At 44.7% G+C, this 57,671-nt stretch carries 53 protein-coding genes and 3 pseudogenes (2 of these 56 cut by a window edge); 24 read left to right on the plus strand and 32 right to left on the minus strand.

Annotated elements, in window-relative coordinates; genetic code table 11:
• Positions 1–898, plus strand: partial view of a diguanylate cyclase gene (locus AB4503_RS05575; protein WP_372113921.1) — the 3' portion only. The gene continues 845 nt to the left of window position 1, outside the view; only the last 898 of its 1,743 coding nucleotides appear in the window; its start codon lies beyond the left edge, outside the window; its stop codon occupies positions 896–898.
• Between the two features lie 131 nt (positions 899–1,029).
• On the plus strand, positions 1,030–1,758 hold the full coding sequence (locus tag AB4503_RS05580; protein WP_017069730.1) for a tRNA (adenine(22)-N(1))-methyltransferase TrmK: 729 nt from the start codon (positions 1,030–1,032) through the stop codon (positions 1,756–1,758).
• 105 nt (positions 1,759–1,863) lie between these two features.
• Here the strand turns inward: AB4503_RS05580 and AB4503_RS05585 are convergent, their stop codons facing one another.
• A complete protein-coding gene (locus AB4503_RS05585; RefSeq protein WP_017063993.1) occupies positions 1,864–2,808 on the minus strand; it encodes an acyltransferase in 945 nt (314 codons plus the stop codon).
• Between the two features lie 331 nt (positions 2,809–3,139).
• On the opposite strand from AB4503_RS05585, the gene AB4503_RS05590 reads away from it, so the two are divergent.
• Together AB4503_RS05590 and AB4503_RS05595 are read left to right on the plus strand one after the other, a co-directional pair.
• Positions 3,140–3,940 carry a ferredoxin--NADP reductase gene (locus tag AB4503_RS05590; RefSeq protein WP_017063994.1) on the plus strand — a complete coding sequence of 267 codons (801 nt, stop codon included), beginning with the start codon at positions 3,140–3,142 and terminating at the stop codon, positions 3,938–3,940.
• Between the two features lie 347 nt (positions 3,941–4,287).
• Positions 4,288–5,280 carry a 2-hydroxyacid dehydrogenase gene (locus AB4503_RS05595; RefSeq protein ID WP_372113923.1) on the plus strand — a complete coding sequence of 331 codons (993 nt, stop codon included), beginning with the start codon at positions 4,288–4,290 and terminating at the stop codon, positions 5,278–5,280.
• A gap of 120 nt (positions 5,281–5,400) precedes the next feature.
• On the opposite strand, the gene AB4503_RS05600 is transcribed toward AB4503_RS05595, so the two are convergent.
• From AB4503_RS05600 to AB4503_RS05610, 3 genes and pseudogenes are all read right to left on the minus strand, one after another.
• Entirely contained in the window at positions 5,401–6,273 is an 873-nt protein-coding gene (locus AB4503_RS05600; protein ID WP_229648083.1) for a patatin family protein, read from the minus strand.
• A 217-nt stretch (positions 6,274–6,490) separates the two neighbouring features.
• Entirely contained in the window at positions 6,491–7,942 is a 1,452-nt protein-coding gene (locus AB4503_RS05605; RefSeq protein WP_372113925.1) for a catalase, read from the minus strand.
• Between the two features lie 199 nt (positions 7,943–8,141).
• Positions 8,142–9,034, minus strand: a pseudogene (locus AB4503_RS05610) (glycerate kinase).
• A 293-nt stretch (positions 9,035–9,327) separates the two neighbouring features.
• Between AB4503_RS05610 and AB4503_RS05615 the strand changes: the two are divergent.
• The gene (locus tag AB4503_RS05615) at positions 9,328–9,537 is read left to right on the plus strand and encodes a hypothetical protein (protein WP_009845895.1); all 210 of its coding nucleotides are present in this window, start codon (positions 9,328–9,330) and stop codon (positions 9,535–9,537) included.
• Between the two features lie 163 nt (positions 9,538–9,700).
• Here the strand turns inward: AB4503_RS05615 and AB4503_RS05620 are convergent, their stop codons facing one another.
• The 6 genes from AB4503_RS05620 to AB4503_RS05645 all read right to left on the minus strand — a co-directional run bounded on the left by AB4503_RS05620 (position 9,701) and on the right by AB4503_RS05645 (position 15,233).
• A complete protein-coding gene (locus AB4503_RS05620; RefSeq protein WP_372098623.1) occupies positions 9,701–10,582 on the minus strand; it encodes an L-ribulose-5-phosphate 3-epimerase in 882 nt (293 codons plus the stop codon).
• 8 nt (positions 10,583–10,590) lie between these two features.
• Complete coding sequence (locus AB4503_RS05625) at positions 10,591–11,238, minus strand: 3-keto-L-gulonate-6-phosphate decarboxylase UlaD (protein WP_054541612.1); 648 nt, start codon at positions 11,236–11,238, stop codon at positions 10,591–10,593.
• A 4-nt stretch (positions 11,239–11,242) separates the two neighbouring features.
• Positions 11,243–12,064: a pyridoxal phosphatase gene (locus tag AB4503_RS05630; protein ID WP_017064002.1), complete on the minus strand. Its 822-nt coding sequence runs from the start codon at positions 12,062–12,064 to the stop codon at positions 11,243–11,245.
• A gap of 87 nt (positions 12,065–12,151) precedes the next feature.
• The gene (locus AB4503_RS05635) at positions 12,152–12,850 is read right to left on the minus strand and encodes an L-ribulose-5-phosphate 4-epimerase (RefSeq protein ID WP_017064003.1); all 699 of its coding nucleotides are present in this window, start codon (positions 12,848–12,850) and stop codon (positions 12,152–12,154) included.
• Between the two features lie 10 nt (positions 12,851–12,860).
• Positions 12,861–13,328 carry a PTS sugar transporter subunit IIA gene (locus tag AB4503_RS05640; RefSeq protein WP_017064004.1) on the minus strand — a complete coding sequence of 156 codons (468 nt, stop codon included), beginning with the start codon at positions 13,326–13,328 and terminating at the stop codon, positions 12,861–12,863.
• A gap of 66 nt (positions 13,329–13,394) precedes the next feature.
• Positions 13,395–15,233 (minus strand): PTS ascorbate-specific subunit IIBC, encoded by a 1,839-nt coding sequence (locus tag AB4503_RS05645; protein WP_017060920.1) that lies wholly within the window; start codon positions 15,231–15,233, stop codon positions 13,395–13,397.
• Positions 15,234–15,572: 339 nt separating this feature from the next.
• Here AB4503_RS05645 and ulaR point away from each other — a divergent pair, with 339 nt between their 5' ends.
• From ulaR to AB4503_RS05665, 4 genes and pseudogenes are all read left to right on the plus strand, one after another.
• Positions 15,573–16,328: an HTH-type transcriptional regulator UlaR gene (gene ulaR, locus AB4503_RS05650; protein ID WP_372113926.1), complete on the plus strand. Its 756-nt coding sequence runs from the start codon at positions 15,573–15,575 to the stop codon at positions 16,326–16,328.
• A 120-nt stretch (positions 16,329–16,448) separates the two neighbouring features.
• Positions 16,449–17,516 carry an L-ascorbate 6-phosphate lactonase gene (gene ulaG / locus AB4503_RS05655; protein ID WP_372113927.1) on the plus strand — a complete coding sequence of 356 codons (1,068 nt, stop codon included), beginning with the start codon at positions 16,449–16,451 and terminating at the stop codon, positions 17,514–17,516.
• Positions 17,517–17,584: 68 nt separating this feature from the next.
• Positions 17,585–17,827, plus strand: coding sequence for a hypothetical protein (locus AB4503_RS05660; protein WP_017060923.1), 243 nt, complete (start codon positions 17,585–17,587; stop codon positions 17,825–17,827).
• A gap of 206 nt (positions 17,828–18,033) precedes the next feature.
• A pseudogene (locus AB4503_RS05665) lies at positions 18,034–18,495 on the plus strand (hypothetical protein).
• A 43-nt stretch (positions 18,496–18,538) separates the two neighbouring features.
• On the opposite strand, the gene AB4503_RS05670 reads toward AB4503_RS05665, so the two are convergent.
• The 3 genes and pseudogenes from AB4503_RS05670 to AB4503_RS05680 form a co-directional block, all read right to left on the minus strand.
• Complete coding sequence (locus AB4503_RS05670) at positions 18,539–20,770, minus strand: hypothetical protein (RefSeq protein ID WP_372113929.1); 2,232 nt, start codon at positions 20,768–20,770, stop codon at positions 18,539–18,541.
• 431 nt (positions 20,771–21,201) lie between these two features.
• The gene (locus AB4503_RS05675; protein WP_017060926.1) at positions 21,202–21,540 is read right to left on the minus strand and encodes a hypothetical protein; all 339 of its coding nucleotides are present in this window, start codon (positions 21,538–21,540) and stop codon (positions 21,202–21,204) included.
• A 199-nt stretch (positions 21,541–21,739) separates the two neighbouring features.
• Positions 21,740–22,579: pseudogene (locus AB4503_RS05680) on the minus strand (Gfo/Idh/MocA family protein); the annotation flags it as partial.
• A 155-nt stretch (positions 22,580–22,734) separates the two neighbouring features.
• On the opposite strand from AB4503_RS05680, the gene AB4503_RS05685 reads away from it, so the two are divergent.
• Entirely contained in the window at positions 22,735–23,592 is an 858-nt protein-coding gene (locus AB4503_RS05685; protein WP_017069718.1) for a LysR substrate-binding domain-containing protein, read from the plus strand.
• Between the two features lie 28 nt (positions 23,593–23,620).
• Here AB4503_RS05685 and AB4503_RS05690 read toward each other — a convergent pair whose 3' ends face one another.
• The 3 genes from AB4503_RS05690 to AB4503_RS05700 form a co-directional block, all read right to left on the minus strand.
• Positions 23,621–24,829 (minus strand): winged helix-turn-helix domain-containing protein, encoded by a 1,209-nt coding sequence (locus AB4503_RS05690; protein WP_372113930.1) that lies wholly within the window; start codon positions 24,827–24,829, stop codon positions 23,621–23,623.
• Between the two features lie 34 nt (positions 24,830–24,863).
• A complete protein-coding gene (locus AB4503_RS05695) occupies positions 24,864–25,511 on the minus strand; it encodes a DsbA family oxidoreductase (protein ID WP_017060931.1) in 648 nt (215 codons plus the stop codon).
• Between the two features lie 180 nt (positions 25,512–25,691).
• A complete protein-coding gene (locus AB4503_RS05700; protein WP_017064012.1) occupies positions 25,692–26,489 on the minus strand; it encodes a Cof-type HAD-IIB family hydrolase in 798 nt (265 codons plus the stop codon).
• Positions 26,490–26,751: 262 nt separating this feature from the next.
• Between AB4503_RS05700 and AB4503_RS05705 the strand changes: the two genes are divergently transcribed.
• From AB4503_RS05705 to arsB, 5 genes are all read left to right on the plus strand, one after another.
• Positions 26,752–27,915: a glycosyltransferase family 2 protein gene (locus AB4503_RS05705; protein ID WP_372113932.1), complete on the plus strand. Its 1,164-nt coding sequence runs from the start codon at positions 26,752–26,754 to the stop codon at positions 27,913–27,915.
• On the plus strand, positions 27,912–28,574 hold the full coding sequence (locus tag AB4503_RS05710) for an START domain-containing protein (protein WP_065583761.1): 663 nt from the start codon (positions 27,912–27,914) through the stop codon (positions 28,572–28,574). The genes AB4503_RS05705 and AB4503_RS05710 overlap by 4 nt, the downstream gene beginning before the upstream one ends.
• A gap of 31 nt (positions 28,575–28,605) precedes the next feature.
• A complete protein-coding gene (locus AB4503_RS05715) occupies positions 28,606–29,013 on the plus strand; it encodes a glycine zipper family protein (RefSeq protein WP_029235181.1) in 408 nt (135 codons plus the stop codon).
• A 192-nt stretch (positions 29,014–29,205) separates the two neighbouring features.
• Positions 29,206–29,547: a helix-turn-helix transcriptional regulator gene (locus tag AB4503_RS05720; protein WP_017064015.1), complete on the plus strand. Its 342-nt coding sequence runs from the start codon at positions 29,206–29,208 to the stop codon at positions 29,545–29,547.
• A 109-nt stretch (positions 29,548–29,656) separates the two neighbouring features.
• Positions 29,657–30,712, plus strand: a complete 1,056-nt coding sequence (gene arsB / locus AB4503_RS05725) for an ACR3 family arsenite efflux transporter (RefSeq protein ID WP_372113934.1) — start codon at positions 29,657–29,659, stop codon at positions 30,710–30,712.
• Between the two features lie 95 nt (positions 30,713–30,807).
• Here the strand turns inward: arsB and AB4503_RS05730 are convergent, their stop codons facing one another.
• Positions 30,808–31,698, minus strand: a complete 891-nt coding sequence (locus AB4503_RS05730) for a LysR family transcriptional regulator (protein WP_017066099.1) — start codon at positions 31,696–31,698, stop codon at positions 30,808–30,810.
• 130 nt (positions 31,699–31,828) lie between these two features.
• On the opposite strand from AB4503_RS05730, the gene AB4503_RS05735 reads away from it, so the two are divergent.
• From AB4503_RS05735 to glpD, 5 genes are all read left to right on the plus strand, one after another.
• Entirely contained in the window at positions 31,829–32,260 is a 432-nt protein-coding gene (locus AB4503_RS05735) for a PACE efflux transporter (RefSeq protein ID WP_017066100.1), read from the plus strand.
• A 448-nt stretch (positions 32,261–32,708) separates the two neighbouring features.
• The gene (locus AB4503_RS05740) at positions 32,709–33,563 is read left to right on the plus strand and encodes an MIP/aquaporin family protein (RefSeq protein WP_372113936.1); all 855 of its coding nucleotides are present in this window, start codon (positions 32,709–32,711) and stop codon (positions 33,561–33,563) included.
• 58 nt (positions 33,564–33,621) lie between these two features.
• Complete coding sequence (gene glpK, locus AB4503_RS05745; protein ID WP_372113938.1) at positions 33,622–35,142, plus strand: glycerol kinase GlpK; 1,521 nt, start codon at positions 33,622–33,624, stop codon at positions 35,140–35,142.
• A gap of 260 nt (positions 35,143–35,402) precedes the next feature.
• Positions 35,403–36,197 (plus strand): DeoR/GlpR family transcriptional regulator, encoded by a 795-nt coding sequence (locus AB4503_RS05750; protein WP_017060941.1) that lies wholly within the window; start codon positions 35,403–35,405, stop codon positions 36,195–36,197.
• A 287-nt stretch (positions 36,198–36,484) separates the two neighbouring features.
• The gene (gene glpD / locus AB4503_RS05755; protein WP_372113940.1) at positions 36,485–38,044 is read left to right on the plus strand and encodes a glycerol-3-phosphate dehydrogenase; all 1,560 of its coding nucleotides are present in this window, start codon (positions 36,485–36,487) and stop codon (positions 38,042–38,044) included.
• A gap of 282 nt (positions 38,045–38,326) precedes the next feature.
• On the opposite strand, the gene AB4503_RS05760 is transcribed toward glpD, so the two are convergent.
• The 7 genes from AB4503_RS05760 to AB4503_RS05790 form a co-directional block, all read right to left on the minus strand.
• Positions 38,327–39,223 (minus strand): LysR family transcriptional regulator, encoded by an 897-nt coding sequence (locus tag AB4503_RS05760; RefSeq protein ID WP_372113942.1) that lies wholly within the window; start codon positions 39,221–39,223, stop codon positions 38,327–38,329.
• A gap of 193 nt (positions 39,224–39,416) precedes the next feature.
• Complete coding sequence (locus AB4503_RS05765) at positions 39,417–39,653, minus strand: YdcH family protein (protein WP_017067743.1); 237 nt, start codon at positions 39,651–39,653, stop codon at positions 39,417–39,419.
• 267 nt (positions 39,654–39,920) lie between these two features.
• On the minus strand, positions 39,921–40,793 hold the full coding sequence (locus AB4503_RS05770; RefSeq protein ID WP_372113944.1) for a radical SAM protein: 873 nt from the start codon (positions 40,791–40,793) through the stop codon (positions 39,921–39,923).
• Between the two features lie 199 nt (positions 40,794–40,992).
• The gene (locus AB4503_RS05775; protein WP_258182976.1) at positions 40,993–41,115 is read right to left on the minus strand and encodes a hypothetical protein; all 123 of its coding nucleotides are present in this window, start codon (positions 41,113–41,115) and stop codon (positions 40,993–40,995) included.
• A gap of 223 nt (positions 41,116–41,338) precedes the next feature.
• Positions 41,339–42,034 (minus strand): aspartate/glutamate racemase family protein, encoded by a 696-nt coding sequence (locus AB4503_RS05780; RefSeq protein WP_065583757.1) that lies wholly within the window; start codon positions 42,032–42,034, stop codon positions 41,339–41,341.
• A 194-nt stretch (positions 42,035–42,228) separates the two neighbouring features.
• Positions 42,229–43,212, minus strand: a complete 984-nt coding sequence (locus AB4503_RS05785; protein ID WP_372113945.1) for an HAD family hydrolase — start codon at positions 43,210–43,212, stop codon at positions 42,229–42,231.
• A 236-nt stretch (positions 43,213–43,448) separates the two neighbouring features.
• The gene (locus AB4503_RS05790) at positions 43,449–44,693 is read right to left on the minus strand and encodes an NADH:flavin oxidoreductase/NADH oxidase family protein (RefSeq protein ID WP_372113947.1); all 1,245 of its coding nucleotides are present in this window, start codon (positions 44,691–44,693) and stop codon (positions 43,449–43,451) included.
• A gap of 279 nt (positions 44,694–44,972) precedes the next feature.
• Between AB4503_RS05790 and nfsA the strand changes: the two genes are divergently transcribed.
• The gene (gene nfsA / locus AB4503_RS05795; RefSeq protein WP_017066969.1) at positions 44,973–45,695 is read left to right on the plus strand and encodes an oxygen-insensitive NADPH nitroreductase; all 723 of its coding nucleotides are present in this window, start codon (positions 44,973–44,975) and stop codon (positions 45,693–45,695) included.
• Positions 45,696–45,802: 107 nt separating this feature from the next.
• Here nfsA and AB4503_RS05800 read toward each other — a convergent pair whose 3' ends face one another.
• Positions 45,803–47,335, minus strand: a complete 1,533-nt coding sequence (locus AB4503_RS05800) for a phospholipase D family protein (RefSeq protein ID WP_372113949.1) — start codon at positions 47,333–47,335, stop codon at positions 45,803–45,805.
• A gap of 468 nt (positions 47,336–47,803) precedes the next feature.
• Positions 47,804–48,685, minus strand: a complete 882-nt coding sequence (locus AB4503_RS05805; RefSeq protein ID WP_017064026.1) for a LysR family transcriptional regulator — start codon at positions 48,683–48,685, stop codon at positions 47,804–47,806.
• Between the two features lie 281 nt (positions 48,686–48,966).
• Here AB4503_RS05805 and AB4503_RS05810 point away from each other — a divergent pair, with 281 nt between their 5' ends.
• The gene (locus tag AB4503_RS05810) at positions 48,967–50,154 is read left to right on the plus strand and encodes an MFS transporter (RefSeq protein WP_372113950.1); all 1,188 of its coding nucleotides are present in this window, start codon (positions 48,967–48,969) and stop codon (positions 50,152–50,154) included.
• A gap of 74 nt (positions 50,155–50,228) precedes the next feature.
• Here the strand turns inward: AB4503_RS05810 and AB4503_RS05815 are convergent, their stop codons facing one another.
• From AB4503_RS05815 to AB4503_RS05835, 5 genes are all read right to left on the minus strand, one after another.
• Complete coding sequence (locus AB4503_RS05815) at positions 50,229–50,789, minus strand: sugar O-acetyltransferase (RefSeq protein ID WP_017064028.1); 561 nt, start codon at positions 50,787–50,789, stop codon at positions 50,229–50,231.
• Between the two features lie 202 nt (positions 50,790–50,991).
• Positions 50,992–51,990 (minus strand): LacI family DNA-binding transcriptional regulator, encoded by a 999-nt coding sequence (locus tag AB4503_RS05820; protein ID WP_017059467.1) that lies wholly within the window; start codon positions 51,988–51,990, stop codon positions 50,992–50,994.
• A gap of 99 nt (positions 51,991–52,089) precedes the next feature.
• A complete protein-coding gene (locus AB4503_RS05825) occupies positions 52,090–53,529 on the minus strand; it encodes a 6-phospho-beta-glucosidase (protein ID WP_136973619.1) in 1,440 nt (479 codons plus the stop codon).
• A 169-nt stretch (positions 53,530–53,698) separates the two neighbouring features.
• Positions 53,699–54,223, minus strand: a complete 525-nt coding sequence (locus AB4503_RS05830; RefSeq protein ID WP_372113964.1) for a hypothetical protein — start codon at positions 54,221–54,223, stop codon at positions 53,699–53,701.
• A 51-nt stretch (positions 54,224–54,274) separates the two neighbouring features.
• The gene (locus AB4503_RS05835; RefSeq protein ID WP_017064032.1) at positions 54,275–54,664 is read right to left on the minus strand and encodes a VOC family protein; all 390 of its coding nucleotides are present in this window, start codon (positions 54,662–54,664) and stop codon (positions 54,275–54,277) included.
• 197 nt (positions 54,665–54,861) lie between these two features.
• Between AB4503_RS05835 and AB4503_RS05840 the strand changes: the two genes are divergently transcribed.
• Entirely contained in the window at positions 54,862–55,761 is a 900-nt protein-coding gene (locus AB4503_RS05840; RefSeq protein WP_017059463.1) for a DMT family transporter, read from the plus strand.
• On the opposite strand, the gene AB4503_RS05845 is transcribed toward AB4503_RS05840, so the two are convergent.
• Positions 55,758–56,660: a LysR family transcriptional regulator gene (locus AB4503_RS05845; RefSeq protein WP_017059462.1), complete on the minus strand. Its 903-nt coding sequence runs from the start codon at positions 56,658–56,660 to the stop codon at positions 55,758–55,760. The two genes, AB4503_RS05840 and AB4503_RS05845, sit on opposite strands and share 4 nt — an antisense overlap.
• A 188-nt stretch (positions 56,661–56,848) precedes the next feature.
• Between AB4503_RS05845 and AB4503_RS05850 the strand changes: the two genes are divergently transcribed.
• Positions 56,849–57,671 carry the 5' end (the start) of an alkyl/aryl-sulfatase gene (locus AB4503_RS05850; RefSeq protein ID WP_372113952.1) on the plus strand. Its footprint extends 1,250 nt past the window's final position, so 823 of the gene's 2,073 nt are visible here — the first part of the coding sequence; the start codon lies at positions 56,849–56,851; its stop codon lies off the right edge, out of view.

Below are 57,671 nucleotides of genomic sequence, written 5' to 3' on the forward strand. Positions count from 1 at the left end.
GAATAAAGTCGATGACCTTGTAAGCTTTAAGCGAGAGTTAAAATCCATACTGGATAGCTTCACCTACCAAAAAGGCATTCAATTCTGTCTCTATCAGCCTGAGAACCACGCATTCAGTACCATCGACTATCACGGAAACAAATCAACGGTACATTGTGACAAAGCCCTTGCAGAGCGATTTATACCGGACACCATGGCTTACCGAAGCGGAAAGTACGCAGACCCATTAGCGTGTAAACTCAAAATACACCAACGCCATTACTGTATTCCTTTGCACTCTCGTAAGCAGTTGATCGCAGTGTTGTACGTAAACGCAAACTTACCGATCAGCCAGAGTATTCTACGAATGATCCGTGATTACACTGAAGTCTCTTTGTCTAACTTACTGCTTCAACATCAATTGAGCAGCAAAGATCTGATGACGCAGTTAGACAATAAGAGCAGTTTCAGCATCGCCATCGAAAACTACGTGAGCGAGCCCGATACCTATGTCGCTCTGCTTGATATCGATAACTTCGACCACGTAAACCGAGCCTACGGTGAAGCGGTTGGCGACAAGATGATCAAGCTGACTGCAGAATCGATACGCAGTTACTTCCCCAAGCCAAAGGGACTTTGCTTGGCTCGTGTTGGAGGAAAGGAGTTCGCAGTATTATTCAAAGCCAATGATGTGAAAGATGCCAAATTCCAGCTAGACCAGTGCAGAGTCGCAATCGCGGAGAAAACCATCGTCACTCCAGATATCACCTTATCGCTAGGGGTTAGCGTGGGATACTCGCAAATAGAGGGTGAAACAGACTCAGCTTTAGCGCTGGCGGAACAAGCGAAACTTATCGCGCAACAACTTGGTAAGAACCGAGTGGAAGGCCATATCAGAGCCGTTGCCAAAGCATCGTAAACCTATACTTACATTTCTGTAGCCACTACAAAGCACCTAGGATTCATACCCTAGGTGCTTTTGTTTTTATGGAAAGTCATTACAATGCGCGTTCAACACGACAATACCCCTTTTCTAACGACACGAGCCTTATGAAGCTAAGTAACCGACTGCAAACTCTCCATTCCCTTGTCAGCAATGACTACCAACATATTTGGGACTGTTGTTGTGATCACGGCTTCTTGGGTGTTCAACTGTTGTCGGATAACAAAGCACCTCAGCTTCACTTTGTCGATATTGTCCCGTCTCTTATGAGCGATTTGGAAAGCAAACTTACGCGTTACTTTCCGCAAGGTGCAATAGCAGAACAGAAAGTGACTAGCCAATGGCAAGTCTACTGTATGGATGTCGCCGCTATCCCGCTTGAGAAACATACTGGCAAACACCTGGTGATTATTGCGGGCGTCGGTGGCGATCTTACTCAAAAGCTCGTCGATGATATTCATCGTCAACACCCAGACAAAGCGATCGATTTCTTGCTTTGTCCGGTGCATCAGCAATTCGAGTTGAGAAGCCATTTAAAGGCGATCCATTTTGGTCTTATTGATGAAGTGTTGATTGAAGAGAACCGTCGTTACTACGAGATTTTATTGGTGAGTAATAGTCGCGGTGATTCAGAAAAGAGCCAAACCGTTAGCGAGATATCAAACGTCGGTGACAAGATCTGGACACCAAGTTGTGATGAACAAGTGAAGGTATCACAGCAATACAAAGCCAAAACATTGCAGCACTACTTACGTATCCATCAAGGACAAGAGAAACAAGGCAAACCTAGCCAAGTAAAGCATATTATTGATGCTTACCAGGCGGTTAAGCCATAGTAAGTACTAACTTAATGGTTTGAATATTAAGAAAGTCAAATTAATAAAAAAGCCGATAGTTCAATGAGCTATCGGCTTTATTAATGCTATCGATTCAGTTTTAGCTTACTGTTCTTGTTTCTTATAAGCCACATCAGGCTCGTCAACTGTCTCTACCTCAGAAGGCTTATCAACCCCATAAACCGTATCAAGGTAGACGTCTTTCTCTTTCCACGTGCTGTTCAACCAATTGTGGAAGCGACGTTTAAAAGCCTTATCTTCAAAGTAATTACCGTTCACGTTCTCATCCATTGGATGCAATTTAATACGCACAACGACCTTAGTCATTTTGCCCTTCAGCATATCTTCAAACGGAGAGGTTTGGTTTTCAGGGTAAGCTAAGGTCACATCCACGATGCCATCCAAAATTGGGCCCATTGCAGATAAAGCAAATGCCACGCCCCCAGTTTTCGGCTTCAATAAGTGGCGATAAGGGGTCTTTGCTGACGCCAGTTTCTCGTGGTTTGCACGAGTCCCTTCAACAAAATTAACCAATGTTGTCGGTGCTAATTTGAACTTAGTACACGCTTTATTGATTGCATTAAAATCATCATTACGGCGTTCTGGGTTGCGTAATAGGAACTCACGAGAGTGGCGTCTCATGAATGGCATATCTAAGCCCCAGCAGGCCAAGCCAACAAATGGTACGTACAACAATTCATGTTTCAAGAAGTACTTCGTCATCGGCATTTTGTCTTTTAGGATTGAAGACAAAATCACAATATCTGCCCAGCTTAGGTGGTTAGACATCATCAAATACCACTGCTTGGTCGAAATATCTTCCCCCCCTTCCACTTGCCATTCGATATCGTTATTGGCGTTCAACATCCATAAATTAAGAGAAGCCCAACACCAGAATGTGAAGTTAGCTAAGCGAGTGCATGATTTTTGAACGACAGAAATTGGCAAAATAAGTTTGATTAGGGCAAACAGGCTCACAGCCAATGCGGTGAATGCAGTATTAATGGTCACGAACAATACGTTCAAGGCCATACGAAGATTATCAAGCATAAAACACAGTTATATTGAGAACGAAAGCCGCCATTATACGCATCTATAAATTATTCTCTTCAGTAATTGATTGAATATCCTAGGGGTCAAACCACTCAACCTATGTTAACGATGTTCAACCAGCTAAAGTCTATTAAAACGAAACCAAAACACATGCACGAGTCATTTGGACTCAAATAGTATATTGTCTTTTTGACAACATTCGACCCAATAATTAACCTTCAATCAGTATTGATAAGCATTCTCATTATTGGCGTGGTACATGCAACTCTAAAGTGTAAATAGTTGAGTATCCTTAATGAGATAACTTCTCTTCTTAAAGGTGGATGATATGACAGATATTCCTCATGGTTTAGTTACAGGCAAAGTCCTAAACAAAACAGAATGGACAGATCAATTGTTCTCACTCCAGGTTAGTGCACCTGTCTCTTCTTATCAGGCAGGTCAGTTTACTAAGCTTGGCTTGCTCAATAACGAAGGTGAGTTTGTGAGACGCGCTTATTCTATGGTGAATGCACCAGAGCATGAGCAAGGACATCAGCATCTAGAGTTTTTGATTATTAAGGATCAGAACGGTCAGCTCTCGCCTCAACTTCACGAGTTGCAAGCTGGTGATGACATCTTTGTCGGGAAAGACCCAAGTGGCTTTATGACATTAGATGAGATCCCAGAGATCGCCGACGATCTATGGATGCTTTCAACCGGAACCGCGGTAGGCCCATTTATCTCAATACTTGAGAGCATGCAGATACAGCAAAATGAGTTGGCTTCAGACAAAGCCTCTTCATTCAAGAATCTGGTTCTAGTGCATGCTGTAAGAACAGAGCAAGACCTGACTTATCGAGATCGTATCACTCAACTCGTTAATCACTTTCAAGGGAGACTTAAATATGTGCCAATTATTTCTAGAGAATCAGTTACCGGAACTTTGCGCGGACGAATCCCAAATTTGTTACTTGGAGGCGACCTCGAGCAAGCCGCGTCTGTCGCTTTCAATCAAACCCGCAGTTTTTTCTACCTTTGCGGCAATCCGCAAATGGTTCGTGACACAAGCGAAGCGCTAACTAGCTTAGGTTTCGAAAAGCACTTACGCAGAAAACCCGGTCAATTCAGCAGTGAGAACTACTGGTAAATAACAACCGCCACTCGTTAGACAGAAGCACAACTTTCAAAGAACAGTTAGAGAAGAGGTTTTATATGAGTCATTTACGTATTCCGTCACACTGGAAAATTCAACGTTCCACACCCGAAAGTAAGATTCATTCAATATTGATGAACTTATAAGCAAGCAACCTCGTAATGTGATTTTTAATGTTCAATAAGTGAAGACAAAAGATCAAATAACCATAGCAATTACAATGACTAATGGTGATAGACAAGAGAAAAAAACTCTAGCACACTGAATAGAGTTATTAGTTTTAATCCCGTTTCAGAGAATGAATTAGTGGGTTATTTATATTTTAGGTAAGAGAGGAAGCCATGCTCAACATTGCTTTTTTTAGCTCAAAATCATACGACGAAAAATCATTCGAACTGGCAAAAGGCGAACTCAACGCTGAGTTTCATTTTCACGATTTTCGACTCACCACAACAACAGCAAAAATGGCGCACGACAACGAAGTGGTTTGTGCGTTTGTAAACGATGACCTATCGCGAGACGCGTTAGAGATTCTTGCTCAAGGCGGCACCAAGTTAATCGCGATGCGCTGTGCGGGCTTTGACAAGGTCGACCTAGACGCAGCCAAAGAGTTTGGCTTGCAAGTGGTACGCGTTCCTGCTTATTCACCAGAGTCAGTAGCAGAACATACGGTCGGCATGATGATGTGTTTAAACCGCAAGCTGCACAAAGCGTATCAGCGTACTCGTGATGCAAACTTCTCTCTTGAGGGCTTGGTAGGCTTCAACTTCCACGGTAAAACTGTAGGTGTGATAGGCTCTGGAAAAATTGGCCTAGCGACCATGCGTATTCTGAAGGGTTTAGGCATGAATATCCTATGCTATGACCCATATCCAAACCCGTTAGCTGTTGAGTTAGGCGCTAAATACGTTGAACTCGACGAACTTTACCAAGAGTCTGATGTGATTTCTCTGCACTGTCCGATGAGTAAAGAGAACTACCACTTATTGGATGCGACTGCATTTGATAAAATGAAAGATGGCGTGATGATAGTCAACACAAGTCGTGGTGAATTGTTAGATTCAACAGCTGCAATCGAAGCGCTTAAACAGAGCAAGATTGGCGCGCTTGGCCTTGATGTTTACGACAACGAGAAAGAGTTGTTCTTCCAAGACAAATCTAACGATGTGATTGTCGATGACGTATTCCGTCGCCTATCCGCTTGTCATAACGTGCTGTTCACTGGCCACCAAGCTTTCTTAACAAAAGATGCTCTGTTCAACATCGCCAATACAACGCTCACCAGTGTTGATGCCTTCTTTGCTGACAACACCAGCGGCAACGAACTCGTTTAATAGCTAATTGAGTTAATAGCAGACTGAGTTAAAAACAAACTAGGTCTACAAATATAAAGCCACGCTATTCCTAAGTGAACAGCGTGGCTTTGTCGTTTATCCAGTATTCTAAAAACGTTCCTAGACGCAGAAATGACAATCTTCGGTGTCTAAACCATACACGCCTTTTCGAATGGCAAGATGCTCTTCACCGGCTTTTACGCCCATCTCGTAACCTGCATTAAGAGTGCTTTGATCCATAGTTAAACGCTTAACCGCGAACGCTTCTGGCGGCGCTATCACTTTAATGGTCGCATCTTTGGGTGGGTTACGAATGAACTCCAGAGACTGGTTGTAGTTTTCAGCACGTACCGCCATCGACTCAGCAATATTCGGGAATTTCTTTAATAGTTTCTTCAGCATCCATTGGTGCTTTTGAGGCTTCATTCGGTAGCTCAATGGGTGAGACAGAATCACGGTAATATCGCGTGCGCCACGGCGATATGCTTCACGAACTGGAATCGAATCGGCTACACCGCCATCGGTATAACAGCCACCAGAGAAACACGGAGTTTCACGGTAAGCGATAGGTAAAGCCGTTGTTGCTTCAACAACATTAGAAAGGTTTTCTGGCTTAATATGGTAGTAGTCTGCACTGCCCGTATCGACATTTGTGACAGCAGCAATGAGTGGGATACTTGAAAATAGCTCGCCACAGTCCAGCGGATAACGTTGATTGGATTCGTTCCATAACCACTTAACGTCCACTAAGTTACCGCCCTTGGCAAAGCGAGCAGGGTTAAAGAAGGTCTTATCCGTCGCCATCGTGGTGATCACATCATAACTGCGTTTTGGTGCATGAGATAAGTAGCCAACCAGATTCGACACACCTGCAGATACGCCGATGGCAAAGTCATAAGGACGGAAATCGTCTTGCATAAAGGCGTCTAAAACTCCGGCAGCAAAAATGCCTCTCATTGCTCCACCTTCAACGATTAATGCGCTCTTATTCATCTCAAACTCTTCTACTTTATAAACTGATAGTCGTAGAATAATCCCATCACTCTTACAAAGATAATGGGATAGATTTATCAATTCGATAGGTAAAAACTATCAATGTGGATTATTAAATTTTTCAATGATTTAGGGTTGCTTAATAAACAGCGAGATCAAAAAAGGCCGTTGAGTGATTCACTCAACGGCCTTTCAATTAACGAATCAAGATGATTGATTACGACTTAAATTCGCTCACGTCGATTTCAAGCAGTTTACCAATGCCTTCACCGTATGCAGGGTCAGCTTTGTAACAGTGTCTTAGGTGACGCAATTGAATCTCTTTTGGCACGCCGCCTAGGTTGCGAGCAGTGTTATCAAAAAGAATCGCTTGCTTCTCTGGTGTCATTAGGCGGAACAAGTCACCCGGTTGCGAGAAGTAATCTTCATCTTCGCGGTGATCCCAGTGTGCTGCTGCGCCATCTAGGTTCAGTGCTGGTTCAGCGAAATCTGGTTGCTCAGCCCATTGACCTTCGTTGTTTGGCTCATAACCTAATGTGCCACCGAAGTTACCATCGACACGCATCGCGCCATCACGGTGGTAGCTGTGTACTGGGCAACGAGGCGCATTCACTGGAATGTGCTGATGGTTTACACCCAAACGGTAACGTTGTGCATCACCGTAAGCAAACAGACGACCTTGCAGCATCTTGTCTGGCGAGAAGCTGATACCTGGAACTACGTTCGCTGGGTTGAATGCTGACTGCTCTACTTCTGCGAAGAAGTTTTGCGGGTTACGATTTAGCTCAAATTCGCCCACTTCGATCAACGGGTAATCTGCATGAGGCCAGATCTTAGTCAAATCGAACGGGTTGTATGGAACCTTCACTGCATCCGCTTCTGGCATCACTTGTACTTTCAACGTCCATTTCGGGAAATCTTGGTTATCGATGCTGTCTAGCAAATCACGTTGGTGGCTTTCGCGATCATCACCGATCACTTGTGCCGCTTCTGCATCAGAAAGGTTCTTAATACCTTGCTGAGATTTGAAGTGGAATTTCACCCAGAAACGTTCGTTATCAGCGTTGATGAAGCTGAACGTGTGGCTACCAAAGCCGTGCATGTGACGGTAAGTCGCAGGGATACCACGGTCACTCATTACGATAGTAATTTGGTGCAGAGCTTCCGGCAAAGAAGTCCAGAAATCCCAGTTGTTTTTCGCGCTACGCATGTTGGTGCGTGGGTCACGTTTCACCGCGTGGTTTAAGTCAGGGAACTTAAGAGGATCACGAAGGAAGAATACTGGCGTGTTGTTGCCCACCATATCCCAGTTGCCTTCTTCAGTATAAAACTTCAATGCAAAGCCACGAATATCACGTTCAGCATCGGCAGCACCGCGCTCACCCGCAACTGTTGTGAAACGTGCAAACAAGTCGGTTTTTTTACCTATTTCAGAGAACAATTTTGCCTTGGTGTATTTTGTGATGTCGTGTGTAACGGTAAATGTGCCGTAAGCACCTGAGCCTTTCGCGTGCATACGACGCTCTGGAATCACTTCACGATCAAAATGGGCCAATTTCTCCAAAAACCAAACGTCTTGAAGAAGTTGTGGACCACGTTTGCCCGCCGTTTGAATATTCTGGTTATGAGCGACAGGACAACCCGCAGCTGTGGTCAGTTTTTTACTCATGGTCTATTCCTTAAGGTTAAAGATATCGCATCGTTGCCACATCTTAGATTTAAGTGGATTCAATACTTTAAAAACCACTAAAACAATATGGATAAAGAATAGACCTGAGTTGGCAGAAAATATAATCGTTTATATTTATCGTTGTTATCTATGAAACCTATTGAACTTCACTGCGAATAAGCCTATGTATAACTTCGGTTTATTTAAAAATGGCATGGCCTAACCTCAGAGTTGAGGCAATGTTCCTCGCCGTTCTGGTTAGGTTCAATTCAGCTTCTCGCAGTACTTGCTCGAGTGACTGAGGAGAGCGCACTGTACCAAACAAGCTGTTCATTTCACCATATAAGGCTTCGACTTCTGTACCTAAAGAACCTGCAATCCCTATGGCCGGAATGCCTTGTAAGCTCGCACGTTTGGCAATGCCATAAGGCGTCTTTCCTTGCAGAGTTTGATTGTCCATTTGCCCTTCACCGGTAATCACAAGATCTGCGCCTTTCAATACTTCATCGGCTTGCAAAACATCAAGCACCATCTCAATACCCGGTTTAATCTGCATGTTAAACAACAAACCAAGCCCCATTGGAGCACCACCAGCCGCGCCATAACCAGTACGCTTGTGAACGGGATCATCCCCACGAACACAACCTTGCGATTCAACTACTTGAGCAAAATTCTCAAGCGCCTTATCAAGCATCACAACTTGTTCTGGGCTTGCGCCTCCAAAATCAATTGCCCCGTTCCGAATGAAGAAGCAATCAATGGATCACGCTGCTCTGGTTTCAACAAGTCCAAACCCGATGCAGCAGCAATTTCAACCAGTGCCGTTTTGTTCGGGTTGCTATTGGATGACTCAAGCATCGCCCATTCAGCATTAACTTGTTGCCCTAACGGCCCTTCGACTTGCCTATGTCGCTTTTCACCAACAAGCCCTTGGAGCAATACATCCACAGTCCCTTCACCACCATCAGCCAAAGGCAATGTTACGTATTCAGCGTCTGGGAAGATTTCACGAAAGCCCTTTTCAATACACGCCGCCACAGATACAGCCGATAGAGATTCTTTAAACGAGTCTGGTGCAATAACAATTTTCATACTGAGAGATCCAAAAGATTAGTAATTTTGATGAGTGCCCGATCCAAAAATGCCCCTATTGAAGATCAGCAAGCTAATCACTTAATAGGGGCAGTATATAAAGTAAATACTAAGCACATAACGTCACCCTCACATTGAGGTTATTGATACCCGCAATTTGTGAGTTAGATCTACTACTTACATATTGGAATCATAGATTGAGAGCATCGACCGAAATTTTAGGATAGGCAGAGTAGAGTTGCATAAATTGAAGATGGTATAGTCCACGAAAATCAAACATCTTGGACATCATCATGCATTCTAGCGACATCATCAAATTGGCAAATTTAGGCGTTAATATCGAAATTTCAAAAGACTCTTCATTGCATCCTTCTGATGCGTTGGAAGTGGTAAAGATTGTTGCTGAAATCGGTAGCCAAATCGTCATCAAAAAGAAGTACCACACAGACTACCTGATTCAGATGGCTGAAGTGGGCCGTGATCATGTGACTATTGCTGTTTAAGAACAGCCACTATTTCGAAATTGACATAACCTCAGCTTCAACAGTTTAGAGCGACATGTTGATATAAAAATGCAGCATATTGGGGGGCAATATGCTGCATTTTCTCTTTTCGTTAGGAGCACCGAGAACGCAAAGAGAAACCCGTTAATCATTCTAGGTAGAGTTAGTGGTCAAACAATCTCGGAATACCCGTTTGCACACAAACATCATTCAAACGTTTTTGTGCCGTCAGAATATTATCTTTCCAACGTTCATCTTGAGCCCACATCTCGATCACGAGTGGTACAACGCACTCAGTCTCTTTCAACGTTTCAAAAATGGCATTGAAGTCAACTTCGCCATCACCAATCACTAAGTCTCGGAATTGCCCTTTGTACTCGTCAGTCACTTTATAAGTGTCTTTGAGGTGGATCTGAGTGATATGAGGCTTACTCAGCTTTAGCTCAGTCACTATGTCGTAATTCCAACCAGAAATATTGCCCACATCCGGATACGCCGTGAAATACGGTGAATTGACTTCGCGACTCAGCACTTCGAACTTACTCAAAGAGTTCAAGTAATCTGTATCCATGATTTCCACAGCGAGCATTACGCCCGACCTTTCAGCCAACTGTGCCGAAAGCTTCATTCCTTCAATGAACCTCTGGTGAGTCACTTTATCGGCTGGCTCGTAGTAAACGTCATACCCAGCCAATTGGATGGTACGAATACCCAATTTGTAAGCCAACGAGATCGCTTTCTCCATATGGATAACCGCTTGTTCTCGAATCTCAGGATCAGCAGATCCAAATGGGAACTTACGATGCGCGCTTAAACACATGGATTGCAGCGGTACGCCGTGCTTTTCACAAAGACGACGTAAGGCATAAACTTCTTCGTCATTCCAATCTAGTCGGCTGCGACGCTCGTCTGATTCGTCTACCGATATCTCAAGAAAATCAAAGCCGAGTTCTTTGGTTTGCTTAAGTTTATCTTCCCAGCTGAGTTCGTTAGGTAGAGCCTTCTCATAAAGCCCTACACGATGGCGTAACAGGTTTTGATACATAACGCCTCCTAGTTCCAGTAACGGTCGATCTGAGCTTTTAGCGCTTCTGCTGTCTCTTTACCTTTGTCACCCGCAAGTGCGCGGCCTGCGATAAAGGTTTTCGCTTTAATACCTTCAAATAGGTATAGGTCTTCAGGCACGATGCCACCTGTGATAGAAAGCTCGATGCCCATTTCAGACAATGCACGCATCTTCACAAGATCTTCTTCTGTCCAACCCACACCGGCTAATTCAGCGTCACGAGAACGGTGATAGATAGCTTGAGAGATACCTAAGTCTACCCATGATTTAGCGTCGTCCATTGTCCAATTGCCGTAAATTTCGATTTGTATTTCACCGTTAAATTCGTCAGCGACTTTCTTACACGCACCAATGGTTGCGATGTGTGCAGCCGCAGAAACGGTTATCCAATCAGCACCCGCTTCGAATGCCATTCGAGCCAAAATTGCGCCGCCATCGGTGGTTTTCATATCGCACACAAGGATATGGTCTGGGTGGTTTTTACGAAGGGTAGAAACCGCTGTCATCCCTTCAGCAAAAGCCAAAATAGTGCCCACTTCAATCACATCAACAAAGCTTTCAACGTTGTTTGCCACTTCAATTGCGGCAGGAAGATTTGTTTGGTCTAGGGCGATCTGAATCATTGGTTTAGTCATGTTGTTATCCTTTAATTTGTTCACGTATTAGACGGGCTAAGCCATCATGGTTGTTATCTGTTGAGCACACGCGTTGAACGTGTGATTTGACGATGTCATCAGCATTGAGCATCGCTACACCGAATCCGGCGTACTTAATCATGGATATGTCGTTGTGGTTATCACCGACGGCAATGACGTCATCGGCGTGATAACCGAGTTCTGCGATGTATTCAGCAAGGCGTAGGCCCTTACTGTTACCTTTTGCAGCAAAGTCGATTCGGTTTGACCAAGAACGCTCACCGTTGAAGTTCTCTCCTATCCATGGGTGTTGCATCAAACGGTCGACGGAATCTTGGCTCCCCTCTACCACAAACTTCCAAACGTGTTCAGCTTGTTGAGCTGTTTCTATGAATGATTCCACTTGGTAAATTTGTGGGCGATGTTGCTCTGGTGCCGTTTCAGCCCAGCTTTCCAATGCCAACATGTAGGCAAATGGGTTGTACTGTGAGTACGTCATGGCATGAGTTATATACATCACCATCTTGAGCTGAAACTCGTCAGCCATGTTAATGAAAGTAAGTGCCTTATCTTTCTCTATGGCGTTTTGAGTCAATACCGTTTCAGTTTGATAGTCATAAACATAAGTGCCGTTACAGCAGATGATTGGAGTATCTAGCCCCAATTCGTAATAGTAAGGTCGTGCTGCTGTGTGGTGTCGGCCAGTAACAATCATGACGTGACAACTTTGTTTGGCTTCTTGAATCGCCTTTTTTACTTCTGGATGAATCGTGTGATCATCCTTTAACACGGTTCCATCGAGATCTAACGCCAGCACTTTATACATAGAGTCCTCTACTTATTCCCTGAAGTCGGGCCTAATCAATATTGAAGCTACTTCGAATAGAAACGACTTACTTAAACGAAATCCGATTTACTGTTGGCCGTAATAAGCATTTTCACCGTGCTTACGTAAGTAGTGTTTGTCGGATAGTTCTGGCTGAATTTTGATGCCGCTATTCAAGGTGCGCGTTGCCAACGCCATTGCCGACACTTCTTCTAATACCACCGCGTTATGAACGGCGTCGTTGGCATCTTTGCCCCAAGAGAACGGCGCATGTCCTGCAACAATCACACTTGGAACGGCCATTGGATCGATTCGACGTTGCTTGAACTCTTCAATAATCACCAAGCCAGTATTTTTCTCGTACTCTTCAGAAATTTCAGAGTGAGACAATCGACGTGTACATGGGATGTCACCGTAGAAATAATCAGCGTGAGTGGTGCCTAAGGCTGGGATGTCGATACCCGCTTGTGCCCAAATGGTGGCACTGCGTGAATGCGTGTGAACAATGCCACTCACTTCAGGGAAAGCTTTATAGAGCTCTAAGTGCGTTGCGGTATCGCTTGAAGGATTGAGTTTCCCTTCAACAACCTTGCCTTCGAGATCGACGACCACCATGTCTTCAGCCGTCATATCACTGTATTCGACACCTGATGGTTTAATCGCTATCACTCCGTTAACACGGTCAAACTCAGAGACATTACCCCAAGTAAATGTCACCAAACCGTATTTCGGAAGTTGCAAATTGGCTTCTAAAACACGTTGTTTCAATTGGCTATATTTAGACATCGTTGCCTCCTTACGCCGCTTCCGCTTGAAGCAATGCAGCATCAATTAAACGCGCCACTTCTTCTGGGCTTTTGCACGCGCGAAGTTTTGAGAAGTCTTCATCGAATTCAATCAAGTTCGCCACTTGCATGGTGCCTTCGATGTGCTCTTCTGAGTCCTTACCCGCTAGTGTTATCAGCACATCTACAGGCTCATCAACACCTTCAAACGTAATTGGCGTTTCAAGCACGGTTAGCGCAAACCCAGTACGAATAACACCGTCTTCAGGGCGGCAATGTGGCAGTGCGAACGCATCGTGAATACAGATATAAGGGCCTTCTTCACCAATCGCTTTGGTAATCGCGTCGTAGTAACGCTCTTCTGCAATACCCGCTTTCACCAATGCATCAGTCCCAAGCTTGATCGCCGCTTTCCAGTCAGCTGCTTTTGCGTTCAGTAGGATAGAGTTATTCTTGATAAGAGATTCTTTTAAGTTCATGTTATTGCTCACTTATATAATTGTTTTTATTGGCTCAGCAGTGCGACACCACTGAGCCGTTTTTAATTATTTATGGAAGTTGTTCTCGATGATGGAAACAAGTTCGTCGCCGAAAGTTTTCACCATAATCATGTTCTTAACCGCTAACTGTTGCTTACCTTCCGGCAGACCCGTGATCTTCGCTGCAAGAGCAACCGAAGTAACGATGATGTCGAATGAACCAAGGTGTGATTTGTAATCAGTGATGGCGCTGTTAAAGGTCGAGCTGGGGATGCCTTTCTTGTCCAAATACTCTTTGATTTTCTTAGAGCACATCATTGAAGAACCTTGTCCTGAGCCACAGCACACTAAGACACGAACCGGTTTCTGGTCAGCGGCTGGTGAGATTCGAGTTTCTGATGTTGTAGAAGCTGCCGTTGTTGAAACAGATGGTGCTTCAGCGGTTGCTGTCGATTGTTGTGGAACCGCGACTTCAACCTCAATACCTTCAGGCGTTACTGCGGTCATTGTTTCAGCAGCAGCTTCTGCGTCTTCTTCAGCTCGTAGTTGCTTAGAAGCGAAGTACATGTAGATGCCAGCCAAAGCCAAAATCACAAAGAAGAACATGCTAGAGCTTGAGATACCTTGCATGATTGGTGGGAATACCAGAGCCCAGTCAGCCATGCCCATCCAGCCATTAAACTCAGTACCTGATTGAGCGAAGATATGGATTGCCCACGCAGAGCCAACCACTTCGATGATGCCCATCACGAAACAGATCTTCATCACCGCTTTCCAGCCACCAAAGTGGTTAGCAAACACACCGATAGTGGCGTTCGAGAAGAACATTGGGATAAAGCCAGGAATGATCATGATTGGTGCGTCAAACGCTAGCATTGCAAGAACAGCGGTGAATTGACCCACTGCGCCCCACATGAAACCAAATACCATTGCGTTAGGAGAGTAGGCGTAAATAGCCGCACAATCGATTGCTAAAACAGCGTTAGGAATAAGGCGTTGAGAAATACCGTTAAATGCCTCGGACAGTTCCGCAACGAACATGCGAACACCAGTAACGATGACTTGAATGGCAACAGCGAATTTCAAACCAGTTTCAAAAATGTAGATAAACCAGTGCGTTTTACCTGCCATGTCCTGAAGGTTATCAAGACCGAACGAAAGAAGAATAATGCCGAAGAAGCCAGTCATTACTAACGTTGTTGCAGCGATACTGTCGTGGAAAATGTGTAACCACTTAGGCAGTTTGATGTGGTCAACACTGTCGTTCTTGTCGCCAAGCTTCGGTGCAACCTTGGTGGCTACCCATGAAGCAAACTGTTGTTGGTGACCAATCGAGAAACCCGCACCACCAGTGACTTCTTGAGTCGGCTTGAACATGATGTTTGAGGAGATACCCCAGTACAACGCCATCAATATTGCTGAATAAATAATGGTTTCCCACATACCTGCACCAAGCACGAAGTAGAAAACAGCAATGAGGCCAGCTTGCTGGAACATGATATGCCCAGTCAGCATGATGGTTCTGATACCCGTAATACGTCGGAAGGCAACAAGTAGAATGTTTAGCCCAAGAGCCAGTAATACTGCATACCCAACCCAAGAGTAGTTGTCGCCCATGGTTTCCATGGTGGACATCATGGAGGTGTACGGGTCGATTACCGATCCCGTTAATCCATGTATTTCACTCATTTTTTCAATAACCGGTTTAAAACCCGCTACCAATGTTCCTGCACCTACCTGCACTATCATGAAACCAACGATGGTTTTAATAGAGCCGGAGATAACAGTTGTTGCGTCACGTTTTAGAAGGATGTAGCCGAGACAAGTAACAAGACCGAGTAGCAACGGTGCTTTGGTCATTACCTGACTGTAAAAAATATAGAAAATATCGTATAAGAATTCCATATCTTTACCCCTGATTGATTTTTAATTTTAATGATTTGTAGGATGTGATGATTCTAGTTTTGCTCACGAACTAGACTTTACCAATCAAAAGTAATCATTCAATGCTCACTTGTGATTACTTTGATTTATATCAATTAACCACACCCAGAATGTGCTTAATTGAGCTTTAGATCACACGCAAAAATAATAAATACAATAAAATCAACTACTTATAAAACGTTGTGATTAATGTCTGGTTTTTATAGCGATGTGGTTTGACAATCATGATGGTGATTATTAGAATCAAAACAAATCAAAAGTAATCATTAAATTGTCACAACGACAAAAAGAGTGATAAATATGAATGAAGTACAAAGACATAACGGCATCTTGTCGCTGTTAGAAGATATGCAGACAATCAACGTCTCTCATATTATTGATAAATTTAGCGTTTCTCCTGCTACTGCTAGGCGCGATATCGCTAAGTTAGATGAAGTTGGCCGACTTAGAAAAATTCGAAATGGTGCGGAACGAGTAGAAACTCAGAAGAGAAAGTGGTCACCACTGAATATCAACAGCACTGAGTTCTATGAAGAGAAATCAGAGATTGCTCAAGCAGCTGCAGGGCTTTGTCAGGCTGGCGATACAGTCGTGATCAACTGTGGTTCGACGGCTTTCCTACTCGGTCAGCAATTATGTGGCGATGACGTTCAAATCGTAACGAACTACTTCCCACTCGCAAGCTACTTGATCAACGAAGATCATGACGATGTCATCATCATTGGCGGTCAATACAACAAAGCGCAGAACATCTTTTTAAATCCCGCGCCCAATTCACTGGGAGGCTATGCTGGAAACTGGATGTTTACCTCTGGTAAAGGCTTAACCGATGCTGGCCTCTACAAAGCCGACATGTTAACTGCTGTAGCAGAGCAGCAAATGCTTGAACAGGTCGATAAACTCGTTGTTGTTGTCGACAGTTCAAAGGTTGGACAACGTACCGGAATGCTCTTTTGCAGCACCAAGCAAATAGACATCGTCATCACTGGTAAAGATGCCAACCCCGAAGTCGTCAAGCGGATTGAAGCTCAAGGGACGCAAGTCATCCTAGTTTAAATCGAAGGGCTAACTAGCCCACCAATAATAATAAATTTAGCTCAGTGCCTTAATCAAAATTAAGGCGCTCGGCTCCCTACATCCAAAATTAATCAAATTATTGAAATAAAAGGTATTATCATGAGCAACGTAAACGAAATCACTCGCGAGTCTTGGATCCTAAATACATTCCCAGAGTGGGGCACATGGTTAAATGAAGAGATCGAGCAAACCGTCGTGCAACCGAATACATTTTCTATGTGGTGGCTTGGCTGTACAGGTATTTGGCTAAAATCAGAAGGTGGTGCAAACCTATCAATGGACTTCTGGTGTGGTACTGGTAAAAAAACACAAGCCGTTCAAAAAATGAAAAACCAGCACCAAATGATGCGTATGGGCGGTGTGGAAGCACTTCAACCAAACCTACGTACCGCGATCTTCCCATTGGACCCTTTCGCTATCAAAGAGATCGATGCAGTTATGGCATCTCATGACCACGGCGACCACATTGATATCAACGTTGCAGCGGCAGTTCTACAAAACTGCGGCGACCACGTTAAATTCATTGGCCCTAAAGCGTGTGTTGATTTATGGATGAAATGGGGTGTGCCAGAAGATCGTTGTGTTATTGCTAAAGTTGGCGACGAGATCAAAATCAAAGACGTGAACATCAAGGTTCTTGACGCATTCGACCGTACAGCTCTAGTGACACTTCCTGAAGGAACATCTTCCCTAGACAAAGAAATTCTAGACGGAATGGACGACCGTGCAGTGAACTACCTAGTAGAAACAACAGGCGGTTCAGTTTACCACTCTGGTGATTCTCACTACTCAAACTACTATGCTAAACACGGTAATGACCACAAGATCGACGTTGCACTGCTTTCTTACGGTGAGAACCCACGTGGCGTAACAGACAAAATGACATCTTCAGACATTCTTCGTGCTGCTGAGTCTTTGAACTGTGAAGTAGTTGTTCCGTTCCACCACGACATTTGGGCTAACTTCCAAAATGACCCGCGTGAAATCGAAATGCTGTGGAACATGAAGAAAGAACGTCTTCAATACGGCTTCGCACCTTTCTTCTGGCAAGTTGGTGGTAAATACACATACCCAACAGATAAAGGCCGCATGCACTACCAGCACTTCCGTGGCTTTGCAGACATCTTCACAAATGACCCAGAACTGCCATACCGCGCATTCTTGTAAACATTAAGAAAAGCACTAACTAGGGAGCAATGCGCTCCCTTTTTTTATCATCGAATAAGGATGTTGATATGGTATTACGTGAGTTCAAAAAGCATTTCAGTCATGGCGACCTGAAAGCAGCAATTGGTGTCGTATCACCCGGCGCCAATGGTTATTACTTAATGGTCAAAAGTCATAAGTGGGGAGTAAACAGCTTTCTTGAATCCGACAGAAAAATGCAACCCAGAGTATTCAAGACTCAACAAGCTTTGTTGAACGCCGCTAAAGCGATCGGCTTTCCTTACCACTCGATCGATATCCAACATCTCTAACCGCTCATATTCCGATTAAATTAAGATCGGAGAGAGCCGTTATTCCAGCGGAACAAGCAAACCATTCGCCTAGCGAATAAAAGAAAACAGAAAGCATTTATTAATCCACTCGACAAAAATAATTCTTACAATTAAGCGTTTATATTCATTAATAATATTGGCGGCGGGCGGCATAATAGCCGCGAATCCTTCTAACGAGTTTGGTTATGTTCTACAAGCGTCTTTTGGTATTGGCTTTACCGCTTACTTTTGTGTTTCCCATCCATGCTGAAACGTTTGGTGAGCGAATGGCGCGTATCGAACAAGAGAATGTACTGGCGAAAACCATGAGTGAAGAACAAGTTGAGTTGATACAAAAAGTCGTACAGACCAATCACTGCGCTAAAGTGGCGTTAACCCATCACCAACGCATTTTGGGCCAATATAAGGTTGAGACATCTTCTTCTGAGTTATTCGTAAAATGGCGTCAACTCGGTAAGCAGTTAGACGCTCAATAAGAGATGGATTACCCCGGCTACCCTAAGCACGCTTTTCAAAAATATCCTGCGGCTTCAGGCAAAGTCGATGGCTACCTTTTTGCTCTAATCGACAATGGTTTAAACGAGCAATCGTGGATCGCCAAAGAATTTAAGCAGTGTAAAAAGAATAAGCTCATATCCCGAACCTAAGCTCTAGTCTGCTCTGGTTCGAGAGTGCTCACTCGCATTAGTTCTAATAAAGTAAGAACAGCCCTTCATAACCGCCAATTTCTATTTCACTCACATAGTCACCAACGTTACCGTTAGCATCAACAGGTTTCATTGGAACATCCAGCGCGATGGTGAGTTTTGCCGCGTCATAAAAGCTCGGATTCTTACCGTGGAAATCCGTGCGATACAACACACGACCATTGCTGAACTCTCTCGCTAACACCATGTCCTCAGGGCCACCAGCAACCACCTGATTTTCAGATTGATACATAAAGTACGTGAACGTCGGTAGAACGTGAGTGATACCATTGGGCAGATCAGCATGCACCATTTCGTTCATCGAGGAATCGCCAACGATGGTGTAGTCAGCAGGCTGAGGTGTCGTTGTCGAAAGCATCAAAGGAATCGGCGCAAAGCCATGTGGGATTTGATGACTCGACTCTCCCAAGTCAACGGCCAATAACGAACTGGGTTGGTAGGCGATGTTTTTAGGGACACCACTTTGCCAGAAAGTGTCAGCCGTCGTATTGCCACTTCCATAGACGTAACCATTGTTCCACTGATTAAAGTAGCTATGTTGAGCGTGTCGATTGAGGTGGTAGATCGCTAGGGTCGAGTATTGGTCTTGCTTCCAATTATCTTCACTATTTCCAAGATACTGAACTCGCCCATAACGCGTTGTCGCCTGAAAAATAACACTTTGCCCATTGTAGGCGAGCGCAGAATTATCCCAGAATTTTGAGATCCCCGAGTAACCACTAAACCCAGTAGACGGAAAAATGTAGTGCTCGCGTAAATACAGAGAGCCCGCCTCGCTAAGATGAGACTGTCCATTTCGACCCAGTAAGTTCGCGGTTCCGATATTCAACCCAATCGACGCATCACTTTCTAAAGCAGAAAGATTTTTGAGAAACGCTGAAAATTGTTGCTTGTAGAGATCATCCGCTTGATTCGAACCCGCAACAGCTCCTAACTCTTGAACATGCCCGCCAGAGTGAACATAGAACTGGTTCGAGCCAATGAGTTTATTTGTGTCGTCGTTGTACGCACCATTCAAACCTTGTCTTGCCCAGCTTTGCTTGTAGTAGCGATGAATAGCAGATAGATAATCCGCGTTTGCGACGTTCGTTAGCGACCAAGATGAGTTAGCGCTCCACATTCGACCAAATGGCACCACTCTTGATTCCCAACGAAAACGTGCTGTCGCGTTCTTATTGGTTCGATTTCGATACTCGCTTGGCGACAAGTAGTTATCACCATCTAGGTCTGCAGACACATCAAAACCACGGATTTTTCGCCATTGGCTGATAGCATTGCCGTCCGGGGTTGAAGTCGGAGCATCGGTTAACTTGACGGTTGGAAAACTGTTTTTGAGTTTTACTTCTTTTAAACGCGGCCTGTCGTCGGCATTCTCACTTTGCCAACGAACTCTCACAACGTATAAGCGCCCACCATCTCTCAAAAAGGTTGAACCAAAATACTGGCCGCCGCCATAACTCGCACCGCTCCCATCATGAGTTGTAGCTCTTAACCAGTTATCCGGAAGGTTCCAGATCACCGATTGGTTTTTGGTCATATTGAGCGTTTTGTCTTTCTTTACATCAAGCCTTTCCCATTGTGAAACCCGACCCTGAGAATCAATAGCAGTTGGGTATTCAATCCAAAATTCACCGCTGCCAGCAAACTGTGAGAACTTAAAGGTCAGCCGTTCGAACTGTTCAGCATGATAGACATACAAAGCCCCACCCTGTTCGAAATTCTCAAACACATCGGCATCCCACGGAGGCTCTTGATACAACCAAAAACCAGCATGGTCTTCACTGGCTGTATAACCCAAGATCATAGGTTTTCGGTTTAAAAGGGTCTTTTCGCCATGAGTTTTATCAACTTCGGCAATGACAGTATCTTCAGAAAAGTGCAGGAAATAGTCTTCGAAATTGAGGCCTTCTAACTCAGCTTGGTTACGGAGATCGTTCTCCAACCAACCCGAGTTCATCGCCATGACTTGGTTGTACATATAACCAATTGTCGTGGCCCGCTCATTGTCGGCTTTGTCGGCATAAGCTCCGAACACAATATCACTGTTGGAAATTTCCCAATCAATGACGGCATTCGTAGATAGTGGGGAGCCCAAAAGATCAACACCAACTTCATGTTGCCCTGGCAGCACAACCGCTGTACCAACAGCAAAAGCGTAACCAGCGATTAAACATGACGGTATGAGTGCGAGCAGCCCAGAAATGTAGGTTTTCATGATTCAAATTTCCTAATCGATACTGTCATGCCTTAAATCACAAAACGAAAAGTCAGCCAACTTACGTGTCAACTTAGGAATCAAAATACGAAAAAAGTATCGACTACATGGCTCTATTGTTCAAGTGCTCGTCTGTCTTGTTTCATCGGTGGCAAGTAAAACGAGCAAATGCCGATTCAAAATCAATGCATTAAGGAAAATATAAGTTTTTGTGATTTTAATTTTATTTGGAAACCAAGTATCTCCGGCTAACGAGAAATCAGCTCAGATTTTCTCAAAATGAGAATAATACGGTTTGGAAGATGAGAAGTTATCAGAGCCTAGAACTCAGAATAGGACTTGGATTTGCTGTATCGAATCTCAGTTTGAGCGCCACACTATTGAAACTCAATTTGGATAGGCTGTCTAAACAAGAACGATGACAACGCTCCTTAAAGCCTCTTGTTCCACTTCCCTTGATGGTCGCGATCGCAATTTTCTTGCGTATCGTAGCTAACATGCTTATCGATATTCTTCAGTTGAATTCCAACTTGATTGAACGCTTGTTGAATAGCCCCTGAGACACTCTGTTGACCTTCGCCACTTAAGAAGTTCGTTCTATCCTGATTGGTATCGAATACACAGACAATTTTCAAACTTTGCGGAAAAGAGGAAAAGTTGACCGAGTGAGTCACCCACAAAAAACCATCGAAGCCTTTCAGCGTGTCTTCACAAACGTCAGTTAACACGTCTCTGATTTGATTCTCGATTTTCTTATCTGATTTACGCATGCGGCAAAGGTCCTATTTAACACCTTAAAAAATAAGGTTTTTTGGTCAGTTTCGTACTACCTGACATTGGACACTGTGGCGGTTTCAAATGCAAAGTATTTATTGGGGAGAGTCGACTGGAAGATATAGAGGAAACGCCTCATGTTTGATAGCTTACGAGGCGATCAAACATGAGACGAGTATAGAATTTACTAAAACATTAGCTCGCCGCTTGTTCCCAATCAGTTAATAACTTCATGATTACGCGAGAGTCTTGGTGGGTTGCCATTGGCGCAGCAAGTTGTGTATCACCTTGCTCAACCGCTTGGCGGATATTGCGCACTTGATAATGGAAACCATCACCTTGCGCTTCGACTTTCACTTCACGTGTCGACGTTTCATAGATCTCTACCGTAAACGTGTTTTCTGCCGTCGGTAGCCATGGATTAGTATCTAGCGTGATACAGCCTTTGCTGCCTAGGATCGTAAAACCATGCTTTAAACCGTGGTCTTCTGCAGTATGGATTTGCGCTGTGAAGTGGTCGTTGAAGCGCATCATCGCCGATGACTCGCAGATGTTACCATCTTGACCACGTCGGCCAATGGCTGAAATCTGCACGTCATCGAACACGCTCTCACCAAATTGCTGCTGCGCAACAGAGTGAATCAGCGACATTGGGTAACAGCCAAGGTTGTATAGCGCGCCTTTGCTCGCAGGATTCACGAACTGATCAATCGCCGCAACGTAGGAACCTTGAATTGAATGCACTTCGCCAATCTCACCAGTTGCCAGTTCTTGATGAAGCTTGGTGATAAGTGGATGGTTTAAATACATCAAACCTTCAGCAAAGAATACGCCCGCTTCTTTCACGGCTAGTAAAGCTTGCTCGGTTTTTTCCATATCTACCGACAAAGACTTCTCACACAAGATCGCTTTGCCTTTTTGAGCCGCTTTAATCACATACTCATGATGAACGTGGTTTGGTAGAGCAATGTAGATAATGTCGACTGACTCATCTTCAATCAGAGCTTCATAGCTGTTGAAGGTTCGTGTTGGTTTTGATCTTAAGTTCGGCAGTGACAAAGATGATTTCATTCGTTTGAGGCATTGCACACTCTTATTTTAGTTAATTATCGGTTTGCCATTAATATAATTAACCCCTAATAATTGATAAACTCACCTTTTGTTTATTGTTTATCAACCAAGAGTGTTCAATGGATAAGTTAACCAGCATGAAAGTCTTCGTCTATGTGGTGGAACAAGGTAGCTTTCGCAGCGCCGCAAACCACTTCAACCTGTCGGCGACCATGATAAGCAAACATGTCCATTCCTTAGAAGCCAGTTTGAAGTCTCAGCTGATCCACCGCACCACGCGTAAGCAATCGTTAACCGATTCAGGACAACTTTACTATCGTGAGTGTAAGCGAATTCTCGAAGACATCAGCAATGCAGAGAACCTGATTCAAACCTTGGAAAATCAACCACAAGGCACGGTAAAAATAAACTGCCCTGTCACCTATGGAAACAAGGTACTCGCCCCTATCGTAGCTAAGTTTCTCGCGCATCACCCAACCATTAACGTTGAGCTGATGTTGAATAATGACCTTGTTGATCCTTATTCATCTGACATTGACCTGATTGTGCGAATTGGTGACCTATCCGATTCAAGCTTGGTCGCAAGGTATTTAGGGGATTATGAGATGTGTTACTGCGCGGCGCCCGCTTACCTAAACCAACATGCTGAAATCAGAGTATTGGAAGACTTGGCGCAGCACCCATCGCTTGGATTCAGTTACAGCAGCCAAGCTCCTCACGCCACACCGAATAAAGAACGTGTGCGCTTGATGTCGAATAATGGTGATGTGTTGCGGTATGCCGCCCTGCAGGGTGTGGGCGTGTTGTTGCAACCGACTATCTTAGTCGCAGAAGAGATTGATCGTGGAGCGCTGTTGGAAATCCTACCCGGCATGGCGCCGTTACCAAAGCCGATTCACTTGCTCTACAAAACCAAGCAACTGTCGTTGAAGAACAGAACCTTTGTCGAGTTCTTGTTAGCTGCGTTTGCTGAGTAACTAAGCGCTTTCTAAACAACAAAGACCGCTAGACTGTTTGCCATTGGCTCATCAAGCGCTTGCCAAGATCAGAGGGCGTGGTGTTATGGACGATCATCTCATCACATTGGTTGAACACCATGAAGTGTTTTAGTTCATCGCATAAAGCATGAACCAACAACTCATGGTTTTTAATTCGCTCTTCCACAACCAAGTTACGGATATTGAGCAAACCACTCTTCCTGTCGACCTTGCAATCCATTCGTGCCACCAGCTCACCTTGCCACAGAATCGGTAAGCTAAAATAACCAAACTGACGCTTGGCCTCTGGAACATAGCATTCTAGGAGGTAATCAAAGTTGAACAATGATTGCATTCGCTTTCGTTGAATCAGCAGGTTATCAAACGGAGACAGTATCTTAAGCTTGATTCTGGAAAGAGGTTGATTCAGCAGTTCAAAAGCACCTGGCAGGACATAGTAATCAGAGCCTTGAATATCTACTTTCAGAACCTGCTTATCTTCAAGCATCTGTTGGAGTGCTCTCTGAATCAAAGGCTTTGTGTTCTTGAGTAGGTAGCTCATTTCCGACGCTATTCCAACTCCGTTAGCCTCTAAATAACGTGTTATCAGATGCTCGATGTACTCTTGTTCTGTCGGCTCAGAGGTATCAATTCCGCTCGGTAAAACTCGCTCGGTTAGGTCATACACCTTATGAAAGTTAACTCGGCTTGGCACCATTAAGTCGCCTTGCATGAACAATGTTTCTAATGCTTGCTTGGCCGGTTTACCGCCCCAACCGCCGGGGTTTGGCCTATCCCCTTCAAAATCTTTCGCCATCAACGGCCCTTCATTCTCAATACGTTTGAGAACATGAGCCATCAGTGCGTCATTCTTTTTATACCAATGCTTGAGCTTACCGCTCGCAAAGCCATTCTTGCGGTGTAGGCTGAATCGGAAGTCACGCATGGGTAAATACGCGGCGGCATGCGACCAATACTCAAATACTTCTCGACGCTCTAACAGCTTATCAAGATGGTTCAGTTGGTAATCTTGATTGCGATTCCAAAGCGTGTGGTGGTGAGCTCGCTGAATCACAGAGATGGTATCAATTTGCACATAGCCAAGGTTTTCAATCGCAGACAACGTGTTCGCCAAAGCGCCCCCATTGCGTTGCTTTTTAGGTGGCAACTTCTTAGGCGGCAGCTTTTGCGAAAGCAATACCAGTTTTTGCGCTTGAGCGAGTGACAGTGATTCCATGAAATTCAGACTCTAATTGATAGCAATGATCCGTTTATGATTCAGCAATAAGCTCTTGAAGAATCTGCTTGTAGGTTTCTACCGTCTGCGCGCCCGTTACTGCACTCTTACGGTTGAACACCACAGTAGGAACCGCAGAGATCCCCATGCGTTGCCATTCAAACTCTTGCGCTTCAATTTGCTTCAAGTTGTCGGTGTTCTTTAGGCGCTTCAGTGCCTTCGTTGAGTCTAAGCCAACCGCTTCAAGCTCTTGTGCAATGACTTCAAGATCGGACAGGTCTTTTTGCTCTGTGAAGTGAGCAGCAAAGAAGCGTAGCTTTAACTCAGTCTGTTTGCCGTGCGCTAGTGCAAAATCGAGAAGTACATGTAGATGACGTGAATTGACCATTCTCATACTGTCATAGAAATTGAAATCGAAACCAACCGCTTGGCCGCGAGCCGAAAGCTGTTCTCGTGAACGTTGGCTCTCTTCTGCGCTAGAACCGTATTTTCTCATGATATGGGCACGCAGGTTTTCGCCCTCTTGCGGCATGTCAGGGTTAAGCTCAAACGGCTGCCATTCAAGTTCAATCTGGTCTTCTAAACCAAGTTCCGCAACGGCTAGCTCTAAGTTTTTGTAACCGACTACGCACCACGGGCACATTACGTCAGAAATAATATCAAGTTGAAGTTTCTTGCTCATAATCATTCCAAATATCGTTACTAAGGCGTATCCAATTCAAAGTGAATACCCATCTTTCTGGTTAGACTACAACAAGCTGAACACTCGTTCAAATTTAACTCAATACAACAGCAGCCAACAAAAAAGCCAACTCATTTTCACGAGTTGGCTTTGATAAAAATCGAATCTAGCTTAAGAGCGTTACGCTAGCAACTTCTCAAGTACTTGGAACACACCCGCGTCAACGTTACTTGGCGCGCCAAAACGCGCGATCTCTTTTAACTTTGGATGCGCGTTTTCCATCGCGTAAGAGTGGTAGCTCTCTTTAAGCATTTCCAAGTCATTTAGGTAATCACCAAAGCTCATGGTCTGCTCGTAAGTGAAACCTAATGCGTTCTGTAGATGTTTAATCGCCGCACCTTTTGACGCTTCAGCGTTCATCACATCTAACCAAATTTTTGCGCTTACAACCACTTGGTAGTTCTCACCGAATTTGGCATCAATAGTTGGGTTCACTTTCTCTTGTGAACCGTCGAAGTGACAGATAGCCACCTTGATGAAATCGTCTTCTACCGCCAGCAAGTCTTCTACTTGCTCACGGCGATGGTAGTACTTAGAGATCTCCGCCAGAGCACGCTCATCTTTGGTTTCGATGTATGCCGATTTCTTACCGCATAGCACCACATGCGCGCCTTCAATAGCTCGAGCTTCTTTAATGATCTCTTTAATGGCATCGGTATCAAGCAAGCAGCTGTAAAGTTCTTGGCCTTTGTGCATCACTAATGTGCCGTTTTCAGCAATAAACATCATGCGATCTTTAAGCGGGGAAAATGTTTCTAGCAAGCTGTAATACTGGCGGCCAGACGCGGCAGCAAAAATAATATCTTGCGCTTCTAAGCGCTCATAAAGATTGAAAAACTCAGGGTCGAGCTTTCCATGCTCATCGAGTAAGGTGCCATCCATATCAGTCGCGATAAATTTGATGTTTTGTTGGGGCATGTCGGGCGTACCTATTATTGGATTATGATCATTCGTTATCTTGAGTAACGGTTCTGGGTTCGATTATATCGCTAGAGTCGCTGGTGAATACAATGCTTATTTTACCGCCTGTCAGTCACTGTTTCACATCTTTCCAAGGCAAACGCTAACAGAAGCGCATTCCAGTTTGAAGGGTTAAGTCCTACATACAAGATGTGCGTTAGATCACACTCCACTATACTCTTTCCCGTCTCTCCATCACTTTATTCCGACCACAGTCATTATGATTTTAGCTATTATTACGACCTTGCTTTGCATCGTTACCGTCAAGTTTCTAATCACACTTGCGAACTTAGAGCGCCATCGTATTCACATTGAACCTAAAATATCGTTCAAAAGAACTGAGTGGCCGACTGTTTCCGTCATTATTCCTGCGCGAAATGAAGAAGACAATATTGAAAACAGCCTTGGCTCTCTATTGAAGCAGAGCTACCCAAAAGACAAGTTTGAAGTCATTGTTGTTGATGACTTTTCTACTGACTCAACCCGTGCAAAAGTAGAAGCATTGATCAGTAAGTTCGACGTTAACGCGCGCTGTATTTCAGGTAGAACGTTACCGACCGGATGGCTTGGTAAGAGCAATGCATGTATGGCTGGCGCACTCAACGCGAGCGGTGAATATGTGTATTTCATTGATGCAGATACCGATTCAGCACCCGCGATGCTACAGAGCGTTATCGACTTTGCTATCCAACAAAAAACTGATCTCTTATCGTTTAATCCAAAACAAACTTTTGCGTCTGTGGCAGAAAAAGCGACCTTGCCGGGCATCTTTCTATCGATCGCATCTTATATGAACTTTAAAAACTCGAACGACATGACTAAGGAAGAAGCGATTGCTAACGGTCAGGCGATGTTGTTTACCCGAAAATCCTACGACGCAGTCGGTGGACACGCCGCAGTAGCAAACGCGATATCGGAAGACATCGCCTTTGCAAAAGTCATGAAGGTCAATGGATTTAAGATTTTCTGGGCATTTGCAGACAAACTAATGAGTACGCACATGTATTCAGACTTCAACTCAATCTGGGCTGGCTTTTCCAAAAACATGAATCTTATTGTGAATTGTCAATCGCAAGCACAAGCTTTAAAAGTCTTCATCAAAGCCAACATCATCGCATGGGCGGGACCGCTTTTGATGCTGGTATCGGCGAACGCATTCATCAGTGACATGTCTGCCATTCATGCTTATTCGCTCATTGTCAGCTCTGTGATGCTCTTGGTGTCGATCGTCACCTACTTCATTTTGGTTAAGGAACTGTTTGTTCCCGCAAAATTTGCGTTAACCGTACCCTTCGGTATTTGTGTTCAAAGCCTACTCGTGCTGAACAGTTACCGCTTATCTAAAACCAATAAAATCAGCTGGAAAGGGCGCTCATTAACATGATGAATAAGATTATTACTTTGCTTCTTCTTGCTTGTTCAGTTTCGGTGTTTGCATCAGACACCGATGGCTGGTCACTGGCACGCGATAAAAAAGGCATCGAGGTTTATAACCGTAAAATTGAAGGCAGTCACTTTAAAGAATTTCGAGCAGAAGGCGACATCAACGCGTCCCTCACTTCTATTATCGCACTCTTTATCGATACCTCTGTTGGCACGCAATGGGTAGAAAACATCGATGACATGGAAGAAATAGAGCATTTTAGTGCGGCGCACACGATCACCAAAACCTATACCAAGGCACCTTGGCCAGTTGCCGATCGTGAAGCTATCGTAGAGAACGTCATCACTCAAGATCCAGAGACGATGGTTGTCACCATTGATCAGCATGGTAGGCCTGATTACCTGCCAAACAATAATAAAAAAATCATCAGAGTGGCTGAATTAGAGGCGAGTTGGATCCTGACACCAATCGACGAAAACACCACCCATATCTCTTATCGAGTATTGAGTGATCCAGGTGGCGATATTCCGTATTGGCTCATTAACATGGTGGCCGTTTCTCAGCCTTACAACACGCTTCGCGGGTTATCTAAGATGTTGGATTCTGGTGAGTACACCGATCGTCGCCTTGATTTCATCGAGAACTACACGTCACTTTAACAATGCAATGAATACTCTAGAGGTCTATATTGTGAAATTTCCATTCTCTCCAATCGCAGCGATATTGCTTGTAGCATCAAGTTCAGTATTTGCTAATCAAATTATTGTCGATACTAAAGGTGTTGATGAAACACAGTATCACGCCGATCTGTATGAATGTGAGCAATACGCTCAACAAGTGAAGCCTGAAGAGGTCGATTCTCTTGGCAGCGATATTGTCGGTTCAACCGCTAAGGGTGCAGCGCTGGGTGCGGTTGGTGGAGCCGTCTCTGGCGGGAGTGGTCATGATGGTGCAAAAATTGGTGCTGGCATCGGTATTATCAGCGGCGCTTTAAAGCACGGTGCTCAAAAAAGACAATCCGCCGAGCTATCTGAGCAGCAGAAGTTTCAAGTGAATCGTAACTGTATGATCAACCGAGGCTATACCGTTCTTAACTAGCGGATAACCGAGCAAAATGGCGTTTAATCGATGTTCACGCCATTTTGCGTAGCTGAGTCAAAGCAGAGTTCAACCATAGTCCCTGAATCGCCACCTTAAAGTTCGTTCAAATAGACAGTGAGCATTGACCCCTATTTAAAATAGGCTTATCATTAATCGTCTTTTAACGATTAATGAAAGTGAGACGTCAATATGAACTCAACTTGCTCGACATCTGGTGGCTGTTCTCTGCCCATCGAACACGGTGATGCTAAAGCAGAAAAGCAAATGGCCGCACTGGCGAAAGCACTCGCTCACCCAGCAAGAATACGTATATTGAGTATCCTTTCCACGTTAGAAAAATCGGGCGGCTGCTTGAACAGTGATCTGGTGAGTGAATTGGGTTTAGCTCAATCAACGGTATCAGAGCACTTAAGAATATTGAAAGCCTCAGGTTTTATTACGGCTGAGTCGATTCCGCCGAAGATGTGTTACCGCATCGACCGCGACAATATTCAACGCTTCGAATCGATATTTAACAGCATTTTAAAATAGAAGTTCACGCTTGAATGATCGGCTTTGATAGACTTTACTTTTAAGCGTGTTTTTTTGCCACAACCAATCGTTTTTCGACGATTTACGATATCAACTAAGAGAGATTATCATGAAACCAAAGTTAGGTTTTCTAGATCGCTACTTAACACTGTGGGTTTTTATTGCCATGGGCCTTGGTGTACTACTCGGCACCCTATTCCCACAGATCGAACAGTGGAACGATTCAATGTCTGTTGGCACCACTAACATTCCGCTTGCGATTGGCCTTATCTTAATGATGTACCCACCTCTGGCTAAGGTTAACTACAACCTGCTAGGCACTGTGGTAAAAGATAAGAAAGCCATTAAGCTCTCTTTGATCATGAACTGGATCGTTGGTCCAATTCTGATGTTTGTATTGGCACTAACTTTCTTGGGAGACCACCCAGGTTACATGGTTGGGGTGATTCTGATTGGTCTTGCTCGTTGTGTGGCGATGGTTCTGGTTTGGAACGACATCGGCGGCGGTAACAAAGAGTACGGCGCGGCATTGGTTGCTCTAAACAGTGCATTCCAAGTGGTGAGCTACAGCTTTATGGCGTGGTTGTTCATCAGCGTTCTTCCACCAGTATTTGGTTACGAAGGCATGTTGGTTGATATCTCGATGATCGACATTGCACACAGTGTACTTATCTACCTAGGTATCCCATTCCTAGCGGGCTTCCTAAGCCGTAAGATCCTTGTGTCGATGAAAGGCGAGCAGTGGTACAACGACGTATTTATTCCACGCATCTCTCCAATCACACTGATTGCACTACTGGCAACCATCGTTCTGATGTTCAGCCTGAAAGGTGAAATGATTGTTGAACTGCCAATGGACGTTCTATTAATTGCGGTTCCACTGACTATCTACTTCACTGCGATGTTCTTCATCAGTTTCTTCATCGGTAAAAAGATGGGCATCGAGTACGACAAGAACGCATCAATTGCATTTACAGCAACAGGTAACAACTTCGAGCTAGCGATTGCCGTGGCTATCTCAGTATTCGGTATCAACTCAGACCAAGCGTTTGCAGGCGTTATCGGTCCACTGATTGAAGTCCCTGTGCTGATTTACCTTGTGAACGTGGCGCTTAAGATGAAAGACAAGTACTACAACGGTCAGACGGTTCAACCTAGCGTATAGCATCTACGTCTACACCTAGAACTAGAACTAGAACTAACAAAAAGCAGCATCACTTTGAACAGAAAGGCTCACACGTTAAACGGTGAGCCTTTTCTTTATTCAGTTTCGTCTAATAGGCCTTTCAATGCTTGTTCAAGCCAAAGTAATGCAGGACCTTTTGAGCGTGTTTTAGACAGAACAAGATCAACCGGAGGCGACCAAGTTTTATGGTCAAATGACACATTCACCTCTACCAAGCGCTGTTTAATAAGCTCTTCTTCAACAAGGTGTTTCGGTAAGTATGCCCAACCGATATCGCTACCAAGAATCATCTCTTTAATGACGATAAAGCTGTTTGACCACCATACCTTTCCGGCAATCAGCGGAAACTGATCCATCACCTTTCCCTTATCTCCCCTCAACATTAACTGACGATGCGGGAGTAAGTCAGAGAGTTTCGCCACACCTGTTTTTGCGAGCGCATGACTTGGATGACACACAGCAATAAACGGTAAGTGACCGATAAAGCAAGGCTCAGAACCGACATCAAAAGCCAAGTTAGTAAACATTAATCCAATGTCGGCCCTCTCTTCGATAATTAACGGATTGACCTCTGTCGTGGTACACGCAACCAGTTCCACTTCAGTCGCAGGGAATTGTTGACTGAACTGACTAAGGATCTTAGATAGATTCGGGACCAATAGTGAATCATCTAATGCAATTTTGATGAGCCCCTCTTCACCACTGCCCATCGCACTAACCGTCACATTCAGATCTTCAACCTGAAGCACGATCGCTTTCACCTGTTTAAATAACTGCTCGCCCGCTTTGGTTAGTGAAGGCTTTCGAGTCGAACGATCAAAAAGCTCAACATTAAAATCTATTTCAAGATTACTGATGCCTTGGCTCACCGCCGACTGCACCTTCCCCAAATGACGAGCACTGGCAGAAAATGACCCTAATTCAACGGCATACACAAACATTTTCAGTTGTTCAATGTTGTACATTTGGTGTCTCCCAAAACTTACTATCACTATATGTGATGCTAACTATCTTTATATTATCACTTAAGTAGATATTATTTAGCCAAGTCATTAGCCCATCGGCGGCTATTTAATCGTAAAGAGAGTTAGAAAAATGTCACATAAAGAACGCATGTTGCACATGGTGCTATTTGAATTGGTTGCTTTGGTTTTGATGGCAGGGCTTGCAACCTATATTACAGGAAACGGCGCAGGTGAAATGGCAGGCTTAGCGCTCGCAATATCATTGATAGCGATGGCTTGGAACTACGTTTACAACTATGGCTACGACAAAATTTACGGAGCAGACCGAAGCAAAAGAACCACGAAAACACGTATCCTGCACGGATTAGGTTTTGAGCTTGGCTTAATGACAGTGACTCTACCTGTCTTGATGTGGGTTCTACAACTCGACTTCCTAACCGTACTGATCATGGACATCGGCCTAGTTATTTTCTTCGTACTTTACGCGATTGCGTTCAACTGGGCGTATGACTCGGTTCGATATCAATTGGTTGCGAAAGGAAAAGTGGCAGCTCTGGTTTAGAGCGGTAAGTTCGTCTCGTATAACAAGAACATACACCCAAATGAAAACTGCCAAACTACAACATAGTTGGCAGTTTATTCATTTATGCATATAAGCTCATTTGTTAACGCCCTTGTTACATAGCAAAAACATCACATAGTCCTCCCTAATTAAGTCTAATAATCCGCCACTCACGAAGTAGCATCACAAATCCAAACATAAACTCCTCGTACCAGTTGCGCATTCATTTACATATAGGTAGTTTGAGCGGCTTCGCAACCTATCAATTCGAGCAATGACGTTCATGCGAGCATCTTTTTCGAGCAAAAGTGTTCGGATTAACATTTCAAGTGACTTTAATTAACAATTTTATGCTCAAACGCTCACTTTTGATGTTCGTTTATTTTCGAGTTCGCAAATATATGCACAATACACGTGCTAGATAAGCAAAACTAAAAAGGACTCGAACATGACAACAAACAAACACCCTTCTTTATTTGGGCAATGCTTGGCTGAATTTATCGGCACAGGATTACTCATATTCTTCGGCGTTGGCTGTGTGGCAGCACTGGTACTAACTGGTGCGACATTCGGACAATGGGAAATCAGCATCATCTGGGGCTTCGGTGTTGCGATTGCAATTTACTGTACTGCCGGCGTTTCAGGCGCACACATCAACCCAGCCGTAACGATTGCACTGGCCATGTTCCATGGCTTTGATAAAGCGAAAGTGGTGCCTTACATCATTTCGCAACTGCTTGGCGCTTTCTGCTCTGCAGCATTGGTTTACAGCCTGTACAGCAACCTATTTACTGACTACGAAATCGCACATAACTTCGTTCGTAGCAGCCAAGACGCACTATCAACTGCTGGTATCTTCTCGACTTACCCACATGCTTCACTTTCTTTCTTCGGCGCTTTTGCTGTGGAATTCGTGATTACTGCAGTGTTGATGTTTGCCATTTTAGCGTTAGGTGATGAGAACAACGGCGCATCTCGCGGTGCAATGAACCCTCTACTGATCGGTATTCTTATCGCGGTTATCGGTGGTTCTTTAGGTCCACTGACGGGCTTTGCAATGAACCCTGCTCGTGACTTCGGGCCAAAACTGTTCGCTTACTTTGCAGGTTGGGATTTCGCACTAAGCGGTGCACGTGATATTCCTTACTTCATCGTTCCAATTCTTGCTCCTATCGCTGGTGCGTGTTTTGGTGGCTGGTTGTACCCACGTGTTATTGGTGCTCACCTACCAGTGGAAGGCCATGGCTGCACAATTCCAAACCAATGTGAAACAGAAGAAGAAGCTGAACAAGCTCAAGCTTAACCCCAAGCGACCTTACATTTACTAAAATATAAATAACGGAACAAAAAGGATTCTTACCATGACCGAGCAAAAATACATTGTTGCCCTAGACCAAGGCACTACAAGCTCTCGCGCTGTAATCCTCGATCACGATGCAAACATCGTAAGCTCTTCTCAACGAGAATTTACTCAAATTTATCCAAAGGCTGGCTGGGTTGAGCATGATCCAATGGAAATCTGGGCGACTCAAAGCTCTACATTGGTTGAAGCGCTGGCTAAAGCAGGCATCCGCAGCGATGAGCTAGCGGGCATTGGTATCACTAACCAACGTGAAACCACCATTGTTTGGAACAAAGAGACAGGTAAGCCGGTTTATAACGCCATCGTATGGCAATGTCGTCGTACTGCAGAAATTTGTGAAGAACTTAAAGAACGTGGCCTAGAAGACTACGTGCGTGACAATACAGGTTTAGTCCTTGACCCGTATTTCTCAGGTACAAAAGTAAAATGGATTCTAGACAACGTTGAAGGCGCTCGCGAAGACGCTGAAGCAGGTAAGCTACTGTTCGGTACGGTTGATACTTGGTTGGTTTGGAAGATGACTCAAGGCCGTGTACACGTTACGGATTACACTAACGCATCACGTACTATGTTGTTTAACATCAACGACCTATGCTGGGACAGCAAGCTACTAGACGAGATGGGTATTCCAGCATCAATGATGCCTGAAGTGAAACGCTCTTCTGAAGTTTACGGCCAAACGAACCTTGGTGGTAAAGGCGGTACTCGTATTCCAATCGCTGGTATTGCGGGTGACCAACAAGCAGCGCTTTACGGTCAAATGTGTGTTGAAGCTGGTCAAGCGAAAAACACATACGGCACGGGCTGTTTCCTACTGATGAACACAGGCCAAGAGAAAGTAACATCGAAGAACGGCCTATTAACGACATTAGCATGTGGTCCTACAGGCGAACCAGCTTATGCACTTGAAGGTGCGGTATTCATGGGTGGCGCATCTATCCAATGGTTACGTGATGAAATGAAGCTACTGGCTGGCGCAGAAGACTCTGAGTACTTCGCAACTAAAGTAGATACGTCAAACGGTGTTTACGTTGTTCCAGCCTTTACTGGTCTGGGCGCACCATACTGGGATGCTTACGCTCGCGGTACGATTGTTGGCTTAACACGTGGCGTTAACTCTAACCACATCATCCGTGCAACACTGGAAGGTATTGCTTACCAAACTCGTGACGTATTGGATGCGATGCAAGCGGACTCTGGCATCAAGCTAGCAAACCTACGTGTTGATGGTGGTGCAGTAGCGAACAACTTCCTAATGCAATTCCAATCAGACGTACTAGATACAGAAGTTCACCGTCCTGAAGTAACTGAAGTAACGGCTCTGGGTGCAGCATACCTTGCTGGTCTAGCAGTTGGTTTCTGGGACAGCATCGACGAGCTTCAAGACAAAGCCGTTCTTAACCGCACCTTCATGCCGCACCACGACGAAGAGAAACGTAACCGCCGTTACAAAGGCTGGAAGCGTGCAATCAAGTGTGCACAAGTTTGGTCTGAACTGCACGATGACGACGAAGAGTAAAATCGAGCGTTCGAATAATCACTCTCTTATCGATTGAATTGTTCGTTCCTCAGTAAACGAAACTAAAAAGAGCACTATTTTGTGCTCTTTTTTGCGTTTGGAGCCAATTTTTCATGTTTTGATCAACGTTTTTGCGGTTTGGACATAATTCCTTACTATCATTACTTCTCTCTCCTCATCAATTCGAGCACAATAGCGCGAGTTAATATTTTCGATTGTGACGCGCTAGAGCCCATAGCGTGCAGGGAGTGGTAAGTTAAGTGAAGCAGATACCAAGACACCAGCAGATTGTAGACCTGGTAAAAACACAAGGATATGTGAGCACCGAAGAGCTCGTAGAGAAGTTCGATGTTAGCCCACAAACCATCAGACGAGACCTCAATGAGCTGGCTGATAGCAACAAAATCCGTCGTTATCACGGTGGTGCAACCATTCCTCTTAGCTCAGAAAACACCTCTTACAACACGCGTAAAGCGCTTAACTTCAATGAAAAAGATGTGATTGCCGACGAGCTGGTAAAACACATTCCAGATGGTGCAACCTTGTTCGTTGATATCGGCACTACGCCAGAATCGGTGGCGCGCGCGCTGAACAAGAACCACAAACAACTCAGAGTCGTGACTAACAACATCAACGTTGCCAGTATCCTGCTACCAAACCCAGAGATAAAGGTTATCTTGGCGGGTGGCGAGGTAAGAAACCGTGATGGCGGTATCGTGGGTGAAGCAACACTCGATTTCGTGAAGCAGTTCCGCCTCGACTTCGGCATTCTAGGGATCAGCGGTATCGACTTTGACGGCTCACTGCTTGATTTTGACTACCATGAAGTTCGAGTGAAGCAAGCCATCATCGAAAACAGCCGCAGCATCTTCCTGGCAGTTGACCACAGTAAGTTTGGTCGTAACGCAATGGTTAAGCTGGGTAACATCTCTCAAGCACACATGGTGTTCACCAATAAACAGCCACCAGAAGAGATCCTGAACATCCTTAAAGATTCAGACATTCCATTAGAAGTTATCGAGACCGCTTCTCAACCACTAGCGTCGGACGCATAAAAAACGCTCAGAAATCATGTTCATTAAAAGAGCCCATTATTGATAGATCACTTTATCGATAATGGGCTTTTTTGTTACTTGGAAAGTCGCACTTGAACATGATTAATATCACTTCTATGCTCGAATGAGAGTTATTTTTAGCCTTCGCTGTCATAAGTGAAGGTTTTTTTATGCGCAAATCACATAAAACGCGCATAAACGAAAATAATAAATGACCGCAAACGAAAGTTAATATAGGATTCAATTATGTTCTAAAATGCTCGTTCGCTCAGAAAGAGGTCAAAACCATGAGTGCTCAACAAACTAATTCAAACAATAGTACATCTTCAACTCTAGACTTAATCGTTATTGGCGGCGGCATCAATGGTGCGGGTATCGCGGCAGACGCTGCTGGTCGTGGTCTAAACGTTGGTTTATACGAAGCAAATGATTTCGCCTCTGCGACGTCTTCTGCAAGTTCAAAGCTAATCCACGGTGGTTTACGTTACCTTGAACATTATGAATTTCGTTTAGTTTCAGAAGCACTTGCAGAGCGTGAAGTGTTGCTGAGAAAAGCACCTCACGTTGCACAACCAATGCGTTTCCGTTTACCGCACCGACCATTTTTACGCCCGGCTTGGATGATCCGCTGTGGCCTATTCCTTTACGATAACTTAGGTAAACGTACGACTCTTCCTGGAAGTAAAACGGTGAACTTGGCTCAATCAGGTTTGCTTAAACCAGAAATGAAAACAGGTTTCGAATACTCAGACTGCTGGGTAGATGATGCGCGTATGGTATTGCTGAACGTGTTGGCGGCGAAAGAAAACAACGCAGAAGTACGCAACTACTGCCGAGTTGAAAAAGCACACCGCGAAGGCGACATTTGGCATGTAACGATTCTTGATGTGATGACAAACCAACGTTTCGAGCGCAAAGCGAAAGCATTGGTCAACGCAGCTGGCCCTTGGGTGAAACAGTTCTTTGATGATGGTTTAGAGCAAACCTCACCACGTAATATTCGCCTAATCAAAGGATCACACATTGTGGTGCCGCGTGTTCATGACGAACCACAAGCGTACATTCTACAAAACAAAGATAACCGCATAGTGTTCATGATCCCTTACCTAGATAAGTTCTCGATCATCGGCACAACCGACCTTGAATACAAAGGCGATCCTCGCGAAGTGGCTATCGACGATGTAGAAGTTGATTACTTAATTGATATCGTTAACCAGCATTTTGTTAAGCAACTAGAGCGTGAAGACGTGGTTTGGACATACAGTGGCGTAAGACCGCTTTGTGACGACGAATCGGATTCACCACAAGCGATCACTCGTGACTACACATTGGAATTGGACGCAGAGCTAGATCAAGCACCATTGCTTTCGATCTTCGGTGGCAAGTTAACTACTTATCGTAAACTCGGCGAAGCGGCACTGAACAAGCTAGAACCTTACCTGAAACACATGGGCGCACCTTGGACAGCTAACGACACGCTACCGGGTGGCAACTTTAGCTGTAGCCGCGAACAGCTTGCAGCAATGATGCACACGAAATACCCTTGGGCATCTGAAGCACTGTTACTACGTTATGTGACTCAATTTGGTACTTACACTTGGAAGCTGCTGGAAGGTGCAACGAGCGAAGCTGATCTTGGTACCCAATTCTCAAGCGAAGCGCATGGCGTTTATCAAGTTGAAATCGATTACTTGATTAATGAAGAGATGGCGATGACTGACGAAGACATCTTGTGGCGCAGAACCAAACTTGGCTTATACATGAGCGAATCCGAGCAGCAAGCGGTGACGGATTACCTGAAAGAGAAACTACAAAGCAAGGTAGTGAGCTTTTCTCAAGTAGGCTAACCCCACCAGCCTAAGCATGGTTCAAGAACATACTTAACAACGAAGCTTAGCGTCCCCCGCGCTAAGCTTTTTTATTGCCTGCTATTCCGACCTAAGAACTCGATTGATCGTCTCCTTCGCACGGACTGAGGCTTTGTTCACTCCCCCATTTTCAACAAAAACTAAATAGTGTTTTATTAATCCGGTTGATTATCAACTTCATAAAAGGTTGCTATTCTTTACCTCAATGAAACGACACATTTAAAAACGCTCACCATGTCAGCGCTTTAATAACGTTTGTCTCTATGTTTTCTCCCAATACGGCGGATTACCATAATATTCAGAGAAGTAGTCAATGAAGGATCTCACCTTTGGTGCAAGTAACCTTGTGCTTGGGTACACAGCCCAAATTGCAGGCTCTGATGTTAATGGGTAATCTTCTAATATTTGAACCAGCTGACCGCTTTTCAGTTGTTCATAGGCACACCAATTCGATGTCACCGTGATCCCCATACCACCTGAGGCTGCGTCACGCAGTGCTTCCCCGTTATCTGCCCTGAACGACCCAGATGCCTTAATCGTCTTAGGCCCGCTTTCAGTATTGAAGGTCCAGTTTTCTAAACCAATTAAGCTAATACATTGATGATCGTTAAGATCTCGAGGTGTGGCTGGCTTACCATATTTGATTAAGTAATCAGGCGATGCACACACAATACGCTTGTCTGTCGCAAGTTTTCGGGCAATCAGAGTCGAGTCTTTCAGCTCCGAGATACGAATCGCGATATCAAAGCCACCCTCAACAACATCCACCATCGAATCTGATAGCCTGAGATCGACTTTTAACCCAGAGTAGCGCTCTAAGAATCCAGGTAAGGCAGGAACAAGATGCAAACGTCCAAAAGACGCAGATGCGGTAACTCGCAACGTTCCGGTTGGAGAATCACAACCCACACCGACCGCCGATTTGGCAGCATCCACGCTCGATAACACTTCTTCAGCATGAGGTAAGAATGCTTCCCCCTCTTCGGTTAAAGAGACCTTACGAGTGGTTCGGTGGACCAAGCGAACGCCTAAATTGTCTTCCAGTTTACTGATGTGCGAGCTTGCAACAGCAGGAGACAAACCAAGCTCTTGCCCAGCCATGCTGATGTTATGTGTGGAAGCTAAACGAACAAACAATTTGAGGTGTTCAATATTCATGAGATTACCAATAAAATCTTAAAAATCGTGTACCAGTAACCCTCATTATGCGTCATTCACATAACAATACAACGTATTAACTCAGTTGAATTGTGAAGATGTTATTGTGCCAAAACGAAAAAAACTCCCGAAGGAGTTTTTTTGTCTAAGTCTGCAATTCGCCATTTAGCTAATCAGCAAAATTACTAGCTCACTAGCCAGTTAAACGTGCATGCAGTGCATCTTTCAGTACAGAACGATCATGTTTCAGTTGGTGCATCGAGCCGTCATCAATGGGTGAATCTTTCAGCTCAAGCTTACGAATCTCTTTATCAAGGTTGTCGTACGTCTTCATGTCTGCTGCAAAGCCATCGTCAGTTTTAACAAGCTCAGCAATTTTATCTTTCATTTCAGGAAATTCGTGAACAAGAGAATGATTTTCACCTAGCATAGAAACCTCTTAAGTTGAGTAAAGTGATTGGTATTACGCATTCATTATTAACCTTAGCAAGGGAGTCAAATAACAAATGAGATCCAGTACACAGCATAGAATATAGACAATTCAGATTCACAAATTTACAACATCCACCAAGAAAATGGCTTTGCTGATTTTGAATTGTCTCAGCAACGGAAGTAGGTTTATGGCGATTATCCCGCCTCGAAAACAATACTTCTTTCGATTTTTACTTAGCCTGCAAGTATCGTTTTTAACTAAACGCTACCAAGCAAACGTCTGAATAACACTGTCTTTAGCCATTGGGTTTGATGCTATCGCATGGTTCACCTTAGCCAAAAATTGCTCTCTTGAATCAAGCAGGAAACCTTTCTGAGTCACGATGTTATTACCATGGTCGCCCCAATAGAAAGTGTCGATGTTTAGATTCTCAAGCAGATACTTTTCTTCTTCTAAGATCTGAAGTTGCGTCGGCATAACGAACTTGCCATCTTTTACTTCTTGTTCCATCACGGTTCCTGGCTGAATCGCTAACGCCATTGGCGCTATCTGCTCAGGCTTCATGATATTCAGTAATCTTGTGGTCTCGACAATATGTTCACGTGATCGATCACGACCGCCAAGGCCGAAGATAAACGAAAGTAAGGTTTCAATGCCGGCTTCTTTGGCTAATTCCATGCCTTCGATCGCTTGTTCTGGTGTCATGCGCTTTTTGATGTTGTCGAGTACAACCGCATCGCCTGACTCCAACCCCGCATAAGCCATAGTGAGACCGGCACTTTTAAGCTCTTTAAGCTCACTCAAGCTCTTTCTACGAAAATCATTCAAACCGCTATAGAGTGATATTTTTCTACTTTCAGGAAAGGTGTGACGAAGCTTATCCAAGACCTTAAGCAGATAATCCGTACGAGCTGCCATCACGTTGCCATCAATAAGAAAAATCGATTCAACGTAAGGGTAGATCAGGCGCGCTTCTTCAATATCTTTAAACACGTCTTCAATGTCGCGAACCTTAAATCGCTTATCGCTGAACATATTACAGAACGTGCACGTGTTGATACTGCAACCTAAAGTGGTTTGAATCAGAATGCTCTTCGCCTCTGTCCATGGACGATATACTTTTCCCTCGTAATTCATATTGGTTTCTCCGGTCTATAAGCACGAGAGCGTGCTTTAATAAAACAGAGTTTATCAACACCAGTATTCATTGATAATTCGCGATATAGTCGAATCAGTTTTTAGGTTTTGTATAAAATAAAAGCCTTGTGACAACACAAGGCTTTGTAGGGGTAACTCTCTACCGGAGCAGCTGAAAATGTGTTTCCACAAAAGAAGATTAGCTGCTGCACCCTTGGGTATGAACTCGATTCATGTCGTCACCGACTTGTGCTTCTTGAGACCCCGTCGATTGGCATCCTGCCACGAATAACAGCGTTACAGATAAGATAAGCCATTTCATAATAAATCCTCTTTCGGTCATGACTAAAGCATAGTGCTTAAAAGCGCGGATACCTCAGTCATTAACTAAAACCTTACCTACCGATAAGGCCTTGGTTAATGAACAAAGCATCGCTTCTTTAACTAACGACCTGCTTTTGTACAAAAAACTTTCACTTCAACGAATGAAAATCGTACAAGAGCGAAAATAGGACAGCTATGGAACTAAGAATAAGAACTAGAAGTTAATCACTCGTCGCCAAACGTACAGCCGCTTCTGCATGAATGGCTGTGGTATCAAACAAGGGAACATCAGTGTGTTGCTGCTGAATCAGGAGGGCGATTTCAGTACAGCCCAGAATAACGGCTTCTGCACCTTGTTGGCCTAGCTTCTCAATGATTTGACGGTATACATCTCGAGATTCTTCTTTTACTTGGCCTCGACACAGCTCTTGATAAATGATGTTGTGGACTTTCTCTCGGTCACTCTCATCAGGAATCACCACATCGATACCGAATTTGTTAGTCAGGCGGCCTTTATAGAAATCTTGTTCCATCGTGAAAGCCGTGCCGAGTAATCCGACTTTCTTCACTCCTTGTTCCAGCAGTTTCTGCGCTGTGGTATCAGCGATGTGCAAGATAGGAATCGTGATCTTCTCTTCGATCTCAGGAACGACCTTATGCATGGTATTGGTACAGATCAGGATGAAGTCCGCTCCGGCTTTCTCTACCGATAAAGCCGCGTCCGATAAGATATCCGCCGTCTCAGCCCAGCGACCTTGATGTTGAAGCTTTTCTATCTCATCGAAGTTCACGCTGTACATACAAACCTTTGCAGAATTGAGCCCGCCGAGTGTGGCTTTAACGCCCTCGTTGATGGATTTGTAGTAGCTCACTGTCGACTCCCAACTCATACCGCCGAGCAAACCGATCGTTTTCATTTTGCTATTCCTTTAATTTCCGACTAACTCGATTAAACCGTCATGCATTGAAAATTTATAGTACGTTCTTGCTTAAAGCGAACCCATAACACCTTATTCCTTTCAAACCATTCATTCCAAAAACCTCCGCTCACAAAAAAGGCTCGAATTTAAAATCCGAGCCTTTGAAGTTTTGACCAAGGGTATACTTGGCGTTAGTACACCTCACACCAATCTGATTTCATGTCGATCAGTGTCCAATCCTCTCTGGAATTCGCCTCATCTAGCGCTTTATCAAGCTTGCCAACGTGAGACTCACGATCGTACTGCCACTCGCGCTCAGCATCAGTGTGATGAACAATCATCGCCATTGAGTTGGGTTGGCTCGTAGCCCATTGCATCATCGCTTGGTCACCGTCTGAGTTGCCGACCGCTAGAATAGGTTTCTTGCCGATAATATGCTGAATGTTAGTGACCTTTCCGGCTTTGTCATCAATGGTCAAAATGGACGAGTCTTTAGTAACGGTTGGCTTACCATCGTTGTAGCTGTAGTTGTATTTAAGCGCGCTACCGATGATTTGCTCTGTAGGAATATTATAAGCTTGTGGAGCCCACGCTCTCATGAAATCAACGCCTCCGCCCGACACGATGTAAGTCTTGAAGTCATGCTCTTGAAGGTAAGTCAGCATCTCTTTCATTGGCTGGTAAGTAAGGTCTGTGTAGGCTTTGTTGAAACGTTTATCTTTTGCTACCGTCAACCATTGCTCAACGTCTTGCTGGTATTGCTCAACAGTCATACCAGAATGTGTCGCCATGATGATTTTCAATAACCCTTCTTCACCGCTGCCCAGAACGCTCTCAATATTATCTTCGAGTACAAACTTAAACGGTGCTTCGGTTTTCCATTCAGGGTGATCAGGCGCCATCTCTTTTACACGATCTAGTGCAAAGGCTAATTGGAAGTAATAAGGCTTTTCCGACCAAAGCGTACCGTCGTTATCGAACACGGCAATGCGATCTTCAATTGCCACGAACGTATCAGACTCAGCTTTAGTGGCTTGCCCAACAAAGTCGACGATAGCGGATTTGCTCTCGCTGTCCTTCCAAGAAGGCAGCAAGTTGGGATCACAATCTTTAGCAAAAGATGAGAAAGAGAGACTGGATAAGATCGCGACAGATAAGAGGGTTATTTTCATCATAGCAACTACCATGTTGTTGAATTAATTGTAGGGTTTAATTCAATTCATCCTAGTTGGTCTACTCTGATTTGCCACTTATGAACACTATAACCAATGCTCATGTTGGTATTAGATTAGTACCACAGCTAAGCTGGCTGAGGGTGCTCTGCGATGTATTTATCGAGAACTTAAAAGGAGACAAACAAAAAAGCAGAACTTCAATTCCTCAAAGTTCTGCTTTATCAATCCATGACTGCTTACACTCTGCGCTTTTTGAAAGCGTGCCAGCCAGCGCTGAGAATTGTTTTTACCACCACGCTTAATGCGCTAAGTTTAGGGTCAGCATTCTTGCCAGAGGCAATGCGCCACATTTGATGTTCATACCAAACCAGCCCGACCATCGCCACTTTGTCTAATGCGGGTTTTCCTGTGGTTGGCACCGTTAATGGCATGCCGTGGCTAGGGTTTTCAATTAACTTGTTAGGGAAATCAGGATCAACCGCCATTGTGCGTGCAATACCAATAAAATCGGTCGCCGAGGTGTTTAATGCTTCATTCATTGCTTGCGCGGTTCGAAAACCACCCGTGACCACCAGCGGAGTGCTGACGAGTTTTCTCGCCTTCACCATGTAATCCATAAAATACGCTTCACGTTTTACTGTGCTGGACTTGATTGATTCAGCTTTGCTCTTTGAACCCATCATTGATGGACTTTCATAGGTGCCGCCAGAGATCTCAATCAGGTCGATACCGTTATCACTCAGTGTTTGCACAACCTGCATCGACTCTTCTTCAGTGAAGCCACCTTTCATGAAGTCGGCGCTGTTGAGCTTAATTCCGACAGGGAAATCTTCACCAACCTCTTTTCGAATCGCGCGATAAACCTCAAGCACGAAACGAAGTCTGTTTTCGAGTGACCCACCCCATTTGTCTTGGCGTTGATTGTGTCTAGAAGACAAAAACTGACTGACAAGATAACCATGAGCACCGTGAATCTGTACACCAGTAAAACCCGCTTGTTTTGCAAGCTTTGCACTCAGCGCGAATTTATCAATGATTGCGATTATTTCCTTCTCAGTCAGAGCTCGTGGTGTATTAAAGCCTTTTTCTAATCCACGCTCTAAAGAGATAGCCGAAGGAGCAACCGGGCTATCACATAAGAATTTAGGAATTTGCTTACCTGGGTGATTCAGCTGCATCCATATCTGCGAACCATTCTGTGTTCCGGCACTCGCCCACTCACGAAATACGCTTAAATCACTGTGCTCATCCAACACCACGTTTTTAGGTTCACCAAGCGCACCTCTATCGACCATCACGTTACCCGTCATGGATAGACCAATTCCTCCTTGAGCCCAACGCTGGTAAAGCGTGACTAAACCTTGCTTAGGGTTATGATGTTTATCACCTAGCTGTTCACTCATTGCCGATTTGAACAGGCGATTTTTGATCACTTGGCCATTAGGAAGAAAAAAAGGGTCGTTGAGGCAGATTGGATTCATGCGCGTGGTTACTTTCTTGGGTTTATATATTGAGTCCAGTATGCCCTATTTTATCCGACAGTTCTGAGCATTTGGTGCCTATTTCGAAGCAAGTTTCACTCAATAATAAAATGCCAGCGGCATAGCAGCTGGCATTAATCGATTATAAATAGAATCTCAAAAACTGGGCTGACGCTGCTGAAATATGTCAACCAGAAAGGCTCTAATGCCCTTTACGCTCATGGTAATTATCGTTATTGTGATTCTCTACGCCATCATCACAAGGACTGTCTGAGAGTTATGAACAGCACGATTGAAACTATTCTGGGGCACCGCTCCATTCGTCAATATACAAATCAACCGATTGAAAAAGCACAACTTGATGTGATTATTCAGGCTGGTCTCGCGGCTTCGTCATCGAGCTTACTGCAGGCTGTTTCTATCGTGAGAGTGACAAACAAAGAGAAGCGTAAACTGCTAGCCGAATACGCAGGCAATCAAGCTTACGTGGAGAACGCGGCTGAGTTTTTGGTGTTCTGTATCGACTATCAACGCCACGCTCAAATCAACCCTGAAGTGAAAACCGACTTTACTGAACTGACCCTGATTGGCGCTGTCGATTCTGGCATCATGGCGCAAAACTGCATGTTGGCTGCTGAGTCTCTAGGTTTAGGTGGCGTGTACATTGGCGGGCTGCGTAACAGCGCACAACAAGTCGATGAACTGTTAGAACTACCACAACATACCGCCGTGTTGTTTGGGATGTGCTTAGGTCATCCGGCACAGCAACCAGAGGTCAAGCCTCGCCTTCCAGCTCACGTGGTGATGCACGAAAACCAATACCAACCGCTGAGCCTAGATGACATTGCCAGCTACGATGATTCGATGCAAAGCTACTACGCAAGCCGTTCAAGCAACCAAAAACAGAGCAGTTGGTCACAGCAGATCACGCAAAAGCTGTCTGGCGAATCTCGCCCGCATATCCTGCCTTACTTGAACAGCAAGCAGCTGACCAAGCGTTAAGCCGTTAAGCCGTTAAGAGCTTGCAACAAACCACAGCAAACAGCAGTACAAACAAAAATGTCAGCGTAATATACGCTGACATTTTTATTTATCCGGAGGCGGCTAGCTTACAGATATTTCTCAATCGGTAACAACTGTAGGAAGCCTGACTGCATTCGTTCCCATTGACCAGTGTCAGGTTCGCTGTCCCAACGTTGATCGCCTGAATACCAATACACATCACCGTCTTCCAATTCCAAGCGCCAGCTATTATCTTCACTCATTGCTTGCTCAATAGTGTCTGCTAACGTTTCAGCAATCTCTTTATTTTCGATGATCAAAACCGATTCAGTATTGAGGTAGGTAGAGCGCAAGTTGAAGTTAAATGAGCCGATGCTCGCGATGCTGCGGTCGAATACGACTGATTTAGCGTGCAAGCCATAGGCTGTCTCAGGCGCACATTTAGACACGTCTTGAGTCGATGCTTCACACAACTTAGATTCTGGTTTTAGCTCAAACAGATCGATGCCATGCTCCAACATATCGTAACGTCTGCCCGCATAAGCAGAATGATTAGTCACCAGATCATTAGAGGCCATAGAGTTAGTTAGCGCTTTTATCTCAACGCCCTTATTGTTCAACACTTGCCACTCTTCAAGCTGACCATCATCGAATACAAGGTAAGCCGATTCCAATAAGATCTCTTGTTTCGATTCACTCGCTAACTTACCTAGAAGAATCGCGGTCGCTTTCGGTTCATCGGTATTGTCTGAATCATCAGGAACAGGCTGATCGTAAACAAAACGCGCATTCACCCATGCCATCTCACCAATCACCTCTTTCAGCAAACTATCAGCAGCCTTACGATCTAGTGGCAATTCCGGGTAATTTTGATAGTGCGGAACGACAATATTATCTATCTTCGAGAGATCAGGTTGTTCGTCATCATCCAGCATATCGACAGGGTAAGACCAACGGCTGTTCCAGTATTCAACAAAACTGGTTTGGATGGTGTTAACTACCGAGCCCATGACTAATACATCGCGGTCTCGGAAATTGATTTCATCAGAAAGGTCAAAGTATTCATCACCGATATTACGGCCACCCACCACAGACAAAGTACCATCGACGGTAAACGACTTATTGTGCATACGGCGATTTAAACGAGAAAAGTCGCCGACAAAGCTCAGCCATTTACTGAAACCGCGGCGTGTTGGTGTTGGATTGAAGATACGAATCTCGACGTTCGGGTGTGCATCCAGTGCCGACAGCAACCCTTCACGTTCGTTGAGGTTGATATCATCCAGCATTACGCGAACCTTCACACCGCGCTCGGCCGCTGCTAATAAACGGCTAGCGAGATAGCTGCCCGATTCGTCAGAGTTCCAGATGTAATATTGAATGTCGATGGTGTGCTCGGCACTTTCGACCAGCGCTAATCGCTGTGCCAAGGCATCCCAACCAGACTCTTGCAGACGAACCGCAGTGGTGCCTTGCTCTAAAGCTTCAGGCTGAAATTCATTGGTTAGAACCGATAAAGAGCTAGGTGCAGGAGAGGTTGGCGGTTCTGTCGGGTGATCGATGCCTTCAGGAAGTGAAGAACACCCACCTAAAACGGCAATTAAGATTAACGTTAAACTGATGCGTTGGAGCACAGGCATGTATCTGACTTCCTTTTCACGATGACGTCTTTAGAAACTTTCCGTACAGCTTTTCAATGAACAAGCTATTCCGATCTATTCATTGATTATTACTGCTAAATCCTGAAATTTATAGGTAATTATCCAGTATAAATTTATAGGTAATTATCCAGTATAAATTTAAAGGTCAGTAAATTGCCTACAGATCACTTAAGTTGAGTGAGCGCCAAACAGTATAAACTCAGCGGCTTTTCGACCATTTCGATGGTGAGTCTGTTCGGTCTGGGTGATGCTTCACCATTGTTTGGAGATCTAGTTTCACCGCTTGATTTCACACTAACAGGCGTGTCGACTTACTTATATGAGATCGTGCAAACGCATTACTTACGTAAGCGCTAAAGCTGTTGTTCATCTAAGGGACATGTAAGGATCAACACCGAAAACATTGTTCACACTACATAACGTTTATCGTCCCTACACAAGCCTTCCCTACAAGCTCAAACGGGGCTGAATAAAGTCGATAAACGCCGAGATACGTTTAGAGACCGATGACGACTTGTAGTAAACCGCATTCACTCGCTCTCGGTCTGTGTTGGCAAGTTTGTCTTGTTCCAGAATAGGGATTAGGCGACCTGCTGCCATATCTTCCTGCACCATAAACCCCGATAAACAAGCAATCCCATTTCCAGCTAAGACTAGTTGACGCACGGTTTCACCATTACTGGCTGTCACAGTAGGCGCGACATCACTTTGGTTTGGTAAAGGCCAATGGTTAAGCACTTTGTTACCCGCAAACCCCACAATTTGATGCGAACTCAAATCTTCAGGTTTGGTGGGCAGCCCACGCTTAGCGAGATAATCAGGTGACGCCACAATATGGAGTAAACTTTTTCCTAACGGGCGAGCGTGCAGTGTTGAATCGGACAACTTACCGATTCGAATCGCAACATCAGTTCTCTTTTCGAGAAGATCAACGAAGCCTTCGTTGGAAGTGAGTTCCAACTCAATGTCTGGGTAAGCCTCTTTGAATGACTGCACCAACGGCACTAGCTGATGGAATACGAATGGACTGGCGGCATCGACTCTTAAACGACCTTTTGGCAACTCTCCGCGCGACACGATTTCTTCTTCCGCGCTCTGAATCATCTGTAATCCCACCCTGACTGAATCGACAAACTGCCGTCCTTCCTCCGTCAATTCCACGCGTCTCGTTGTTCGGTTGAATATTGAGACGCCGAGTTGCGACTCAACCTTACTCACCGAACGAGATACCTTGGCGACCTGCACATCCAGCGCCTCTGCCGCCGCAGAAAAACCACCAGCATCGACAACGGTGAGTACCATTTCTAAATCATCTGAACGGGTTAACATAAGGCTCCTTCGCTATCTTCATTTTGTTTAATGTCATCTCGCTTGTGCTCATCACAGCTCAAATCATCTGTGTCTTTTCGATCTCATCAGCTTAATCCAATGATCGGCTAACTCTTTAATTATTGCAAATTTCACAAAGGTTATTTGTGAATAGCGGCATTTTTCACAAATATATTTTGCTAGATAATCCTCGCCATCAAACGAAGCGCTCCTATTGCAGTCACAAGCTGCCCCATTTTATCGCGCTCGGTATTTAACAAAGAACAGTAAGAGAGATGATTATGCCATTAGCATTACTTGCATTGACGCTCAGCGCCTTTGCCATCGGAACCACAGAATTTGTCATCGTAGGCTTGATTCCTACCATGGCGAGCGACTTGAATGTATCTCTGCCATCGGCAGGCCTATTAGTCAGTTTATACGCGCTTGGCGTTGCTATTGGCGCACCAGTATTAACGGCATTAACCGGAAAGTGGAATCGTAAAGCGGTATTGCTAACCGTGATGGCATTGTTTGTCATTGGTAACTTATTGGCGTGGCAAGCTCCAGGCTATAACACGCTGATCACCGCACGAATTTTGACTGGCCTTGCCCATGGTGTGTTCTTCTCGATCGGATCGACCATCGCGACAGGTTTGGTTTCAAAAGATAAAGCAGCCAGTGCCATTGCGATCATGTTTACAGGTTTAACGGTTGCATTGGTAACCGGCGTACCACTGGGCACTTATATCGGCCAAACCTTTGGATGGCAAGCGACCTTCTTGATCGTGGCTCTGCTTGGTCTTATTGCTCTTATCGGTAGCGCTATCTTGGTTCCAAGCAACCTTAAGCAACCACCAGCGGCGAAGATTTCGGCACAACTAAAGGTTCTAACTCAACCACGCTTACTGTTGGTTTACGCTATCACAGCACTAGGTTATGGCGGCACATTCACAGCGTTTACGTTCCTTGCTCCAATACTGGAAAATGTATCAGGATTTGATTCGAGCTCAATCAGCTTAATCATGTTGGTTTACGGTGTGTCAGTGGCGGTCGGTAACATCTGGGGCGGAAAAATGGCCGACAAGATGGGCCCAATTAAAGCACTGACCGTTATCTTCTCTGGTTTAGCCGCAGTACTGGTGGTATTCAACTTTACCGCAGTAAACCCTTACGCAGCTGTTGCTACCATTTTGGTTTGGGGTGCATTCGCATTCGGTAACGTTCCGGGGCTACAAGTGTATGTTGTGAAACTGGCTGAGAAATACACACCAGACGCAGTCGATGTCGCTTCTGGGTTGAACATTGCCGCCTTCAACGTCGGTATTGCATTGGGCTCATGGGGCGGTGGTTTGATTGTCGCGAAATCTGGATTAATGAACACCCCTTGGGTAGGTGCTGTGATCGTTCTGATCGCTCTTGTTCTGACTCGATTCAGTGGTGCGTTAGATAAGAAGCAAGCACAACAAGCTGTTCCATCTAGCATCTAGCATCTAGCATCTAGCAAGAATAGAAAAAATAAAGCCCGAACCTAGGTTCGGGCTTTATCAATTCAATCTGATTATTACTCGTTATCGATCGCTTTCAGCACTTTACATGGATTACCGACTGCAACCACATTGGCTGGGATGTCTTTGGTTACGACACTGCCCGCGCCAATCACGCTGTTTTCGCCAATGGTGACACCGGGGCAGATAATTACACCACCACCAAGCCAAACATTGTTGCCAACATTAATCGGTGTGCCAAACTCAACGCCTTCTTCTACACGGCCTTTCACATCGAGTGGGTGACCTGCAGTCAGGATTTGAACGTTCGGACCAAGCAGCACATTATCGCCAATAGTCACTTCAGCCACATCCAAAATCACGCAGTTAAAGTTAGCGTAGAAGTTCTTGCCTAGCTTGATGTTCGAGCCGTAGTCACAACGAAATGGAGGTTCTAAATGTGCATTTTCACAGTCCGGAATGAGCTCTTGCGTTGCTGCTTCCCATTCAGATGTGCCAGGAATACTGTTATTGAGTTTTTGAAGCACCTTGCGACATTCGATACGAGCTGCATAAAGCTCTTTATCCCAAGCCTGATAAGGTTCACCTGCTAGCATTTTTTGTTTTTCTGTTTTCACGTTACTTACCTGTTCTCACATCAATTAGCTATTTTCATATTACTTATCTAGCTTCACATTACTTAACTAATGGTGGTCAATTCATCGACCAAAAACGCAATATCGCACATCTAAATAACAGTGAATAAGGAGTGTTTGAGCTTGGTTTAAGAGATGCGCAGCTCGTCACTTTTTGTAGGTAAAATATGAAATTCGAACAGTGCTAATTTAGCTTCGCTATCGAATCACGTAACACCAAACTACCAGTGGTATTGATGGTGGTCGCTTGCTCTGTTTCACCGACAATTTGCAGGATCGCCTTTTGCGTCATTTGCTCTAATGGCACACTCACAGACGTTAAGCTTGGCGTTAAAAACGCCCCCACTTTGCTGTTATCAAAGCCGACGATCGAAACATCTTGAGGCAATGAGTACCCAAGTTCGGTTAACGCCTTAATCGCACCAATCGCCATATCATCGTTTTCAGACAAGATAGCAGTGAATGTGGTTCTGCTTTTTGCCAAAGCCTGAGCCGCGTGATAACCGCTCTCCATCGTCCAATCACCTTGAACAACGTTGGACTCATCCAATGCAACACCATGTTTAGTTAACACATCTTGATAGGCTTGGTAACGCAGCTCATCGGTCGAAGAACCGGCTTTACCACGAATCACTGCAATGTCTGTATGGCCTTGCTCGATGATGTGTTCAACCATCAAACAAGCACTCTGATAATGGTCGGTGGTAATAGCATGATTGGGCTTCGACGGCATTTCACGGTTGAGTACCAGAATCGGAGTGTCGGTGCTGTCGATGATCTTTGCAATCTCACATTCGGTTAAGCATTGCGGATAGAGGATGATGCCCGCGCACTTCATATCCAGCAGGAAGTTGATCGCCTTTATTTCGTCTTCAGCGCTGTGTTTGCCATCGGTGATCACCAGTTGGTGATTCGACTTTTCGCTATAAGAAGCCGCGTGATACATCAAGGAAGAGAAGTAAGGGCCATTGAACAACTCATTGGTGATAACAAAGCCGATGAAGTTGGTCTTCTTGGTCGCCAATTGCTGAGCCAACAAGTTCGGTCGATAACCTGTTTCTTGAATCGCATCAAATACCTTTTTCACCACATCTGGGCGCACGATGTTCTTGCCATTTAAGACACGAGAAACGGTCGATTTAGATACGCCTGCGCGGTTTGCGACATCAAGCATGGTTACCATTCGCTTCTTTTCCTTTATAAAAAATTAGCCGACATAGGCCGACTAATTCATTGCAAAATGACAGCTCACAGTTCACATAACTGCGCTGGGGAATGCATTCTAAATAGTGGCACCGTTAGATGCAATCACACCTTTATACCACTCGAAAGACTTCTTGCGCTTGCGTTCTAGTGAGCCAGATTGATCGTTGTGCTTATCTACGTAAATGAATCCGTAGCGTTTTTTCATCTCGCCCGTGGTGAACGAAACTAAATCGATACAGCCCCAAGGGGTATAGCCCATCAAATCAACACCATCAATCGAAACGGCTTTTTTCATCTCTTTGATGTGGTCGCCAAGGTAAGCAATGCGGTAATCGTCATTAATGCTGCCATCTTCTTCAATGGTATCAACCGCGCCAAAACCGTTCTCAACGATGAACAATGGCACTTCATAACGTTCATACAGAGACGCTAAACAGAAACGCAAACCCGTCGGATCAATTGGCCAGCCCCAATCGCTAGACTGGATGAACGGATTATCGACCGAATTTTCATGACCGCCGTCCATCGCTTCTTCTGTAGATTGGTGAGAAGAAGAATCCAAGGTATTCGACATGTAGTAGCTAAAGCCTAAGTAATCAGCCTTACCTTCTTTTAGGATCTGCTCATCTTCAGGCTGCATCTCAATGTTGAAGCCTTTGATTGCCCAGTCACGCGTAGCGTAATTTGGGTAATGACCGCGAACCATCACATCTGAGAAGAAGTAACGGTCACGCATCGCTTGTTGTGCCACCATAATGTCTTCCGGTTTAGAAGAACGAGGATAGAAAGGCACCATCGCACACATTGCGCCGATTTGAAGATCTGGATTGATCTCGTGACCTTTCTTAACCACCAAAGCACTTGCAACAAACTGATGGTGAACCGCTTGATACATCGCCTCTTGCGGCTTTTCGCATTGTGGAAACTTCACGCCTGAGCATAACCAACCGAAAATATCTGCCGAGGTGTTCATCTGGTTGTTGATCTCGTTAAACGTCATCCAGTATTTCACTTTGTGTTGGTATCGTTCCATCACTGCAGTTGAATACTTAACGAAGAAGTCGATCACTTTGCGGTTCATCCAGCCGCCATATTCCTTAGCTAGATGGTAAGGCATTTCAAAGTGGCTCAGTGTTACCACAGGCTGAATGTCGTATTTCAACAGCTCGTCAAACAGATCATCGTAAAACGCTAAACCCGCTTCACACGGTTCAGCTTCATCGCCATTTGGGAAGATACGCGTCCACGCGATACTGGTACGGAAACACTTAAAGCCCATCTCAGCGAATAACTTAATGTCTTCTTTGTAGCGATGGTAGAAATCCACTGCGACTTGGTTAGGATAGTTTTCGCCATCAATCACGCCATCGGTGATTCGACGTTGTACACCATGAGCGCCCGCTGTTAATACATCAACAACACTGACACCTTTACCATTCGCATCCCAGCCGCCTTCTAGTTGATGCGCTGCTACTGCACCGCCCCATAAAAAATCGTTCGGAAATTCGTTGTTCATACCATTACTCGCTACAAGTTATTCGTGAAAAAGATCAGGATTAGAGAGCTCATTGCAACTCTGAAACCGATTTCAATAAAAGAAAAGATACAGGTTGAAACCGGTTTCAGCAATAGTTAAAAGATCTTTTTTGATCGAACTACAGACTAATCAACAGTCAGCATTACGATCAATGCTGCTCAAAATACTGATCATGCTGAGATTTGCCGGATAGGTCTTGAGTTCCCGGGTAGAACTGGACGAGTGTCTGATCGGCTAAAGTGAGGTGAATCCAACCCTCTTTGACTTTCAGCCAATTGGTACCGTTGGTCTCATAGACGGCAGGAAACTTGCCCCAGCCAGACTCTGATACCTGCAGCTCTTGAAATCGGTTAATCGGGGCTAGCTTATTGCTGTCGAAGTTTGCGTCGGCATAGACAGATAAAGGCTCGATGGCATCGTTTGGCTTAAACGTATAACAGCTCACAGAGGCTGAAGTGCGATCAAACCACTGGTAAGGTTGTGCACCGTTTAAATCGTAGACCGTGCAATCATTGAATTGAATCGCCCACTCTTGGTGAGCTTTAAAACCGAGGTAACCTATGGGTTGTGATGGTTCAGGCTTTGAGTCCGCCTCCTGCTCATACACCGGTTCTGAGGTAGCACATCCCATAAGCCCAAGACTAAAAAGGAAAGTCACAGCAAGCTTCATCATTGTCATACCTCAGTTCCGTTAGTAGATGAGTAACTCAATTAAGTCTCTACATTAAACGGTAAGTTCCAAACGATTACCATCCGGATCGAGTACACAGCTCTCATAATAGCCATCGCCTGTTCTTCTTGGGCCATCTAAGCGCTCATAGCCGTCTTCGACCAAGTGTTGAGTCAGTTGATCGACCGCCTGTTCCGAACCTAATGATATCGCCATGTGAATGAAGCCTGTGAACTGGTCATAGATGTCGTCTTTCGATTCAGGGACAGAGTCCATTTCCATAATCTCTAAACGACTTCCCGTATCAAACGAGAGGAAGTATGAAGAAAACCCTTTAGTTGGGTTGTGATATTTTGAGTTCAATGTCGCGCCGAAATAATCTTCATAAAATCGCTTCAGTACTTCGAGTTGTTTGGTCCAAATTGCGATGTGTTCAATCTTCATTTTGTTTGCCTAAGTTTGATGTCTAACGCTAGATTACTCATCAAATAAGGAACAATAAACAGAACGAAATTCATCGAAATTGTTCCTGATTAACGGGCTCGATTTTATGTCCATAACTGCACAGTATTGGCATCTATGTTTGTGTAATAGTTATCTTTCCTCCATAGTCAGGTTTTACACAATCTGAGATTCAAACTGTGAGCTTTTTAAAACTGATACTACTTGCGGCTATATGGGGAGGCTCGTTTCTTTTCATGAGAATGGCCGCCAATCCATTAGGGCCCGCAGTCTTAATTGAAGCGCGAGTTCTGTTTGCAGCACTTACTCTGCTTTTAGTTTCTTTCTATTTAAAAAAGAAGCTCTCTTTTCATGATCACGCAAAACACTTCTTCATTCTCGGCCTGTTTAACACCACACTTCCTTTTTTGCTTTTCGCTTATGCCGCGCAGACACTTAACGCCTCGACACTCGCCATCTTGAACTCTACCGCGCCAATATGGGCGGCAATCATTGGTGCAATATGGACCAAAACAGCACTCGAGGCGAAAGTTCTATTGGGACTTGGGATTGGGGTAACAGGAGTTGGCGTGTTAGTCGGTTGGGATGCGATGAACATTGGCCGTGAGGCTATGCTTCCTATCTTTGCAGCAGTGATGGCGGCCTTTAGCTACGGAATAGCGTCAAACTATACCAAACAAGCCCCTAAAGTTGAGGCATTCAACAATGCTCATGGCAGCATGTGGGCTGCGGTATTGCTGGTTTTGCCGTTTGTATTCTTTATTCCGATGAGAGAAACACCCGACGTTACGATCACTACATCGGTTGTCTTATTAGGCGCGGTATGTACTGGGTTAGCGTATCTACTTTACTTCAATCTCGTCTCTGAACTCGGCGCACCTTCAGCCCTGTCCGTGACCTTCATCATTCCGGTATTTGGTATTCTATGGGGTAACTTATTCTTAGATGAAGCAATTGGCATCAATACGATTGTTGGTTCAATTCTGGTTATCACCGGCACCATGTTGGTGACAGGAATGACGCCTTCTAAGATGATAGAGAGCGCCAAACAGAAACGAGCAGCAAGAGCGGCTCGTTAATCAGCCATATATTGCTGAATCTTGTTTCTCAGCCACTGATGAGCAGGGTTCAAATCGGTTCTTTTATGCCAAATCATGTATTGCTGCATAGGTAAGATTTCAAACGGCTGATCAAGGACTTGAAGCTGGAAGGATTCGGAAAATTGATTGGCAAAATCACGCGATGTACTGCCGACACAATCTGAGCCCGATACCAGCACACACATGGTCATCAGCGAGTCACACTCGGCACTCACTTTTCTCTGTTTCAGTGGCGACTTGGTAAAATAATCTGCCGTGTATAAACGGGTTCGACGCATTCTAAAAGTAACATGCTTTTCGTTGTAATATTGCTCTTGCGTCACAGAGCCATTGATTCTCGGATGCCCCTTTCGAGCTATCAGCACCAACTCATCTTCAATCATCGGCTGCTTCATGTAGCCGTTAACTTGCGGGTAATGGATATCAATCGCTAAATCAGCTTGTTGCATGCTCAAGCCTTGCAATAATTCTTCTTCGTTGTTCGGCACCATATTGAATTCAATCGAGATATTGCCCAACGTCTCATCTTGCTCGACGAGAGGTTGAAGCTTGGTTAATCCAATCTCATTCACCAGGATACGAAACACATGATGCTGCTGATTATCAAATGTCTTTAAAGTGCTTACTGCGCTGCTTATCCCTTCTAGAGCAGGCTCTACTCGGTCTGCCAATTGCACCGCAGCGTTAGTCGGAATAATCCCACGCCCTTCACGAATAAACAGGTCGGTATCAAGCTGAGATTGCAATCGCTTCAATGCCCCGCTAACCCCAGGCTGAGTCATACCAAGCGATTCTGATGCAAGCGTGATCGACTTTAATCGATACACTTCTAAGAACACGCTCAATAGATTTAAATCCAACTTTTCCACGTCGCTCACCGTTACTCTCCCTGTCAATGTGGTCTTAATCAATCATAGGTCAGGATTCGCCTTCGTTCCCCAACCATTGCATGACTCAATACATAGCCAATCGTGATGTATTAAATAAAGCTTACTTTATTTTTTGCTATATGTCTTATTCCTATAATCGCCTCAACGAAACAAAATTCTGAAATGAAGAGGCTCTTATGACGACTTCACGCACGTTCAAAAATGCATCACTGTTCCTAGCTATCTCGCTCGCATTCCCTGCAGTTGCAGCTAACCATGACCACGCACACTTCAGCGAAATTGGCGACCAAGGTGGCAAAAGCGCAACCGAGATGACGACTAAGGCAAACCAAGAGTTCGCAAAAACACTTAACTTTGCCGACACTCGCGCTTTCGACAATAACAACAAGGGTCTTATTGCTAGCTTCGACCAAGAGACGGGCGACATCATTCGCAATAGCTTTAACTTTATCGACCCAAGTGTGACGAATGCAAACCAAGCACCAGATTCAGTAAACCCTTCACTGTGGCGCCAAGCGTTATTGAACCAAGCGGCAGAAGGTTTATATGAAGTTGTTCCGGGTAAAGTTTACCAAGTTCGAGGTGCTGACTTAGCGTCTATCTCTTTCATTCGTAGTGACAACGGTTGGATCGCTTACGACGTTCTTCTTACCAAAGAAGCGGCCGCTAAATCACTCAAATTCTTCAAGAGCAATGTGCCTGATGGCGGCGAACTGCCCGTCGTTGCTATGATTTACTCTCACTCGCACGCTGATCACTTTGGTGGCGCAAGAGCAATCAAAGACGCATACCCAGATGTAAAAGTGTACGGTTCGAAAAACATTACTAAAGAGATCGTCGACGAAAACGTATTGGCGGGTAATGCAATGTCTCGTCGTACCGCTTATCAGTATGGTGCAACCCTGAACCGACACGAGCACGGGATTGTTGATGCTGCACTGTCGAAAGGCCTATCAACCGGTAGCATTACTTACGTACTGCCAGACTACGAGCTGAACC

Origin of the sequence: Vibrio sp. 10N.222.55.B11 (assembly GCF_041473705.1) — a bacterium.
Classification (GTDB): domain Bacteria; phylum Pseudomonadota; class Gammaproteobacteria; order Enterobacterales; family Vibrionaceae; genus Vibrio; species Vibrio crassostreae_C.

Coding starts and splice junctions, on each gene's coding strand:
- AB4503_RS05835 (WP_017064032.1), bottom strand. CDS start 54,664: ATGAAGATTGAACACATCGCAATTTGGACCAAACAACTCGAAGTACTG.
- AB4503_RS05785 (WP_372113945.1), bottom strand. CDS start 43,212: ATGATGAAAATAACCCTCTTATCTGTCGCGATCTTATCCAGTCTCTCT.
- AB4503_RS05700 (WP_017064012.1), bottom strand. CDS start 26,489: ATGCCCCAACAAAACATCAAATTTATCGCGACTGATATGGATGGCACC.
- AB4503_RS05720 (WP_017064015.1), top strand. CDS start 29,206: ATGAACTCAACTTGCTCGACATCTGGTGGCTGTTCTCTGCCCATCGAA.
- AB4503_RS05820 (WP_017059467.1), bottom strand. CDS start 51,990: ATGGTAACCATGCTTGATGTCGCAAACCGCGCAGGCGTATCTAAATCG.
- AB4503_RS05710 (WP_065583761.1), top strand. CDS start 27,912: ATGATGAATAAGATTATTACTTTGCTTCTTCTTGCTTGTTCAGTTTCG.
- glpD (WP_372113940.1), top strand. CDS start 36,485: ATGAGTGCTCAACAAACTAATTCAAACAATAGTACATCTTCAACTCTA.
- AB4503_RS05735 (WP_017066100.1), top strand. CDS start 31,829: ATGTCACATAAAGAACGCATGTTGCACATGGTGCTATTTGAATTGGTT.
- AB4503_RS05675 (WP_017060926.1), bottom strand. CDS start 21,540: ATGCGTAAATCAGATAAGAAAATCGAGAATCAAATCAGAGACGTGTTA.
- AB4503_RS05615 (WP_009845895.1), top strand. CDS start 9,328: ATGCATTCTAGCGACATCATCAAATTGGCAAATTTAGGCGTTAATATC.
- AB4503_RS05760 (WP_372113942.1), bottom strand. CDS start 39,223: ATGAATATTGAACACCTCAAATTGTTTGTTCGTTTAGCTTCCACACAT.
- AB4503_RS05775 (WP_258182976.1), bottom strand. CDS start 41,115: ATGAAATGGCTTATCTTATCTGTAACGCTGTTATTCGTGGCAGGATGC.
- AB4503_RS05590 (WP_017063994.1), top strand. CDS start 3,140: ATGACAGATATTCCTCATGGTTTAGTTACAGGCAAAGTCCTAAACAAA.
- AB4503_RS05805 (WP_017064026.1), bottom strand. CDS start 48,685: ATGTTAACCCGTTCAGATGATTTAGAAATGGTACTCACCGTTGTCGAT.
- AB4503_RS05780 (WP_065583757.1), bottom strand. CDS start 42,034: ATGAAAACGATCGGTTTGCTCGGCGGTATGAGTTGGGAGTCGACAGTG.
- AB4503_RS05690 (WP_372113930.1), bottom strand. CDS start 24,829: ATGGAATCACTGTCACTCGCTCAAGCGCAAAAACTGGTATTGCTTTCG.
- AB4503_RS05685 (WP_017069718.1), top strand. CDS start 22,735: ATGGATAAGTTAACCAGCATGAAAGTCTTCGTCTATGTGGTGGAACAA.
- AB4503_RS05765 (WP_017067743.1), bottom strand. CDS start 39,653: ATGCTAGGTGAAAATCATTCTCTTGTTCACGAATTTCCTGAAATGAAA.
- AB4503_RS05630 (WP_017064002.1), bottom strand. CDS start 12,064: ATGTATAAAGTGCTGGCGTTAGATCTCGATGGAACCGTGTTAAAGGAT.
- ulaG (WP_372113927.1), top strand. CDS start 16,449: ATGAGCAACGTAAACGAAATCACTCGCGAGTCTTGGATCCTAAATACA.
- AB4503_RS05770 (WP_372113944.1), bottom strand. CDS start 40,793: ATGAATTACGAGGGAAAAGTATATCGTCCATGGACAGAGGCGAAGAGC.
- AB4503_RS05810 (WP_372113950.1), top strand. CDS start 48,967: ATGCCATTAGCATTACTTGCATTGACGCTCAGCGCCTTTGCCATCGGA.
- ulaR (WP_372113926.1), top strand. CDS start 15,573: ATGAATGAAGTACAAAGACATAACGGCATCTTGTCGCTGTTAGAAGAT.
- AB4503_RS05825 (WP_136973619.1), bottom strand. CDS start 53,529: ATGAACAACGAATTTCCGAACGATTTTTTATGGGGCGGTGCAGTAGCA.
- AB4503_RS05595 (WP_372113923.1), top strand. CDS start 4,288: ATGCTCAACATTGCTTTTTTTAGCTCAAAATCATACGACGAAAAATCA.
- arsB (WP_372113934.1), top strand. CDS start 29,657: ATGAAACCAAAGTTAGGTTTTCTAGATCGCTACTTAACACTGTGGGTT.
- AB4503_RS05635 (WP_017064003.1), bottom strand. CDS start 12,850: ATGTCTAAATATAGCCAATTGAAACAACGTGTTTTAGAAGCCAATTTG.
- glpK (WP_372113938.1), top strand. CDS start 33,622: ATGACCGAGCAAAAATACATTGTTGCCCTAGACCAAGGCACTACAAGC.
- AB4503_RS05695 (WP_017060931.1), bottom strand. CDS start 25,511: ATGAGCAAGAAACTTCAACTTGATATTATTTCTGACGTAATGTGCCCG.
- AB4503_RS05605 (WP_372113925.1), bottom strand. CDS start 7,942: ATGAGTAAAAAACTGACCACAGCTGCGGGTTGTCCTGTCGCTCATAAC.
- AB4503_RS05660 (WP_017060923.1), top strand. CDS start 17,585: ATGGTATTACGTGAGTTCAAAAAGCATTTCAGTCATGGCGACCTGAAA.
- AB4503_RS05640 (WP_017064004.1), bottom strand. CDS start 13,328: ATGAACTTAAAAGAATCTCTTATCAAGAATAACTCTATCCTACTGAAC.
- AB4503_RS05625 (WP_054541612.1), bottom strand. CDS start 11,238: ATGACTAAACCAATGATTCAGATCGCCCTAGACCAAACAAATCTTCCT.
- AB4503_RS05645 (WP_017060920.1), bottom strand. CDS start 15,233: ATGGAATTCTTATACGATATTTTCTATATTTTTTACAGTCAGGTAATG.
- AB4503_RS05790 (WP_372113947.1), bottom strand. CDS start 44,693: ATGAATCCAATCTGCCTCAACGACCCTTTTTTTCTTCCTAATGGCCAA.
- AB4503_RS05800 (WP_372113949.1), bottom strand. CDS start 47,335: ATGCCTGTGCTCCAACGCATCAGTTTAACGTTAATCTTAATTGCCGTT.
- AB4503_RS05830 (WP_372113964.1), bottom strand. CDS start 54,223: ATGATGAAGCTTGCTGTGACTTTCCTTTTTAGTCTTGGGCTTATGGGA.
- nfsA (WP_017066969.1), top strand. CDS start 44,973: ATGAACAGCACGATTGAAACTATTCTGGGGCACCGCTCCATTCGTCAA.
- AB4503_RS05620 (WP_372098623.1), bottom strand. CDS start 10,582: ATGTATCAAAACCTGTTACGCCATCGTGTAGGGCTTTATGAGAAGGCT.
- AB4503_RS05585 (WP_017063993.1), bottom strand. CDS start 2,808: ATGCTTGATAATCTTCGTATGGCCTTGAACGTATTGTTCGTGACCATT.
- AB4503_RS05730 (WP_017066099.1), bottom strand. CDS start 31,698: ATGTACAACATTGAACAACTGAAAATGTTTGTGTATGCCGTTGAATTA.
- AB4503_RS05740 (WP_372113936.1), top strand. CDS start 32,709: ATGACAACAAACAAACACCCTTCTTTATTTGGGCAATGCTTGGCTGAA.
- AB4503_RS05600 (WP_229648083.1), bottom strand. CDS start 6,273: ATGAATAAGAGCGCATTAATCGTTGAAGGTGGAGCAATGAGAGGCATT.
- AB4503_RS05670 (WP_372113929.1), bottom strand. CDS start 20,770: ATGAAAACCTACATTTCTGGGCTGCTCGCACTCATACCGTCATGTTTA.
- AB4503_RS05705 (WP_372113932.1), top strand. CDS start 26,752: ATGATTTTAGCTATTATTACGACCTTGCTTTGCATCGTTACCGTCAAG.
- AB4503_RS05580 (WP_017069730.1), top strand. CDS start 1,030: ATGAAGCTAAGTAACCGACTGCAAACTCTCCATTCCCTTGTCAGCAAT.